This is a genomic window from Bradyrhizobium sp. NAS80.1, from assembly GCF_001908205.1.
Taxonomy (GTDB): domain Bacteria; phylum Pseudomonadota; class Alphaproteobacteria; order Rhizobiales; family Xanthobacteraceae; genus Bradyrhizobium.
On record NZ_LGHL01000046.1, the window covers coordinates 52,512 to 108,815 of the forward strand.

The window sequence follows — 56,304 nt, forward strand, 5'->3', positions numbered from 1 at the left end:
TCCAGCCCAGCGTGGCCACGAGATCACCGGGAAAAATCTGCCATTGCGAACCGTCGTCGAGTTCGACCACATGGCTTTCCGCATGTGCGCGTATCTTCATTCCACCCCGAATTCTCTGGCTGTATGCGGAGGTTGGCCCCCGGCGACGAGCCGGAGGCCTGCTGCGTCTCTCCTCCAATGTCGTGCGAAGGGAATGCAGCAGTGCGACACTTTGTTCCGGGAACGCGGGGTCGACGGCCTGCCTCGCGTTCCAGGAACCGACTCACAGGGGCCATGTTTCCCGCTACAATAGCGCCATGAAACAAGCTGATTCCTCGGCCCATCTGACCCGCCGCGCCCTGCTCCAATCGACGCTCGGTGCGGCCGCTCTCCTCGCATTCCCGGCGCACGTCCTCGCGTCGCCTCCGGGCTTCGACGAATGGCGCGAGGGTTTTCGCGCACGCGCTATGGCCAAAGGCATCTCGGCTGCGACCTGGCAGCGTGCGATGGCGCGGGTCGAACCGGACATGAGCGTGTTCAAGCAGATGCGCAATCAGCCGGAATTCCACGAGCAGGTCTGGCAGTACATCAACCGCCGCGTCTCGGACTGGCGCATCATCAACGGCAAGATCGCGCTGAAGAACAACGAGGCGCTGTTCGCGCGTATCGAGCGTGATTTCGGCGTCGAGCGCGGCACGCTGCTGGCGCTCTGGGGCGTGGAGTCCGCCTACGGCGATCCGCTGGTACAACAGAACCACATGACGCCGGTGTTTTCCTCGCTGGCCGCGCTCGCCTGGAACGAGCCGCGTCGCAAGGCCTATTGGGAGACCGAGCTGATCAACGCGCTGCGCATCGTTGACAAGGGCTGGAGCACGCCGGAGGAGATGCGGGGATCCTGGGCCGGCGCGATGGGGCATTCGCAATGGATGCCGGAGGTCTGGCTCAATGTCGGCATCGACTATGACGGCGACGGCAAAGTATCGCCGTTCGGCAAGCCCGACGATGCGCTGGGCTCGACAGCAAAGTATCTCGTCAACCGCGGTAAGTGGCGCCGCGGCGAGCATTGGGGCTATGAGGTGCGCGCGTCCGGCGACATGAGTGGCAACCGGACATATGCGGCATGGCAGGCGGCCGGCGTCACCCGCGCCGACGGCCAGCCGTTTCCCCAGCCGAACGCGTCGGCGCAGATGTGGACACCTGTCGCAGGCGGACCGACGTTCCTGCTGGGGCCGAATTTCTACTCGGTGAAGAGCTACAATCCCTCGATGAATTATGCGCTGGCGATCTGCCATCTTGGCGACCGCTGCCTCGGTGCGCCGCCGTTCATCCAGCCATTCCCGGGCTCCGAGCGCGTGCTCACGCTCGCCGAGGTGCAGGAGATGCAGACGCGGCTGACAAAAGCCGGCTTCGACACCGGCGGCACCGACGGCCGCGTCGGCAACGACACCATGAAGGCGATCAAGGATTTTCAGCAGCGCGCAGGGATTACGCCCGCGGATGGGTATGGCGGGTTGAAGGTGCTGGCGAAGCTGCGGCAGGGGTCGTAGGTGCAGATCCAATGACCATCACCATCACCGCCTTTGAATGGTCACCGGACGGAGGCAAGGGACTCGCGCGCGATACGCGCGTTCGCTGGGCGCTTGAAGAAGTCGGCCAACCTTACGAGGTCCGCCTTGTTTCGTTCGGTGCGATGAAGGAGCCCGCGCATCTGGCGCTTCATCCCTTCGGCCAGATTCCGACCTATGAGGAAGGCGATCTCGTGCTGTTCGAGACGGGAGCGATCGTGCTCCATATCGCCGAGCGTAATGCGGGCCTGCTGCCGGACGACGCCAATGCGAGGGCGCGCGCGATCACATGGATGTTTGCTGCGCTCAACACCGTGGAGCCGACGATCCTAGAACTTGCGACCGCCAAACTGCTGGAGGGCGACAAGCCCTGGACTAGGGAGCGCCTGCCTCTGGTCGTGGACCGTGTCCGCAACCGGCTGCAACAACTTTCCGTGCGTCTCGGCGATGCCGACTGGCTCGATGGCGCGTTCAGCGCTGGCGACCTGATGATGGTGTCGGTGCTACTCAGGCTGAAAGCTTCGGGCCTTCTGGGCGAATATCCGAACCTCGCTGACTACGTCGCCCGCGGCGAAGCGCGGCCCGCTTACAGGCGAGCTTTCGACGCTCAATTGGCCGTGTACACCGGCAAGCCACCCGCCGGCTGATTGCCGCTCAGTGCCTATACTGCGGCTCCTCCGCATCGAGCTGGCGGCGGACGGCGGCAAGATGCAGACGCGCGGATTCGGAATCGCCCTCGCGCATCTGCCGGTAGGTTTCGGCGGCAATCGCGGCATCGACGGGGAGCACTTTCCGTCCTGTCGACATCGCCAGCACCTGCACCTCGGCAGCGCGTTCGAGGTAGTAGAGATCGTCCCAGGCCTCCGCGATGGTCGGGGCCAGCACCATCACGCCGTGATGCTTCATGAAGACGATGTCGGCATCACCCACAGCCGATGCGATCCGGGCGCCTTCGCGGCTATCCAGCGCGAGGCCGTTGTAGTCGCGATCGACCGCCGTGCGGCCGTAGAATTTCAGTGCGGTCTGGCCGGCCCAGATCAGGGGATCGCCCTCCGTCATCGACAGCGCCGTGGCATAGGGCATGTGGGTGTGGAAGGCGACCTTCGCGCGCGGCAGGCGCTTGTGCATCTCGGCATGGATGTAGAACGCGGTCGCCTCTGGCACGCCCTCGCCGTCGAGCACATTGCCGTGGAAATCGCAGATCAGGAGTTTTGACGCGGTCAGCTCGCGGAAGGCGTAGCCATAGGGATTGACCAGGAAGAGATCGTCATGGCCGGGCACCACGGCCGAGAAGTGGTTGCAGATGCCTTCCTCGAAACCGTTGCGCGCGGCCATGCGGAAACAGGCGGCGAGGTCCTCGCGCGCCGCGCGGATCGCATCGGTCGCAAGGTCCGGCCGGTTCGAGCGGAACGGCCCCGGTGTGGATGACGAAGAGTGAAGGCTGTGCGCCATAGCGAAGGAAACCCCTGTCGGTCGGAAGCTCCTCGCGTTGTACAGGGGCGACGCTCGCGCGTCAGCCCCTGCGGGCGCCACCCTGCCCTTCGCGCCTTGCGCGGCGGCCTATTGCCGTCGCGGCGCGCCGCCGGCATTGATGCCGCCGTCAATGACAAGCTCGCTGCCAGTGACGTAACGAGAGGCATCGGAGGCCAGATACAATACGCCAGAGGCAATCTCCGCAGCCTGGCCGGCGCGGCCGAGCGGTGCGACAAGTCGGGCGCGTTCCTCGGGATCGATCGGTGCGTTCTGGCCAGCGCCAGTCGCACCGGTCGGGATCTTGCCCCAAATCGGCGTATCGATGATGCCGGGATGAACGGAGTTAACGCGGATGCCGTCGCCGGCCGCCGCACACTCCATTGCGATCGATTTGGCAAACAGCCGCACACCGCCCTTGGTCGCCGAATAGGCCGACAGCCCTGGCGCACCGCGCAGGCCCGCGAGCGAGGACATCATGACGATCGAGCCTCCGCCGGTCTTGCGCATCAAGGGCAGGCAATGCTTCACCGAGAGGAAGACGCCGTCGAGATTGATCGCGTTCTGCCTGCGCCAGTCATCAAGCGTCATGTCGACAATCGATGGCACTGAAATGCCGATGCCGGCGTTGGAGACCATAATGTCGAGCCGGCCATAGCGCTTTGCGATTTCGGCAACGATCTCGATCCAGCGCTCCTCGCTGGTGACGTCCTGCTCAAGGAAGATCGCCTTGCCGCCGGCCTTGGTGACGCGCTTGGCGAGCTCGGGGCCTCGCAATTCATCGATGTCGGTCGCAATGACGGTGGCGCCCTCGCGCGCGAACAGCTCGACGATCGCCTCGCCAATGCCCGAGGCACCGCCCGTTACCAGCGCGACCTTGCCTTCAACCTGCCCTGCCATGTTCACTCCCATTTTTTGTTGTTTGAGCGATCTATTTTTTGCGCATGATCGTGTCGGAGAACCGCTTCGCACTTTGCGCTAGCGCGGCCCTTCGGGTCCGGATCGTTCGCTATCTAATCACGGATGGCCCCTGGTCCGGTAGCGCGACATCGATGACGCGGAATTGCACGCGTTCGGCGCCCTGGTAGCGATCGACCGACAATGATCCCGCGACATGCAGTTGCTGGCCACGATTGGCGAGGAGCGCATTGCCGAGCTTCTGGCCGACCGATCGGAACGCGATGCCGTTGACGATCGCGCCGTCGCCGGACTTGAACCGTAGCCGCAGATGCGCCTGACCGACCTCGTCGGCATAGACGAGCTGGTGTGCCGGCAGCGCCAGCACCGGCTCCGGATTGCCGCTGCCGAAGGGACCGGCGCGGTTGAGCGTATTTGCAAGCTCCGTCGTCACTGCGCGCGCGGAGATCGCCCCGTCGATAGAGAGCTCGTTGACGTGGCGCGCCTCGGCGACATCGCGCGCCAGCGCATTTTCGAGATAGGCGCGAAATTCGGCGAGCTTCTCTTTTCTCAGCGTCACGCCCGCGGCCATCGCGTGGCCACCGCCCTTCAGCAAAATGCCGTCGGCGACCGCCTGCCGCACCGCCCTGCCGAGATCGACGCCGGCGATCGAACGGCCCGAGCCGGTGCCTATGCCGCCAGGCTCGAGCGCGATGGCGAAGGCGGGGCGCGAAAATTTCTCCTTCAGGCGGGACGCGACGAGGCCGACCACACCGGGATGCCATCCTTCGGAGGCCGTGACGATCACGCCGAGCTTGTCCTCGAGCCCGATCGAGGCCAGCGCCTCGGCCTCGGCCTGGGCTTCCGCCGCCTGCTCGATGACGCGGCGCTCGCTGTTGAGCCGGTCGAGCTCCGCGGCGATCCGCGCGGCCTCGACGCTGTCGCCTTCGAGCAGCAGCCGCACGCCGAGATCAGCGCGGCCGATGCGGCCGCCAGCATTGACGCGTGGCCCGAGCATGAAGCCGAGATGCCAAGCCTCCGGCGGACCGTTGAGCCGGGCCACATCCATCAGCGCGGTGTGGCCGACATGGTCGCGCCGCCGCATCGCAATCAGGCCCTTGGCGACGAAAGCGCGGTTTAGACCGATCAGCGGCGCGACATCCGCAACCGTGCCTAGCGCGACGTGATGCAACATGCCGAGCAGATCGGGCTCGGGCATCTCGCTGCTCCAGAAGCCGCGCTGGCGCAGCTCGCGATTCACGGCGACCAGCGTGACCAGCACGAGACCGACAGCGGCGAGATGGCCGAGGCCGGAAAGATCGTCGAGCCGGTTCGGATTTACTAGTGCGTCGACCTCAGGCAGCTCTGTGCCGGCCTGATGATGGTCGATCACGACGACGGACATGCCAAGCCGTTTCGCCTCGGCGAGCGGCTCGATGCTGGTGGTGCCGCAATCGACAGTGACCAGCAGCGTGGCGCCCTTTGCCGCCAGCCCACGAACCGCTTCGACGTTGGGGCCGTAGCCCTCAAAAATCCGGTCGGGAATGTGGATCAACGGATCGAGCCCGCAATGGCGCAGGTGCCAGGCGAGCAGCGCCGCGGAAGTCGCGCCGTCGACATCATAGTCACCGAAAATCGCGACCTTCTCGCCCTTCTCCGCGGCGTCCGCGATCCGCTTGGCGGCCGCTTCCATCTCCGTCACCGTGAAAGGATCCGGCAGGAGTTTTCGGATGGTCGGATCGAGGAAGTCGGCGACCGCGTCGATGTCGACGCCACGGCCAGCCAGCACCCGCGCCAGCAGCTCCGGCGATTGGTGCTGCTGCACGATGGCAAGCGCCTTGGCCGCCCCGCGCGCATCCAGCCGGTCGCGCCAGAGCTTGTCGGTGAGCGAGCGCGCCACGCCCAGGAACGCCTGGGGCATTTCGACGGGCAAGGCGGTGGCGGGCGGCGTCATGAGGCGAGACTGGTTTGAGGAACCCGGAGGCCCGACACAGCGCGTAGCGGCGATCGGCATGGCAATGACGATTGACCCGGAATCCCCCGGACTTTGCAACGTCCGCGCTGCACAAAGCAGTGGATGGCTGCTCCACTGCACTAACTGGCTACCATTTAGGCATTCCGCAAAGCAGCGAATCAAACGGGCGTTGGGCGGAACCTTCACGACCAGACGCGCGCCGTTCATCGCCTTCCATACGCCCCCGGGCCACGAGACCATTCGGTGGTCTGGGCTGGTGCGAGGTGCTCGTCTGCGGGGCGTCAGGCTGTAAAACAAAAATCTGAAAAACAACCCCATGCAAAGTAACCGGAGGCGCCGGCATGGTAGGTTGCGCTCCCGCTAAAGCGTTTGACACGTCGGGCAAAACACCGGCAACCTGCGATGGTTGCGTGGTCGGCCCACCTGACCGTTGGCGGTCGCGTGGTGGCGGGCGTATTTTGAAGAGCACCTCCGTCGGGCAAGACCCAGCCTATTGCTACCCTCCCTGTGCAAATTGACAAAGAACGATCTGTGGCAAACAGGCGAGCGTCACGGACACAGGGGATCGATCCCTGACCGTTTGTTGTCGCATTGCGACGAAATGTCTTGAGCAGGTTCCGGCAACGCAAGCCGGTTTCAGGCAAGAGCTTGCCGCATTGCTCCTGTAAAACGCGGCTGACATCAGGAGAGCGCGGGCACCATCTGGCCTTGGTCATCTGACGCTCGCAAAATGCCGAGGGCACATGCCATGAAGATTGTCGTGATCGGTGGGACCGGATTGATTGGATCCAAGCTCGTGGCGAAGCTCATGCAATCCGGCCACGAGGCCGTGGCAGCTTCGCCGAAATCAGGCGTGAACGCCGTGACCGGGGAGGGCCTCGCTGCTGCGCTGGCGGGTGCGGATGTTGTCGTCGACGTTGCCAACGCGCCGTCCTGGGAGCCAGCCGCAGTGCTCGACTTCTTCCAACGTTCGAGCACAAATCTCGTCGCGACGGAGGGCGCAGCGGGCGTGAAGCATCATGTGGCACTGTCGATCGTGGGGACCGAACGGTCGCCCGACAACGCCTATTTTCGTGCCAAGCTCGCTCAGGAGACCATCATCAAATCCTCTTCGGTCCCCTATTCGATCGTGCGCGCCACCCAGTTCTTCGAATTCCTTGGTGCCATTGCTGAAACGGGTGCGATCGGCGGAAAGATTGTTGTTCCGTCGGCGCTGTTTCAGCCGATCGCAGCCGACGACGTGGTTGATCGCCTGGCTGAGGTCGCAACGGGCCAGCCGCTCAACGGCACGATCGATATCGCGGGGCCTGAGAAGGCTCCGTTCAATGAGTTCATCGCACGCCGCCTGAAGGCGTCCGGCGACACGCGTACGGTGGTGGGAGATCCAACCGCGCCGTATTACGGCGGCCCCATCGACGACAAATCGCTGAACCCGCTCGGCGAGGCGCGGCTCGGGAAGACGTCGCTCGCAGCATGGCTCGCGAGTCTCTGAGGACCCGTCAGTCCCGCAATCACGACAACCACGGCGATGAAGGAAACCACATGCGCAGATTGCTGATCGCAACGGCGGTTTATGCCGCATCTTTCCTGACGGCCCACGCAGCTGAGACGGCAGCACCATTGGCCAAGGTGACGGTCGTGTTCGACCAGGCGCTGCCGAACGTCCCGGGCAAAAGCATGAAGGGCGTGCTGGTCGAGTATGGTCCCGGAGGCTCCTCACCGGCCCACATCCACGCGCCCTCCGCCTTCATATACGCCACGGTCCTGGAAGGAGCGATCCGCAGTCAGGTCAATGACGGTCCTGCCAAGGTCTTTCACAAGGGAGAGAACTTCTTTGAAAAGCCCGGCGACCGCCATGCTGTCAGCGCCAATGCCAGCGATACCGAGTCCGCGAAGCTGCTTGCCGTCTTCGTCGTGGATACAGCCGACAAGGAGCTGACGACGCCTATCGTGAAGTAGCCCCGGATCAACAGCCCGCGTTGCAGGATCGAGACGCTCGCATCAACCAGAGCCCTCCACGAACGCGACCGGCGTACCTTTCGAGACGCTGCTAGCTACACGCTCCGCATCCCAATTGGTGAGACGCACGCAGCCGTGTGATTGCGCCTTTGAGATCTTGTCCGGCGAAGGCGTGCCGTGAATGCCGTAGCCTTCGGCGGACAGGTTGATCCAAACGACGCCAACCGGATTGTTGGGACCGGGCTTGATCGTGAAGGGCTTGCGCGTATGGACGCCCTTGAAATGATAAGCGGGATTGTAGCGGTAGGTCGGATTCCGGCTGATCTCCGTGACCTTCAGCGTGCCCGAGGGTGACGGCTTCTCTTCGCTTCCCACGGTCGCCGGATAGAATCCGATCAGTGAATTTGATTTGTCGAACAGCTTCACGGTCTGCCTGTTCTTGTCGATCTCGACCCTGGCGGCCTTTCCGGGCGCACCGCCGGCGGCATCGACCACGACGATGGTGTCGCCAGCGCGATCGAAATGACGGCCCGGGTTGAGCGCCGCCAGCAGTTGCTCGCTCATGTGAAACTTCTCGGCTAACGCTTCGCGCGGGCTGGTGTAGCCAAGCTTCGGGATGTTCTTCATGTCCTCCATCTTCGACGGAAGCTTGTGCAGGAACGGGCCTGCGACGTCCTTGTCGGTGATGGTGTAGGTCGCCGTCAGCGGCCTGTCGTCCGCCTGCAGCGCCTTCCAGACGTCCTCCGTCAATTCATCCGAGCTCGGCAACTGCCGCGCTTCCGCATAAGCGCGAAGCGCCTTCCTGGCGTTCTCTCCGAACTTGCCGTCGATCTCGCCCGGCGAGAAGTGCGCTCTGTCCAGCAGAACTTGCAGGCGCACCCCAGCCGGGGTCGGCTTCTCGTTCGAGAGGGTCTTCTTCGATGGCTGGGCGGAACCGACCGCGGCCGCCTCCATCCCGGCTGCGAACGCCGGCACGGCCGCCAGGGCGAAGGCCAAGGCCAACGTCAGGACCAGGCAAATGCTGGTGAACTGCCGGGCACGAGCAACGGACCCGGCGGTCTTCACCGCCGCTCGCAGCGAATCCTCGTCGACCATATTCCGGCTCCGACGTGGAGACACATTCATCGAGATGGCAACTCGGCTCGACGGCGGAAGTTTCTAGTTTTTCCCGGAACGGCCAAGGCTTCAGCGGCCAGGGCTTCAAACGTGTGAGGGATAGCGGGTGCAGATGACGTGATAGCGGCCAAATCAGATCACGGCTACGCATGCGCCGGGCCTATCGGGCACCCTATCCGCCGGACGTGGCAAAGCCGGGGTGTTCCTCTCCTGCCGGAAGCAACCGTTGAGCTAGATCAACCTTCGCTCCCTGCCCTCACGGCAGCCTCGACGCATTCCCGCAGAGGACGGCGCATGAATCTGCTGCTCAAGGAAATCCGGCACACCCCGTTGCTCTGGCTCCTGGTGTTCGTGCCTGTGGTGATAGCTCTCGCGCGGATCATGCCGGAGGCCCACACGCTGCTGTTCGTGCTGGCCGTGATTGCCATCATTCCGCTGGCAAGCCTGCTCAGCCATGCGACGGAGGCCATCGCCGAGAAGACGGGGGATGCGATCGGCGGGCTGTTGAATGCCACGCTCGGCAACTTGACCGAGCTCATCATCGCGATCGCCGCCCTGCAGGCCGGTGAATATATGCTGGTGAAGGCCTCCATTGCGGGCGCCATCGTGACCAACTCGCTGTTCATGCTGGGCGCATCCTTGCTCCTGGGTGGGTTGAGATTTTCCACACAGGAGTACAACCGTGCCGGCGGCAGGCTCTATTCCGCCTTGCTGCTGATGGCGACGATCGCCCTGCTCTCGCCCTCCGCCATTGCCGACCTCGACTTCCCCGGAGAGGAGACCGCGGTGCACCGATTGAGCGCGGCCCTGGCGATCCTGTTGATTGCGGCCTACGGTCTCGGCCTGCTGTTCTCGCTGAAGACGCACAAGGAGTTGTTCGCCAGCGCCGATCATGGCGAAACGTCCGGGCCGGTACTGCCGATCGGGATAGCCATTCCGACCCTGCTGCTCGTGACCGTGCTCGTTGCGATCGTGAGCGAGATTTTCGTGGAATCGGTGCAGAAGGCCGCCGAAACGCTCGGCATGAGCCCCGCCTTCGTCGGCTTCATCGTCGTGGCGCTGGTTGGCGCAGCGGCCGAAATGACGGTGGCATTCTCCGCCGCACGTCGCAACCGGCTTGACCTGAGCGTGAGTATCGCGCTCGGTAGCGCGTCCCAGATCGCCCTGTTCGTTGCACCGGTCCTCGTGCTGCTGAGTTATTTCGTCGGACCGCACCCCATGGATCTTCGGTTCTGGCCCGGAGCGGTGACCATGGTGATGATTGCGACCGTGGTGACAAGCTTCGTCACAAATAGCGGACGATCGGCCTGGTTTATCGGCGCTCTCCTCCTTTTCATCTATGCGATCTTCGCAATGACCCTCTACATGATCCCGCCGGGCTCACATGGTCCGGTCTAGATCGCGCCACTTCGATGGCGAAAGCTGACGACGCACCGTGAGAATGGGTGTCCAACGCAATACGTCAGCATTGTTGGCGTTGTCCGGAAACACTCCAGCGAATCTTGATCTAGCGCAATGGCCGCGCTGATGGTTGTCTGATGCACGAACCAGGTGCGCCCGAGAACGGTGGCGGTAACTCCTATGCCAGACCCTACAGAGATCATCAGCGCCGCTATTCGCTCAGCTTTTGTCAACTACCCACGGGAGGACGATCCCGATTGGAGAAGCCCCAGCTGGATCAAACCCGACGAATGCTTGCATCTCACCGCGGTGATCCTTCGGGCGCTCGAGGCCGAGGGCCTCAAGATCGTCGCGAAATGCGATGAATGAGACGCAACAGCACGCGTCGTCGCGTCACCTTGGCAGTCGCAAAGCTGACGAAGCAATCGAGCGCACGTAACCGCCGCGAGGGTGAACGGCCAGCAATCGATCCCTAGAGATCAATCACATATACCAAGGCCAGGACGAACGCGATAATTCCAAGAATGAATGCGAGCCCCGTCCACCGCTCGAATGCCCTGGAGTGCGTCGAGCTGCGTGGCTCGTTGTGAGGTTCGAAAAGCACCGAGGCCTCCTGCTGCAGCGCGGCTTGAGTGACGCATGCCTCGCCCGGCCCAACTGGGCGCGGATGACAACCTCCCGGCGTTGATTTGGATCAACGGTCCGGGACTTTGACCTGATGCTGTGTTGATCCATGTCAATCGAGGGCTTGGGTCCCCCGCGACATTGTTTCGCAGACTGCCGGTCAGTCGCGTTTAGCCAACTGTTTGCGAGCGGCACATGGAAGATCCCTTCCTGAACTATCTGGCGCTTGGCATCCTGTTGTCCGTGGTGATCATACTCGTCTACGGCATCATCGCGATCCACGACATTCCGGCGCAGATCGCCAAGAGGCGCCATCATCCGCACGAGGATGCCATCCATGCGGCAGGCTGGATCAGCTTGGCCATGTTGCACGTCCTTTGGCCGTTTCTCTGGATTTGGGCGATGATGTATCGGCCGGACCGTGGCTGGGGATTCGGTCAAAAGCCGGGCGAGCCGTCATCACCCGCTCAAGCGATCGCAGAACTGGAAGAGTTGAAGCGTCGCGTGACACAGATGGAGAATAGGCTCGAACACGAGCCCCGATTGGCTCAAATCGCGGAAAGAGAAATCGGACCGCCGGCGCCAGATCGGCCGGGGCCCGCCCCCGAGCAGGATGATGGACGGGCGGCGGGGGCCCAAACCGCGCAGGGCCGGACTGCACAGCGATAGACGACATACTCGCGGACCCCAGAGGGAGGCGGCTTATGGAAATTCTGATTACTTTGACTTACGTGGCCCTCTGTTACGGGGCGTTCAAGCTGTTCAGGATCCCGGTCAATCAATGGACACTTGCAACCGCAGCGCTTGGCGGCGTCTTCGGGCTGTCGCTGCTATTCATTACCATGGCCTATAACCAGCCATTCTCGACCAACGCGCGCATCTACTTTACGGTCACACCGGTGCTGTCGGGCGTCAGGGGGCGCGTGATCGAAGTGCCGGTCGAAGGTCGTTCCAATCAACGTCTCGAAGCCGGCGACGTTCTCTTCAAGATCGACCCCAAGCCCAACGAGTACACCGTTGCCGAAAAGCGAGCCGGGCTGGCCGAAGCGGAGGCCAACGTGGCCCAGCTCAAGGCCTCCGTCGATCAGGCGTCAGCGACCGTCGGCAAAGTCAAATCCGAATTGCAGTTGGCGCAGGAAAACTACGATCGGCAGCTGACGCTGTTCCAGAAAAACGTCGTCGCACAGGCGACGCTCGATACCGCACAGCGGAACCTCGATGCATCCAAGCAGGCGCTTGCCGAAGCGACAGCCGCAGAAGATCGCGCGAAGCAGGCCTACGGCGCGACCGTCGACGGCGAACATACGGCCGTCGTGCGTCTCCGTAACGAACTCGCCGATGCCGAATACGATCTGGAGCAGACGGTCGTGCGTGCACCTACTTCAGGATTTGTCACGCAGGTCGCTCTGCGGCCAGGTATGTTTGCCGGTATGACAGCCGCCCTCCCACTGATGATATTTGTCCACGATGGGCCGGGAGATCGTGTTCTGGTTGCCGCATTCCAGCAGAATGCGCTCCAGCGGGTTCATCCCGGCGACGAGGGGGAAGTTCTCTTCAAAGGTCTCCCGGGTCGCGTCTTCAAGATCAAGGTTCGGAGCCTGCTCGATGCGATTGCCGCAGGCCAACTGCTGCCGACAGGAACCTTGCAGGATCTCGGTGGGCCACTGCCCGGGGGAAGAGCCATTGCTCTTCTCGACCTCCAGGAGGATATATCCAGCTACGAGCTTCCGCTCGGTTCGGCAGGCGAAGCCGCCATCTATACCGAGCATTTTCACGAACTTTCGCTGCTTCGGAAAATCCTCCTGCGCATGCGAAGCTGGCAGAACTACGCATTCTTCGAGTCGCTGTAGGCAGGGCGGCTCAAGCGCCGCCCCTGTCGACGCGGCGCGCGGCCATCTCCGCCGCGAGCAGCAGCGCCGCGCGGCTCGCGCCGATCGATGCGACACCCTGCCCTGCGATGTCGTAAGCGGTGCCGTGCGCGGGGGTGCAGATCGGAAACGGAAAGCCGCCCAGCAACGTCACGCCGCGGTCGAAGCCCATCAGCTTCATCGCGATCTGGCCTTGGTCGTGATACATCGTCAGCACCGCATCGAAGGCGCCACTCTTGGCGCGCAGGAACACGGTATCGGCGGGAAATGGTCCCTCGGCGGCGATGCCCTCGCGCTGGCCGGCCGTGACTACGGGCGCGATGACGTCGATCTCCTCGCGGCCGAAATTGCCGCCGTCGCCGGCATGCGGGTTGAGGCCCGCGACCGCAATACGCGGCCGGGCGAAGCCGGCGTTGCGCATGCAGGCATCGGTCAGCTTCAGCGCGCGGTGGATGCGTTCGCTGGACAGCTTTGCAGCGACATCCCTGAGCGGAATGTGCGAGGTAACGCGCGCATTCCAGAGCTCACCCAGCACATTGAATTCGCTCGCCGCGGTCTTGAGACCAACCACCTCGGCCGAAAACGCGATCTCGTCGTCATACTCCGCGCGGGCGAGCCGCATCGCCTGCTTGTTGAAGGGGGTGAAACAGACGGCGTCGACACGGCCATCGCGGCCGAGCTCGAGCGCGTGCCGGTAGTTCGCCAGCGCAAAGCGTCCGCCAGCGAGGCTCGCAGTTCCTCGCTCGACACCGCCAGGATCGAGATGGCCGAGATCGACAAAGAGCACGTCTCCATCCGCGGCCCGGAGGTCAGCGCCCTGCTCCACTGTCCGCAGCTCCGGCTTGAGGCCCGCAACACGCGCGCCCTCGTCGAAGATGCGGCGGTCGCCGATCACGACGAGCCGGCTACAGGCACCGATCTCGTCCTGCGCCACGAGTTTCGCGGTCAGCTCCGGGCTGATGCCGGCGGGGTCTCCCATTGCCAGTGCAATCAGCGGCTTTGCGGTCATATGATCACCTTCTCCTGGGCTCTCTCTTGGGCTGTCGTCTCACCGCTGGGCGGCTCCGGCTTGCGCCGCAGGCGCGCGAGCTGCAACGCGAGCGGAAGCAGCAACAGCGCGATGCCGGCCACGATCAGGCACGTCACCAGCTTGTTCGCGAAGAAGATGCCGAGCGATCCCTTCGACATCAGCATCGACTGCCGGAACGCATCCTCGGCCTTGTCGCCGATGACGATCGCGAGCACGAGCGGCGCCAGCGGATAGAACAGCTTCTTGAAGAGATAGCCGACGATCCCGAAGCCGAGCATCATGACCACGTCGAGATAGGAGTTCGACACCGAGTAGGCGCCGACGACGCAGATGATCACGATCAGGGGCGCGATGATCACGAATGGAATCCGCATTAAAGCGGCGAAGACCGGGACGGTCAGCAGCACCAGCGCAACGGCGACGATGTTGCCGACATACATCGAGGCGATCAGGCCCCAGACGAAGTCCTTCTGGTCAACAAACAGCATCGGCCCGGGATTGAGGCCCCAGATCATGAGCCCGCCCATCATGACGGCCGCCGTCGCCGAACCGGGAATGCCGAGCGAGAGCATCGGCAGCAGGGCGCTGGTGCCGGCGGCGTGATCGGCCGTCTCAGGCGAGATGATGCCTTCGACCTCCCCCGTGCCGAAATACCGGCCCCGGCGCGAGAAGCGGCGGGCAATGCCGTAGCTCATGAAGGACGCCGCGGTCGGGCCGCCGGGCGTGATCCCCATCCAGCACCCGATCGCGGCGCTGCGCAGCAGCGCAACGCCATGCCGCGGCAGGCGAGCGACGGCGCGAAACACCTCGCCCCAATCGATCCTCGATGAGACTGCGCGGGCATGAAACTCTTCTTCGACGGCCACCAGGAGCTCACCGATGCCGAACAGGCCCATCACCGCGACGACGAAGTTCACGCCCTTGACCAGCTCGTCGATGCCCATGGTGAGGCGGACGCTGCCGGACACCGTGTCGATGCCGATCGCAGCGATCGCAAACCCGATGGCCAGCGCCACGACCGTCTTGATCGGCGCCGCACCGCCCATGCCGACGAAGCTGGCAAAGGCCAGGAAATAGACGGCAAAATATTCCGGCGGTCCGAAGGCCAGCGCGACCTGCGCCACCCAGGATGCGAGGAAGGTGATCAGGATGACGCCGATCAGCGCGCCGAATGCCGCCGAGCCGAAGGCAGTGGCAAGCGCCGTCGTCGGCCGGCCATCGCGCGCCATCGGATAGCCGTCGAAGGTAGTGGCGACAGAGGACGGCTCGCCCGGAATATTGAACAGGATCGAGGTGACCGAGCCGCCGAACAGCGCACCCCAATACATGCTGGAGAGCAGGATGATCGCCGACACCGGCTGCATGCCGAAGGTCAGCGGCAGCAAGAGCGACACGCCGTTCGGTGCGCCAAGCCCCGGCAGCACGCCGACGAGAATGCCGAGCAGCACGCCGACCGCCATCAGGAGCAGATGCGGCATGGTGACCGCGATGGTGAAGCCGTGCAGAAGCTCCCCAAGATTGTCCATCGGCCTCTCCGTCAGAAGCCGAGCGCGGCGGCGAGCGCGCCGTGCGGCAGGCTGACCTGGAACATGCGCTCGAACACGACGTAGAGCGCCAGCGCCGTTGCTGCCGCGAAGGCTAGAGCACGTGGCACCGATTGGTGTCTGGGGATCGCCAGCACCGCGAAGACATACAGGGCCGAGGCGAGGTACATCCCGGCCAACGGGATCGCGGCAATGAAGATCGCAGCCGGCACGAACAGGCCGGCAAGCCGGCGCAGCTCGGTCGGCGTGATCGCGATGGGAACGTTTGCGAGTGTTGCAACGGGCAGCACGCCCCGCACTAGATTGTAGAGGCTTCCGACCACAATGATTACACCGGTCAGGAACGGGAACGTGCCGGCGTCGACGCCCGCGCTCGACCAGCCGATGCCGTTGTCGAGGCTGGAAACGACGACTGCCACACCGAAGCTGCCGGTGAGGACAGCGGTCGCAAGTTCAAGAGCGCGGCGCGATATCATCAAGGGCTCCTGGTGAGAGACGACGGGACATCATGGCGCGCAACTTTTTAAGGGCTTGCCCGCCTCACTTGACCAGCCAGCCCTGCTCGCCTGCGACCTGCTTGACGTGCTCGAGGTCCTCCTTGATGAACTTGTCGAACTCGGCACCGGTCAGGAACGTGTCGACCTGGGAGGTCTTCTCGATGTAGTCCTTCCATTCGGCCGTCGCCTGCACCTTCTTCATGAGGTCGACATAATATGCAGCCTGGTCCGGCGTAACCTTGCCGGGCAGCCACACCGTCCGCGGCTGCTCGTATTGCTTGATGTCGAGCCCCTGCTCGGCGCAGGTCGGAACGTCGCCCCAGCCTTCGGTCGCCGTGATCTTGGCGCCCTGCGGCAGCCGCTTCGGGCTGAAGACGCAAAGCGGGCGCTGCGTTCCACCGCGCCATTGCCCGAGGCTTTCGCTGGGATTGTTGACGTGGGAGTCGAGGTGTCCACCGGCGAGCTGCACGGCGGTCTCCGCGCCGCTCTTGAAGGGGATGTAGGTCAGCTTGACGTGACCAGCCTTCTCGATCATGCGGGTGAGCACCTCATCGGTGTCCTTTGATTGCGCGCCGCCCATCTTGAATTCACCCGATGCGGCCGCCTTCAGATAGTCGCCTGCCGTCTTGTAGGGCGCGTCCTGCTTGACCCAGAGCAGGAACTCGTCCTGCGCCATCGCCGCGATCGGAGTGAGATCGGTGTAGTTGAAGGCGACCTTGGAGACGAGCGGCTGCTGCCAGGCGTTCGACGTCCCGAAAATCACCTTGTAGGGATCGCCCGCCGACGCCTTGCCGTAGACATAGCCTTCCGCGCCGCTACCGCCGCCCTTGTTGACGACGACGATCGGCTGCTCCGTCAGCTTGTACTTGGTGACGATGTTCTGCACCGCCCGCGCGAGATTATCAGTCCCGCCGCCCGGCCCGGCGGTGGCCACGAACTCGATCGGCTTTTGCGGTTGCCAGGCTGCAACCGCCGGCATCGCGCCGGCGAGCACAGCGGCGGCTGCGGAAAGCAGAAGTGTTGACGTGCGACCCATGATTTCCTCCCACCTTTTTGTGTGTTGTTTTATTTGTCGTATCGACGTCCGGTCAGGCGACGCGCTCCTCGCGTCTTCCTGAGGCCAAAACGATTGCGCCCTCTTTTTCGAGCGCTTCGATCTGCTTCTGGTCGAATCCATGCTCGGCCAGCACCTCGCTTGTGTGCTCCCCGTAGACCGGCGCGCCGGAGCGCACCTTGCCGGGCGTCTCCGAGAATTTCACGGGAAGACCGATCGTCTTCACGGGGCCGAGCGTGGAGTGCTCGACCTCGACGACCATCTCGCGCGCCAGCGTCTGCGGATCGCTCAGCGCCTCCAGCATGTCGTGCACGGGTCCGCACGGCACGCCCTTCTCGTCCAGCTCTGCGAGCCAATGCGAACGCGACTGGGTGCGGAAGCGCTCGCTCAGCACGGCTTCGAGTTCCTTCAGGTTCGCCATCCGGTCGGCGCCGGTGACGAAGCGCGGATCGGAGGCAAGCTCGCTCGCACCGAGCGCTTCCAGCATCAACAGCCAATGCTTCTTGTTGGCACCGCCGACCACGAGCCAGCCGTCCGAGGCCTCGAAAGCCTGATACGGCGCGTTGAGCGGATGGGCCGAGCCCATCGCGCGCGGCGCGGTGCCCGCGGCCAGCGCGATCGTCGACTGCCAATAGGTCTGCACCAGGGCCGCCTCATACAGCGAGGTCTCGACCCACTGCCCTTCGCCGGTCTTGAGGCGGTGGGTATAAGCCGCGAGAATCCCCATGCTCGCGAGCAGGCCGGCGGTGATGTCGGACAGCGGCGGACCGCATTTCACGGGCGGACCGTCAGCACGCTCGCCGGTGAAGCTCATGATTCCGCTCATGGCCTGCGCGACCAGATCGAAACCCCGGCGATGCTTGTAGGGGCCGGTGCGGCCAAAGCCCGACAGCGAGCAGTAGATCAGCGCCGGAAACTGCTTGTGGAGTTCTTCGTAGCCAAAGCCCAGGCGCTCCATGGCGCCCGGCGCAAAGTTCTCGACCAGCACATCGGCGTCCGCGATCAGCCGCCGCAAGACCTCCTTGCCGCCGTCGGTCTTCAGATCCAGCACGATGCCGCGCTTGTTGCGGTTCATCATCAGGAACGAGGCCGCCTCCTCGCCGATCTTCGGCGGCACCGAATGGCGGGTGTCATCACCGTTCGGCCATTTCTCGATCTTGATGACGTCGGCGCCCATATCGGCGAGCATCAAGGTGCAGGTCGGCCCGGCCATGACGTGGGTGAGATCGATGACCTTGAGGCCGGCAAGCGGGCCCGAACGGCGGGAGGTGGATTGCGATCGATCGCTTTGCATCGGCCTGTCCTATTGACCGCGCCACTGCGGCGCGCGCTTGTTGAGGAAAGCATCGAGCCCTTCGCGAAAATCCTGGCTCGTGTAGCACATCAGAATGAGGTCTTCCCCCCTCGTCTCGCGTGAGCTGCCTTTGCAGGCGGGCGACCGCCTGCTTGGTCGCGGTCAGCGTCAGCGGCGCGTGACTGGCCAGCAGCCGGGCGACCTCATCGGCGCGCCTGTCGAGCGCTGAGAGATCCTCGACAACCTCGCCGAGCAGGCCGACGCTCGCGGCTTCCGCGGCGTCGACGAGACGCGCGGTGAAGATCAGATCCTTGACGCGTGCAGAGCCAATGAGCGCGGTGAGACGGCTGACATTGGACATCGACAGGCAATTGCCGAGCGTCCGGGCGATGGGGAATCCGATCTTTGCGCTTCGCGTTCCGATGCGCAGGTCGCAGGCCGCGGCAATCCCCGCTCCGCCTCCGGTGCAGAACCCGTTGATCGCCGCGATGGTCGGCACCCGGCACTGCTCGAGCGTGGTGAGCACCCGGTCGATGCGGTTCTCGTAGTTGATGGCGTCCTGCGGCGTCTTGAATTCGCGGAACTGGTTGATGTCCGTGCCCGAGGCAAAGGCCTTGTCGCCCGCACCGCGCAGCACCAGCACCTTGAGCGAATGATCGCGGTTGGCCTCTTCGCAGATCGCCGCGAGCCGCTCGTACATGGCGAAAGTGAAGGCATTGCGCGCCTGCGGACGGTTGAAGGTGATTCGCCCAATGCCGTCCATGCGCTCGAAAACGAGGTCTTCCGCCTCCGCGGACTGGTCCATTTCCTCAAGTCCCTTTTGCTTTTTTGTATTTTTGAATGCAAAATGTGAGATATTCAAGCTGAAACTTTCAATATTCAGGTCATAAGTTTAGTTTTGCATTCAAAATGGAGCTTGATCCTATGCTTCATGAGGAGGTCGTCGGCCGGATCCGCGCCATTCTGCTCGACGGCGAAATCCCGCCGGGCGCACGGATTCCCGAGCGCGAGCTGTGCGACCGGCTCCAGATCTCGCGCACGCCGCTGCGCGAGGCGCTCAAGGTGCTCGCCGCCGAAGGCTTGGTGCAATTGTTACCGCATCGCGGCTCGCGCGCGGCGAAGCTGACCGACAAGGACATGCGCGACCTGTTCGAGGTCTGCCAAGGTCTCGAGGCCCTCGCCGGCGAGCTTGCTTGCGAACGCATCACCGACGCCGAGATCGACGAGATCGCCGCGGCACACGCCGACATGGTACGGCACTATCGCGAGGGCGACCTGATTCAATATTACCGCGGCAACCGCGCCATTCACGAGGCGATCGTCACTGCGGCCGGAAACCCGGTACTGGTCGGGCTCTATGCCTCCGTGACCGCTCGCATTCGCCGTGCCCGCTACGTCACGCCGATGACGCCGCAGCGCTGGGCGCTCGCCGTGAGGGAGCATGAGGCGATCCTGAACGCTCTCCAGCGGCGCGACGGCGCCGGCCTCTCGCACATCCTGCGCGCGCATCTTCGCCACAAGCGAGAAGAGGTCTTGCAAGCGGGTTTTGCCGAAACGGAAGGAAATGACCTCGCGCTGCGGATCGCGTGAGACGGCGTTGCCCAGCGAGCATTTGTTCGCCCCATTCCACTGCTAGCCTTCGGTCCAATTCGCTGCGATAAACGCCGCGAATATCGATCATGACACCAGGCGATGCCGCAATGAACAAGCCGCTGCTCTCAGACCCCGGCGCTCGCGCGGCGTCCGACAGCACGGGACACGCGCCGCAAGGCGGCTTTGCCGATCTCGTGCCCGAACTCAGCGTCTCGAATATTCAAGACAGCCTGTCATTCTGGCGGGACCTGCTCGGCTTCGAAGTCGCTTATGACCGAGCCGATGCCCGGTTTGCGTATCTCGTCATGGGACGCCTGCAATTGATGCTCTGCGAACTGAACGGGCGCTGGGAGACGGCCGAGATGCAGCGGCCGTTCGGACGCGGCATCAATTTCCAGATGGTCGTGGATCGTATCGAGCCTGTCCTGACCGCTCTCGACGATGCCAAATGGCCCCTCTACGAGCAACCGAACGAAGCTTGGTATCGGGTCGGCGACCAGGACTACGGACAGCGTGAATTCCTCGTGCAGGATCCGGATGGCTACCTGGTGCGCTTCGTCGAACGCCTGGGGGTTCGCGGGCCGTCGTGACGCCGGGCTCGAGCGCGATCAGCCGACCGCGCTCGGCTCTCGCGATGTCGTCCCGGCAGTCTGCAATGTAGAAATTCCCAGGGTCTGCGACGGACGCTCCCCGAACATCGCAAAGTAGTACTGCGAGAACCGCCCGAGCTCGTAAAAGCCCTGGTCCATGGCGACGGCCGCCACGGTTGTCGACCCCGGCGCGCTCTCGTGCAGGATGGAATGAACCGCACACAGACGCTTGTGCCTGAGGAAGCTGACCGGGCCGAGGCCGAACACCTCCTGAAATGCGCGATGCAAGGTACGTCGCGATACGCCGAGTGCCGCACAGATCTCCGAAACATGCACCGGGCGCGTGCCGGCCTCGTCGAGATAGTCTTCGACCCTGCGGATCAACCGCCTTGCCGACGGCAGCCAGCCCGCATCATCGGGCGGCAGCGACGACATAACGTTGGCCGCCATGCACTCGACAATCGATCGCTTCCAGAAATCGGCCGTCGACGGCGTCAGTCGGTGCTGATGGGTGCGCAGATACGACATGATCCGGACCAGACGGCGTGAGGCAATCGCGCCGGTCTCAAGGTCCGCGCGGAAATGGCCGCGGCTACGCCAGGTATCGGGATCGCTCAGCCTCGCCTCGCCGCCGAACAGGGATGCGACTTCGTTGAGGTCGAAGCGCATGGCGGCGTAAGCGGACGCGCCGTGAAAGACCCCGTCATGCTCGACCAGCGGCGGAATGACGAGCACGTCGTTGAGCTGCATGTCGAACGACCAGTGCGCCACGCGCTCTTCGGCCGCCAGCAGCATTCCGACGATCAGCTTGTCGTCGCTCGAGACACGCTGTGTGCGCATGCCGACGTTGAAGCTGCCGATGCTGAGCGAGAAGTCCCCGATGCCGAGATGGGACAGCGTCCCGCGCAACCGTCCGCGTCCGAGCTGCATCACGTCGACATGCGAGCCGTGAACGGCCTGGCGAAGACCTTCAAACCCGTCGAGCCTGCACGAATCGACCAGAAGAAATTGCCCCATGTCGTACCCTGTTACTGAAGCGCGACAATTCTGCGGCAGCTAGGAGTACAATACCACCACAACGCGAATTGGGGACGACAAACTGAGTTCACGTTTGAGGCAAATCATTGCTGAATTTGACGCCAGATATCCGCACGACGCAGCGGATTTAGGGGTTTTCGACATGGGGCGTTAAGCCTCACCGGTCCCTCCGGCCTAGTGGCACAAACTGCACATCACAGCCGCCCCATCTTCGGTTACCGTTTGCAACCTTAGCGTTTTTCTCCGGAACCGCTCTGCGGGTGCAGAGCGCGCGCGGCAGGGTTTTGCCGCGTGCTCGAAGACGTGCGCGCGAAAGAGGAAGGGATGTTGACGCAATGCAGCATCTTGGTCTTCTCCCCGTGCACCAAGAAGGGGGGACCAGACAATGTGTCCGACGTGCCGGGTGAGGTGCCGTAGTCGAAATCTGCTGGATTCCGCGCCGTAGTACCAGGTGGAATGCGCGTATCGGAGTTTCCACCATGCTGCGGGCGGATCTCGATCACTGCGAGTGGTTGCCGGACGACGCGAAGACCGGCGAAATGGTTTTCATTCCAGGCGGTACGTTTCGCATGGGATCCGATCACCATTATCCCGAGGAGAAGCCGAGCCATCGGGTCTCTGTCGACGGCTTCTGGATCGATCGCACGCCGGTCACCAACCGGCAGTTCAAGCAATTCGTCAACGCGACCGGCCATGTCACTGAAGCGCAAATCGTTCCCGACCCAAAGAACTATCCCGGCGCACTGAAGGAAATGCTCTACGCGGGATCGCTGGTGTTCTCGCCGCTGCCGCGCATCACCGATCTCAAGGACTGGAGCCAGTGGTGGACCTTCATGCGCGGCGCCAACTGGCGCCGTCCCTATGGTCCTCACAGCAACATCAAAGGGCTCGACGATCATCCTGTCGTCCACGTCTCCTACAGCGATGCGGAGGCGTACGCCCGCTGGGCCGGCAAGGATCTGCCGACCGAGGCGGAATGGGAGTTCGCCGCGCGCGGCGGTCTCGATGGCGAAGAGTTCGCCTGGGGCGACGCTCTGATGCCGGGCGGCAAGCACATGGCCAATACCTGGCAGGGCAACTTCCCCGTCCAAAACCTTGCCGAGGACGGGTTCGAGCGTACTTCGCCGGTCATGGCCTTCCCGCCGAACGGGTATGGTCTCTACGACATGATCGGAAATGTCTGGGAATGGACCTCCGACTGGTGGTCGGAGAAACACCAGGCAGACGCTGCAAAGCCCTGTTGCATTCCACGCAACCCGCGCGGCGGACGTGAGGAATCGAGCTTCGATCCATGTCAGCCGAACGTCCGCATCCCACGGAAAGTCTTGAAGGGCGGCTCGCATCTCTGCGCGCCGAACTACTGCCGCCGCTATCGTCCGGCCGCGCGTCACGCCGAACCTGTCGATACGTCGACCAGTCATGTCGGGTTCAGATGTGTGGTCCGGCGGCCCGAATCTCCGCCTTCACAAGGACTTTCTGGAAAGTAGGGAGTATGAAATGCGTGACGACGCCAAAGACAAAAGAAAAGCTGCGGCACAGGTTGCTGGCCGCCGGACGCCGCTGCTTCGCGGCCTGCTGACGGCGGCTTTGGTCGCGACAAGCCTGTCTCCCTTCGCCAAGACGCCTGCAATCGCGCAGCAGCCGAACACGGCCAAGCCCAACATCCTCGTCATCTTCGGTGACGACATCGGCCAGTCCAACATCAGCGCCTATACGCGCGGGGTGATGGGCTACAAGACTCCGAACATCGACCGCATCGCCAATGAAGGCATGATCTTCACTGACTATTACGCGGAGAATAGCTGTACCGCCGGTCGGTCGACCTTCATCACGGGGCAGGTCTGCTTGCGCACCGGCCTTTGCAAGGTCGGCATTCCCGGGGCGGCCGTCGGCCTGCAGGATCGCGACATCACCATCGCCCAGGCCCTGAAGCCACTGGGCTATGCGACGGGGCAATTCGGCAAGAACCATCTTGGTGACCGTGACGAATATCTGCCGGTCAAGCACGGCTTCGACGAGTTCTACGGCAACCTCTACCATCTCAACGCCGAGGAGGAGCCGGAGCGGCCCTACTATCCCAAGAACGATACCACCTTCACCAAGAGCAATTCACCCCGTGGCGTGCTCAAGGCCTCTGCCGACGGCAAGATCGAGGATACCGGGCCACTCAACCGCAAGCGAATGGAAACCGTCGACGACGAGACCACAGACGCGGCGATCGATTTCATCCAGCGGCAGGCAAAGGCCAACAAGCCGTTTTTCACCTGGATGAATACGACGCGCATGCATGCGTTCACTCATGTGCGCCCGTCAATGCAGGGACAGAGCGGCATGCCGGGCAACGAATATGCCGACGGCATGGTCGAGCACGACGGCGACGTCGGCAAGCTTCTCAAGACGCTCGATGATCTCGGCATCGCCAACAACACCATCGTGGTCTACACGACCGACAATGGCCCCAACCAATGGTCGTGGCCGGATGCGGCGACGACGCCGTTCCGCAGCGAGAAGGACACGAACTGGGAAGGCGCGTTCCGCGTTCCCGCGATGATACGCTGGCCCGGCCACATCAAGGCAGGTGAAGTCTCCAACGAGATGGTCTCCGGCCTCGACTGGTTTCCGACACTGCTCGCCGCGGCCGGTGATGGCGATATCAAAGACCGCCTGTCGAAGGGCACCGATCTTGGCGGCAAGACCTTCAAGGTGCATCTCGATGGCTACAATCAACTGCCCTATCTGACGGGACAGCAGCCGAAATCGGCACGCAACGAGTTCTACTATTTCAACGATGACGGCAATATGGTCGCCTATCGTTACAACGACTGGAAGATCGTGTTCTGCGAGCAGCGCAAGCCGGGCGGCTTCGAGGTCTGGGCGAACCCGTTCACCTGCTTGCGCGCACCCAAGGTGTTCAACCTGCGCATGGATCCGTTCGAGCGCGCCGACGTCGTCTCCGATCAATACTACGATTGGTTGGCGAAGAACGCCTATCTGATCCAGTACGGCGTCTGGCGTGTTGCTCCGTTCCTTCAGACCGCGCTCCCAAGCTCGGCACCCAGACTCCCTACTGGCATCGCTTCGTTCTCGGCGATGCCGAAGTGACCGTCGTGTCCGACGGGCCCCTGCCCCTTGGTGATCCCTCCGGCACCTTCACCGGCGTTCCCAAGGAGGAAGTGAAGAAGATGCTCGCCGACAATTTCCTCTCCCCGGACAATGTCGTGCTCGAGCAGAACTCGCCGATCGTGAACACCGGCGACAAGCTCATCTTGTTCGATACCGGCATGGGCACCTCCAAGGCGTTCGGGCCCACCACCGGCCGGCAACAGAAGAGCATGGCTGAAGCCGGCATCAAGCCGGAGGACATCGATGCCGTGGTCTGCTCGCATGCCCACATCGACCACATCGGCGGCATCGTGGACGCCAACGACAAGCCGCTGTTTCCGAACGCGCAAATCTACATCTCCCAGACCGATTTCGACTTCTGGACCGATGAAGGCAAGCTTGGCAGTCCGGCAAAGGACTTCGTCGTTCACGCCCGCAAGAACCTGCTGCCGGTCCGCGACCGGATCGTGTTCTTCAAGGACGGCCAGGAATTCCTGCCCGGGGTCCAGGCGATCGCCGCGCCCGGCCATACCGTGGGTCACACCATCTTCATGGTCTCGTCGGCCGGCAAGTCCTTTGCATTCCTCGCCGACCTCTCGCACCATTCCGTGCTGCTGCTCGAACGGCCGCGCATGGAATTCTCCTACGACACCGACCCGAGGCAGGCGGCCGAATCGCGCGTCAAGCTACTCACGATGCTCGCGGCGAACAAGACGCCGGTGATGTCCTATCACTTCGCCTGGCCGGGCTACGGACATGTCGCCAAGGCCGGCGACGGCTTCCGCTACTATGCCGAACCAATGCAGATGACGTTGTAGTCTGCCAGATCTGGTCCGGGCGATGCGTGTCGCCCGGACCATTTACCTGGGGCTCGTTTTGGCAAGGCTGCGAACGCAATCTCAGTGAGCTGACTTCCGCTCTTCAAGGGTGTGTGGATCCCGGGACTGACGGTGATGCCAAATCTCAGCGCCCCACGCTCCCCTGCAGCGATTGGAGCAGCCTCCTGGCATCCGAGCGATCCCGACCATCAGGCTGATTGGCAAAGAACTGCAATTCGTGCTGCAAGAGCGTGAGTGCCCGCTCCGCCTGGCCTTTGGCGGCGAGAAGGCCGGCGAGCCCAGTCGCAGCGCGCAAGCCAAATCCGTGCTGGCCACGCCGGCCGGCAAGCGCGATGGCTTGCTCAAAGTTCTTCTCAGCAAGCGCGGCGTCATTGATCTCTGCATGTGCGGCAAGCCGCCCTTCGATACGATAGCATTCGACCTCGTACCAATAGTTGCCACCCCGTCCGAAGACGCTGCGCACCTCATCGAGACAGCGCCGCGCGTCCGTCAGCTTGTCGGAACGGACATAGGCCTCCGCAAGCCAGCACAGGTAGGTCGGCAAATAGTAGATGAGGTGCGCCGTTTGCATGTACTCGCGCTGCTGCTCAAGCATGTCGATGCCCTCCGCGAGGCGGCCGGATTCGGCGTCGGACCAACCGAGATAGGTCCGCGCCACCGAAATCCACAGCGGCAGCTCCCTTTTTATCGCCCCCTCAAGGGTCCGCTGTGCGAGCCCCCGAACCGTCTCCACATCCCGCTCCAGCGTGTACAGCATGCAGACGTGGGCACACGCGTAGCCGAGGGTATGCGCATGTGACAATCGCTGCGCATGCCCCAGCGCCTCGCGTGCGTGAGCGATCGCTTCGCTTACCCGGCCCACCAACCAGTAGCAGATGCACAGGTTGGACAGGCTCGTGATCTGCACGTCGGTGCCGTATGTCACGGCCGTTTCCCGGTCAGCGTCTGCATCGTATAGCTTGACCGCCTGGTCGAGGTGGATGCACGCCTGCTCGGTCTCCCCGTCGAGCAGCGAGGTGCCAAGCAGCCGATGGCCGACCATCCGATCGGCCCTCGTTCCTTTCTCTTCGGCCAGCGTCAAGAAGTCCCGCGCCAGCGCGCCGGCTTCCCGCACGTCGCTTGCAACGCGCAGGTGCGACCACCGCGCGTACAGCGCCGGGAAGATGCGCGGATCGTTGTCCAGGGCCCGGCAGAGCTCGATGGCGCGGCTGCTGACGTCAGCGACCGCGTCGGCGCCGAATCCCCCTAGCGCGATTGTCGGCCCGATCAGCGCAATCTGGGCATTCAGCTCCAGATTGTCCCGTTCAAGCCCGGCAGGAAGCTTCTTGATCTCCTCGCGCGCCATGTTGAGCTCGGCGATCGTCTCCAGATTTGCCGAACGCTCGGCCGCCTGTTTTGCCGCCTTGAGCCACATCCGCGCCGCTCGCGACGTCCGCCCGGCCTCCGACAGATGCTGTGCGACATAGCCGGGCTCCGTCTGCACGATCTCGGGCAGATGGAGCTCAATCTGCTGCGCGACGCGGTCGTGAAGCTCTCGCCTCTGCCGCTTGAGAAGCGAATAGTAGGCGACGTCCCTCACCAGGGCATGCTTGAAGGAGTAGACCTTTTCGTCGTCCCCGCGCTCCAGCCCTATCAGTCCGGACGCGCGCAGCCGCTCCAGGGCGTCGTCAAGGACGTCGTGAGACTCCGTCGCAACGGCTGCGAGAAGCCGATGCGAAAAACTTCGGCCAATCACCGACGCGAGCTGAGCGATCGCCCTGGCATTTCCGAGCCGTTCAAGTCGCAGCATCAGGGGATCGTAGAGTGCCGATGGTACTTCTGCGGGTCCACTGGTGCCGACTGTACCGGCACCCGGATCGACTTGCCCGGTCTCGAGGGCGGCCGCCGCCAGCTCCTCCACGAACAACGGCACTCCGTCCGATCGCGCAACAATCTGCTGGATCAATCGACCAGGCAGTTGCTTGTCGCGGACGACGGAACCGGCGATATCGCGGCAGTGCTCGTCGTCCAGACGTTGCAGCACGATACGCTGGACCCTCGGCGACCCGTTGCCGAGGATCGTCGCGCGGCTCGTGACCACCAGAAGAATCCGCGCATTATCAATCTGACCGGCAATTCGCTCGACGATCTCAACGGTCGACGGATCGGCCCAGTGAAAATCCTCGAACACAATGAGACCCGCATCGCCACGGGCCTGCGACGTCAACAGCTGCACGGCTGCGTCGCGTGTCTTCCGACGCCGTTCCTGCGCATCGGGGATTGGCGGGCTCGATGCCGCCGGCACCGGCAAACCAAGCATTTGACCGATCAGCACAAACTGCTCTTCGTCGGAGCCAGAGGTCGCAGCGACGAATTCACGCAGACGCGCCAAATTCGCTTGGGCGTCTTCATCCTTACGAATACCTGCGCGCTGCTCAATGGTCCTGATGATCGGATACAGCGGCGTATTCTGGTGCGAGGCGGAAGCGTGGATGGCCAAGATCAGGTCATCCGGCAACCCGGCCTTTTCGATCAGTTCCAGCGCAAGGCGCGATTTGCCGATCCCGGGCTCCCCGGTGATTTCAACCGCATGTCCCCGCCCAGTCTGCGCGAGGTCCCACGCTTGCAACAACTGGCCCATCTCGGTGACCCTGTCGACCAGGGGCAAGGCATTGCGGCGGCGTGCACGATGTCCTGCGTCTTCCTCCGATACCTCTCCCAAGACGAGAAAGACCTCGACCTTCCGCGACAGTCCCTTGAGTGAACACATACCGAGCGGGCGCAAGGCGAATCTGCCGCGCAGCAGGCGCTTCGTCTCGCCGCTGATCACGAGCGAGTTGGGTTCGCCCATTTCCAGCAACCGGAATGCGATGTTGGGCGTGTCGCCGACGATCTCCGTGGCATTGTGCACATGGCCCGGCCCGGCCTTGCCGATCACCGCCATGCCCGTATGCACACCGATCCGAACGCGAAGCGGCTCCTTGATAGCCAGCGCGGCGCGCTCACTGAGCTCGTGAATTGCCCGCAACAACACCAGGCCGGCACGGACCGCGCTCACGGCCTCGTTCTCCGAGGTGAGCGGATAGCCAAACTCCGCACGAATGCCGTCGCCGATGTAGTTGACGACGCTGCCTCCGGAATTGCAGATGCATTGCGAGCTGACCGCCTGGAATTCCAGCAGTATCTCTCTCAGCTCCTCTATGTCACAGCGTTCGGAGAGACCGGTTGAATCAACGACGTCACAGAACAGAACCGTGACCTGCCGGCGCTCAGTTGCTCTGTCGTGAGGCGCGTCCATCACTCAAATTCCGCGGTTCGACTTCGCAATTTGACTTGGCAATTCGACTTAGAAATTCGACTTAGCAATTCGACTTGGCGGTTCTACTTGGCTCCGCTGCCTTTTTCCCGAGCGTGACGGAGATTGGCCATTCCCTTGAAAGAAGTCCACGTCGCGTTACGCGAGTAATTGCGTCAGTCCCGCTGTCTCAATTATGCCGGACGCAGTTATGCCGGCATGCCACTCCTCGCTCCACGCTTCAGACCAGTCCTTACGGGCTCAGCAGATCGGCAAAGAACGGATTCAGCATCCGCCCCTGCGGATCTGCCTGTCTAACTTGAGCCGAGAAATCGATCCATCTCGTCCCGTACGCCGCCTGGACATGGTCCCTCGTGATGAACGGACTCTGGTTCAGCAAGGGAATGCCGCCCCTCTTGCTCGCGAATTCGTTGAACTCCTTCAAGAACCCATCCCACGCTGGTCTGTCCGTATAGGCGTGAATGGGGTCGACCGAAAAAAACGTCTCCGTCATGCGAGTAGGACAGCAAGGAATGCTCGTCCTTCCGAATGAAGTATGAGCCAAGCGCCATGTTGCAGCGGAAGTCATGATCCCTAAAATACTTTTCGCTGAAGTCGACGTAGTCACGCAGCGCCTTCAGCCACGCAGCGCGTGGAAATGCCCAGAATGTGAAGGCATATCTCGCTGAGGGCCGCGTCTCGCTATAATCGATCGTCTTGTCCGGATTGTACAATGTCGCTCCGCCAACCAGGTGCAAATACGACATCAGCAGCCTGTTGCCGACGAACCAGGTATCGAGTGATGCATCCCTGAGGGGCTTGGTCGGGATGCTGCTGTCAATGAACCTGCCGACGCGGGCTTCGCCAAAATTCCAAAGCTTGCGCCGACTTGCGGCGAATAGCGATCCAAACGGTCCGACCCGGTCAGCAGGGTGCCGCGTCTGGAAGTGAGCCTTTCGACCGACCGTCCAGCAAATCAAGCCACGTGATGCATCGATGATCTCATCCACTTCCTTCTCGGTCAGCTCTCCGATCCGGCGCGGCAGATATTTGAAATGAATCACCTCCAGCGGCTTGATGCGGAACGTCACCTCGTAAATGATCCCGCACAGGCCATAACTCGAACGCATGAGATACATGAGAGCGGGGTTATTAGCCTCCGACGCCTCCGCGAGCTGGCCGCTGGGCGTCACCCATTTCATCGCTGTGATGTACGAACCGACCTGCCCGAACTCGCCACCATCCAGGCCATCCTTGGTATGGCAGCAGGCCGCGGCACCGAGAGTCATGTTTCCGATCTCGATGTTGGTCATAAACTGGAGGTTCAGCGCCTTCAGCACCCGCGATGCGGCTATAAATTGAAGCCCCGCCTCCGCGGTGAACGTCATGTCGTGCGGATCGATCTTGAGGATCCGGTTCATGCGGGACATGTCGATGATGGTCCCGTCCGAGGATACGCAGGGTGTCAGGGAGTGAAAGCTGCCCTTCGCCCTGACAGGACCAGGGTATTGGACGGCATCCGTCAGGATCGACTGAATCTCGGGAACGGTACTCGGAGACACAAGTCGCGCGGGAGAGCTCGTGATCCCGCCATCGTAATTCCGAACCATGTTATCCATCTGCGTCACCCCCTTATTGACGGCGAAACACGCAACTAAGATGGCTTTTCCAGTCTGGCCGACGTCGATGTCGGCGTGGTTCTCATGAGGTTGAAGCTCGCTGCCGCACAGCTTGACCCCGCTCTCACGAATTCCGCTGTATCTCCTATTGCACCCCAGGGCTATTGTACCTCCGGGCTTTACTACATCCTATCCGAGCATCCGCTTAACCGACAGGGCAAATTGACCGGCCCTGACGCCGCGGTAGCTGCAGTTTGCGAGATCGCACGGATGTCCCGAGGACGAGAGGACGCCGCGCCCCACGCTTCAGCTGGTGGCTAAGGCTACCGTGGCAAGGCGTTTCAAGGCACTCTCTCCGGTCCGCCCCGACGATGACGCTGCTCAAACTAGCGCCAACCCACGGTTGCAGCAACGGATCAGTCATCGAGACTGGCGCGCCCGCAAGATGCGTTGGCAAACAGGCGGTTTAGTGCTATCAGATTACATTTACTGGTTGCCGCCCGAATTGTTTTTCAGACGAATTACTTCTCGGAGTGCACATGTCGCGTGAGAACGATGGCTTTATCTTCCATCGTCGCGTGCTCGACGAAATCCTCAATGTTGTCTATCGGATCATCAACTTCTTTGTAAGGTGGGATCGCCTGCCGACCCTGCTTGGGGCAATCAATCTTTCGGTCTTCCGCAATCGGCTCCGAGAATACAACCTCTACCATACCGGTTACGGCATCGAGAAATCGGCGGACTGGAGCGCCGGCAATGAACGGTGGCGTTCCGCCGACGGCTCGTTCAACAGCCTTGATCATCCGCACATGGGCATGGCGGGATCCCGGTTCGGGCGCAACTTTCCCCTGCCGGAATGCGTGCCGGACAGCGAAGACGATCTGCTCGAGCCAAGCCCGCGCCTGATCTCGGAGGCATTGCTGGCGCGCGAGAAGTTTATTCCCGCAACCACCCTCAACCTGTTGGCGGCTGCGTGGATCCAGTTCGAAACGCACAACTGGTTCAGCCATGGGATTCCCGAGCCGGGAAACGAGTTCAAGATCCCGCTGCCGGAGGGGCATCCTTGGCCCGATCAAGTCAACGGCTGCATGCAAATCCGTCGTACAGTTCGCGACGAGACAACGCGTGACCCGTGGCTCGGTGCGACCCCGACATTTCGCAACTTCAACTCACATTGGTGGGACGCCGGCCAGATCTACGGCAGCAGTCGCGCAAGGCAGATGCAGCTCCGCTCCATGGTGGATGGGAAGATCAGAGTCGGCGACGACGGGATGATTCCAGCCGATCCAGAGCACCGGGGCGCTGATCTCACCGGCTTCAACGACAATTGGTGGATCGGGCTGAGCCTGCTGCACAATCTCTTCGTACGTGAGCACAACGTCATCTGCGATGCCCTGAAGGCGCGCTATCCGGCCTGGGATGACGAAGAGCTGTTCCAGCGCGCGCGCCTGATTAATGCGGCCCTGATCGCCAAGATCCATACCGTCGAATGGACCCCGGGCATTCTCGCCCATCCGGCCTTGGACTTTGGCATGCACGCCAATTGGTCGGGGATACCCGATTGGCCGGGGATACCGTCGCGGGTGGCTCGCGCGGTGCTCGGCAAAGACAGCGAGGCGGCCTATGGCATCATTGGCTCGCCCACGGAACAGCACAGCGCTCCCTATTCCCTCACCGAGGAGTTCACCGCAGTCTACCGTTTGCATCCGCTCGTCCCGGACGAGATGGATGTGCGACAGCTCGACACAGCAAAAATCGAGCGCTGCGAGTTGGTCAACATGCAGGGAGCCGCATCCCGCACGTTCATGCAGGCACACGGCTTCGTCAACCTGCTGTACTCCTTCGGCACCGCTCATCCCGGCGCCATTCGCCTCCACAATTTTCCAAACTTCCTTCGCCAGTTCAGAAAGGACGGCCAGCCGCTGCTCGACATGGCCGCGATCGATATCATGCGCGACCGCGAGCGCGGCGTGCCACGCTACAATCGCTTCCGCGAGCTGGTCGGGAAGAAGCGCGTCGAGACATTCGAGGAAATCACCAGTATCCCCGGTGCGGCCGAGAAGATGCGCACGATCTACAAGAACAACGTCGACCGTGTTGATCTGCTGGTCGGGCTGTTGGCGGAGGACCTGCCGAAGGGCTTCGGCTTCAGCGATACCGCCTTCCGTATCTTCATCCTGATGGCATCGCGGCGTCTCAAGAGCGACCGCTTCTTCACAGACGACTACCGGGCGGAGGTCTACACCGACTTCGGCCTGGACTGGATCCGCAACAACGGCATGAAATCGGTGCTGTTGCGGCACGTGCCGCAACTGGGCCCGGCGCTCGAGGGCGTCGACAACAGCTTTGCCCCCTGGAACGTTCTTCGAGGCTGAGCCGTGGCCTTCACCATAACCATTCCGGGCCTCGTACGTCTCATCCTCGTCTGGCAGCCGAACGAGGTGCTCAGCATCAACGATGCAAGCATGGTTACGCGTCCGCTGTCCGGCCGCGGCGGCCTCGTGAACAGCTCGATCGCTGGAAAGCTCGCGGTGTTCCGCAACCCGGATGGAGACATCTGGCCGGCGTTCCGCGACCGCCGCGACCTGTCACGCGCGACGCATCAGGCGGCGCTCGAGGCCGCGCTTTCGGACGTCGAGCCGTTGTTGCAGCGGATTGCGCCTGAGATTACGGAGCTCGGCGGCTACGTCGCCGGCGCCCCCACAGATCGCAACATGGGCATCATCGTCCAGCAGGCCGTGGGCCGCCTCTTCTTTCCCGACTATGCCGCAACCGAAGACTCTTACAGAGCTGCGCGCACGTTGCAGGCCTGGTTGTCGGCCGGACCACTGCGAGCCGCCTGGATCAGGCGAAGCGGCGCGCTGGAGGCCGCGCTCGATCGGATCGAGAAGTTGTCGCGCCGCAACATGGCTTGCGCGCACGCAACCGCGCTCGCAATGGACAATATCGTACGGTCTATCGACTTGATGCGCAGGATGGCGCGCGACAGCGGAAATCTGGCGACGATCGAGCCAGAGGTTGCGTCGGCGCAAACGTTGCGCGCGCCGGCGCGCGTGGTCCGCGAGGCGCAGGATGAAGGCCGTATCGGCACAATCCGGCTCCGTTCACGGACGCTGGTGGTGATGATGCTGGAGCGTGCCCGCCGGCAACGCCCCGCCGATCCGGGCTTCGGGTTCTTTGCCAGCACCTGGAATCGATGCCCCGCGCACCGCATTGTTCCTGCGTTGCTCACTGCCGTCTGGCAGGCGGCCAGGGACCAGCGCGGAGGCGGCGCGCAAACGCCGCGATGATCTGACTACGAGCAGCCGAGCTTGTCGGCGATCCCGCCAAAATCCTTCGCGACGATGTCCCAGTTGCCGGTGGCCTCGAAATCGACCTTCTGATGCGGTCCGTATTCGGTCGGCCTTGCGACGAACGCGGTCCTCAGCCCGTTCTTTTGCGCGGCTGCGAGGTCACCATTGTGGGCAGCGACCATCATCACCTGCTCCGGCTTGAGGCCGAGCAGGCGCGCGGCGCCGAGGTAGGTCTCGGGATCGGGCTTGTAGTGCTCGAACAGCTCGGCCGACATCACGAGGTCCCAGGGGAGACCCGCAAACTTCGCCATGTTGGTGAGCAGCGCGACGTTGCCGTTCGACAGCGGCGAGATCACGAATTTGGATTTCAGCCGCGTCAGGCCGGCGACGCTGTCGGGCCAGGGATTCAGGCGGTGCCAGCCCTTGGTGAGGTAATCGAGGTCGGCTTCGGTCAGGCCCTTGATCGCAAACTTCTCGACCAGCTTTTCCAGCGAACGGCGGTGCAGATCGTCGAGCATGACATAGCCGCGCTCGGGATGCTTGCGCACGTCGTCCATCGAGGCGACGTACATGCCACGCCAGCCATCGACCAGGGCGGTCCAGTCGGCACTGATACCGCGGCCCCTGCTCCACCACATGAAGTCGGTGATCAGGCTGGTGCGCCAGTCGACGACCGTGCCGAACACGTCGAACACCAGGGCTTTGACGGTGGTGAGATCGGACATGTGCGCTTCCCCCCTATGCTGCTTTTCTTGGTCATTCCGGGATACGCCGTGAGGCGCAGGCCCGGAATCCATACTCCCGATCGTGGTTATGGATTCCGGGCTCTCGCTTCGCGAGCCCCGGAATGACGGAGCGCTTTAGTCGAGGTGGAACTTCGCCAGCTCACGGTGCTCGGCCTTGATGTAGCGCACGGTGCCGGTGACAGAGCGCATCACCACCGTCTCGGTCTCGATCACGCCGTCCTTGCGGAACTTCACACCCGAGAGCAGCGAACCCGTGGTGACGCCGGTGGCGGCGAACAGGCAGTCACCGCGCGCCATGTCCTCGATGCCGTAGATCATCTTGGGATCGTTGACGCCCATCTTGGCGGCACGCTCGCGCTTCTCGTCGGAATCGAGAATGAGGCGGCACTGCATCTGGCCGCCGATGCAGCGCAGCGCCACGGCCGCAAGCACGCCTTCCGGCGCGCCGCCGGTGCCGAGATACATGTCGACGCCGGTATTATCAGGATCGGCGCAATGGATTACGCCCGCGACGTCGCCGTCGGTGATCAGGCGCACTGCGGCACCGGTCGAACGCACGCTCGAGATGATGTCGGCGTGGCGCGGACGGTCGAGCACGAGAACAGTGATGCCGTCCGGCTTGACACCCTTGGCCTTGGCGAGGCGGCGGACGTTGTCGGCTGGCGACGCGTCAAGATCGACGACGCCCTTGTCGTAACCCGGGCCGATCGCAAGCTTCTGCATGTAGACGTCCGGGGCGTGCAAGAGCGTGCCGCCGTCGGCCATCGCCATCGTGGCGATCGAGCCCGGCATGTTCTTGGCGCACAGCGTGGTGCCTTCGAGCGGGTCGACCGCGATATCGACTTCCGGCCCCGCCTTCAGGCCGACCTGCTCGCCGATATAGAGCATCGGCGCCTCGTCGCGCTCGCCCTCACCGATCACGATGGTGCCCTGGATCGGCAGCTTGTTGAGCTCGCGCCGCATGGCGTCGACGGCGGCCTGGTCGGCCGCTTTCTCGTTGCCGTGCCCGCGCAGCCGCGCCGACGACACCGCCGCCCTCTCCGTCACCCGCACAATCTCCAGCGTGAGGATGCGCTCGAGCAACGCGTGCGGCGGGACTGAAATATGGGTCGACATCGGCTCACTCCTTTAAAACAGTTCGGGACGGACAGCTCCGTCCGCATCAACTCACAACGCCCGCGGTTCGTTCAAACCGCGTCAGTTCTTCTCGATCCGGATCACCTGCGGCCGTCCGCTGATCACCTTGTCGCGCTGCACGGCGGCGAGTGCGCGGCGCACGGCGTCCTCATGCGTGGCATAGGTGATCAGGATGACGGGCACAGGGACCGCCTTGCCGGTCGCCGGCGCAGTGCCTCCATTTGGATGACGCTGCACGATCGACTCGATCGAGATCTTCTGCTCCGCGAGCCGGGTCGCGATCGCGGCCGCTGTGCCCGGAAAATCGCGCGCCAAAAGGCGGATGTAGTAACCGCCTTCATGCCGCTCCATCGGCGCCTTCTTAGTGTCGTGGAGCTGCGAAATCGGCCGGCCGAACGGATTGGCGCGGATGCCGCGCGCAACGTCGGCAATGTCGGCGACGACGGCGGATGCGGTCGCCGCCCCGCCGGCGCCGGGCCCGACCAGCGTGATCGGCGGAATTCCATCGCCATCGATCGTGACTGCATTGGTGACACCCATCACCTGCGCGATCGAGGAGGATTTTGGAACCATGGTCGGATGCACGCGCTGCTCGATGCCCTTGGCGGTGCGAACCGCAACGCCAAGCAGCTTGACGCGATAACCGAGATCGGCGGCGGCGCGTAAGTCCTCCGGCGCGATGGACGAGATACCTTCGACATACACCGCGCTTTGAGCAACTTTCGTGCCGAAAGCGAGGCTGGCGAGAATTGCGAGCTTCTGTGCGGTATCATGGCCGTCGACGTCGAAGGACGGGTTGGCCTCGGCATAGCCGAGCCGCTGCGCGTCCTTGAGGCATTCGGCGAAGGACAGGCCCTCCTGTTCCATCCGGGTCAGGATGTAATTGCAGGTGCCGTTCAGGATGCCGTAGACGCGGTCGATGCCGGTTCCGGCGAGACCCTCGCGTAACGTTTTGATGACGGGGATCGCGGCGCCGACCGCTGCCTCGAAATTCAGCGCGCCGCCGTGCTTTTCGGCGGCTTTCGCCAGCTTGATGCCGTGCTTTGCGAGCAGCGCCTTGTTGGCGGTGACGACGGACTTGCCGGCATTCAGCGCGGCCTCGACCGCCGACAGCGCGGGATCGCCGGCGCCCCCCATCAGTTCGACGAAGCAATCGACCTCGGGATGCGTGGCGAGCGCCACCGGATCCTTCGCCCATTCGACGCCGCGCAGGTCAACGCCGCGCTTCTTTGCCTTCGAGCGCGCCGTGACGGCGACGACGCGGATGCCGCGACCGCTGCGGCCCGCGAGCACGCGCGCCTGGGTTTCGATCAAACGGACAACTTCGGCGCCCACGGTGCCGAGCCCCGCTATGCCCACTTTCAGGGGTGCGACCATGATGCTTCAGAAAACCTGTCGGAGAGAATTAGCGCCGGGTGGCGAGTGGAACGACGTTGTGCAACGTTTCGATGCCGCTTTCAAGGAAGCGGCGCACGCCGCGCGCGGCCTGCCTGATCCGTTGCTCGTTTTCCACCATGGCGATACGGACATATCCTTCACCATGCTCGCCGAAGCCGACGCCGGGCGAGACCGCAACGCCGGATTTCTCCACCATCAGGGTGGCGAACTCCATGCTGCCGATGCTGCGGAAGGCCTCCGGCAACGGCACCCAGGCGAACATCGAGGCTTCCGGCGGCGGGATCTCCCAGCCGGCGCGGCCGAACGACTCCACAAGCGCATCGCGGCGCTTGCGATAGGTGTCGCGCATCTCCTTGATGCAGTCATCGGGGCCGTTCAGCGCCGCGGTCGCGGCGACTTGCACCGGCGTGAAGGCGCCGTAGTCGAGGTAGGATTTGACGCGGGCGAGCGCCGCGATCACGCGCTCATTGCCAACCGCAAAGCCCATGCGCCAGCCGGCCATCGAATAGGTCTTCGACATCGAGGTGAATTCGACGGTGACATCCATCGCGCCAGGCACCTGGAGCACCGACGGCGGCGGGTTGTTCTCGTCGAAATAGACCTCGGCGTAAGCGAGGTCGGACAGGATCAGGATCTCGTGCTTTTTCGCGAACGCCACGAGGTCCTTGTAGAAGTCGAGACTCGCGACATAGGCGGTCGGGTTCGAAGGATAGCAGACGACGAGCGCCAGCGGCTTCGGGATCGAATGCACGATCGCCCGCTCCACCGCCTCGAAGAACTGCGGCGTCGGCTCGGACGGCACCGAGCGGATCACGCCGCCCGCCATCAAAAACCCGAAGGCGTGAATGGGATAGCTCGGGTTCGGACAGAGGATGACATCGCCCGGCGCGGTGATCGCCTGCGCCACGTTGGCAAAGCCCTCCTTCGAGCCGAGCGTCGCCACGACTTGAGTGTCGGGGTTCAGCTTCACGCCGAAGCGGCGGTCATAGTAGCCGGCCTGGGCCCTGCGCAGCCCGGGAATGCCGCGGGAAGCCGAATAGCGGTCGGTGCGCGGCTTGCCGAGCGTCTCCTTCAGCTTCTCCAGCACATGCGGCGGTGCCGGCAGGTCGGGATTGCCCATGCCGAGATCGATAATGTCGGCGCCGGCATTCCGCGCGGCCGCCTTGGCCCGGTTGACCTGTTCGAACACGTAAGGCGGAAGGCGGCGGATGCGGTAAAATTCTTCCATGGCTCTCTGGGCTCCGGCAACCGGTCAGGACAGAATCGACAGGCCACGACGGCCGTTCGGAAAGGCACTCACCATCACCGAGAAAATCACTCAAAATCAAAGACTTAGAGCAATATTCGACGGTGGGAGCTGAAGTCGTTCGCCCTGACTCTCGGCTGAACTGAGGTCTTTTAGCACGGCATGGCGGGGGCGCCAGCGATTACGTTGCACCGCTCGCGAGCGCCGTTACTTGGCGTCCTTTGCGGCGACGGACTGGCGGTCGCGCGCAGCTGCGAGCTCCGCTTCAATCTTGGCACGCTGATCCGGTGGGATGATCGCCTGATCCCGATCCGGAGGCAGATCGTGCACCGGAAGGTAGGCACCGGGCTCCCTAGGATGGGCCTGCGCGTCGGCGGGCGTGTAGTCGGCCAGCTGACTCGAACAGCCAGCCAGCGCGAACGCCGCGCCGCAGATCAGGAGCGACTTTTGCAGGTCCCTCAACGCCAACACTTGGGAATTCCCCTACTCGTCCCAACGCACGGCTGCGGGAAGTTAACCCAACAGCACGCCCAAGCTCAAACCACTGCCGCCCTAAGTGGTGCGAGCGAGTAAACATCCAAGGCCTACCAACCCGCGCGGTGCGGCTTGATTATGACGGAACCAAGAAAACTTATCGCAGTGCAACACATCTTCGAGAGTGTTTAACGTCAAACATGCAAGCTTCGCGGTGACGAATACGGAATGAATCGTTACTGTTCTGCTCATGAGTACCGCCACGACCGACAAGCCCAAATCCGAGACGAAGTTCGATGCGGAAGCCTTCGCGATGAATGTTGCGCAGGCGATGGAAAGCGGCGGCAAGGCGCTTGCCGCCTACCTCAAGCCGCGCGAGAGCGGCGAGGTGCAGGACCGCCCGCCGGCCGAGCTTGCCGAGGTCGTGAAGACGTTCACGTCGGTCGCCGAATACTGGCTGTCGGACAGTTCGCGCTCGTCAGACCTTCAGACCAGGCTCGCCAAGGATTATCTCGACCTCTGGGGCTCGGCGGTGCGCCGCATGACCGGCCAGGACGCCGCGCCCGCGATCACGCCCTCGCCGCGCGACAAGCGCTTTGCCGACCCGGAATGGAAGTCGAACCAGTTCTTCGATTTCGTGATGCAGCTCTATCTGCTCACGACGAAATGGGCGCAGGAGCTGGTGCGCGACGCCGAGGGCCTCGATCCGCACACCCGACGCAAGGCGGAATTCTACGTCCAGCAGGTCACCAACGCGCTGTCGCCCTCGAACTTCGTGCTGACCAATCCGGAAGTGCTGCGTGAGACGGTGGCGAGCAGCGGCGAGAATCTCGCGCGCGGCCTGAAGATGCTGGCCGAGGACATCGCGGCCGGCAAAGGCATGCTGAAGATCCGCCAGTCCAACCCGGACAATCTCGTCGTCGGCGTCAACATGGCGACGACGCCGGGAAAGGTGATCTACCAGAACGAGATGATGCAGCTCATCCAGTATTCGCCGACCACGGAGAAGGTGCTGCGCACTCCGCTCCTGATCGTGCCGCCCTGGATCAACAAGTTCTACATCCTCGATCTCAAGCCGGAGAAATCCTACATCAAGTGGTGCGTCGACCAGGGCATCACCGTGTTCGTGATCTCATGGGTCAATCCCGACAAGCGGCTCGGCAACAAGAGCTGGGAAGACTACATGAAGGAAGGCCCGCTCAAGGCGATGGACGTGATCGAGAAGGTCACCGGCGAGATGAAGGTGCACACCGCCGGCTATTGCGTCGGCGGCACGATGCTCGCGACCACGCTGGCCTGGCTCGCCGAGAAGCGCCGCCAGCGCGTGTCGTCCGCCACATTCTTCGCGGCACAGGTCGATTTCACCCATGCCGGTGATCTCCTCGTGTTCGTCGACGAAGAGCAGATCGCCGCGCTCGAGCAGGATATGAAGGCGGCCGGCGTGCTCGAAGGCTCGAAGATGGCGATGGCGTTCAACATGCTGCGCTCCAACGACCTGATCTGGTCCTACGTCGTCAGCAACTATTTGAAGGGCCAGCAGCCGAGCGCTTTCGACCTGCTGCACTGGAATTCGGATGCGACGCGCATGACGGCGTCGAACCATTCCTATTACTTGCGCAACTGCTATCTGGAGAACCGGTTGTCCACGGGCACGATGGTGCTCGACAACACGCTGCTGGATCTCTCCAAGGTCAAGGTGCCCGTCTACAATCTCGCCACCCGAGAGGACCACATCGCGCCGGCGGAATCGGTGCTGTACGGTTCGCAGTTCTTCGGTGGGCCTGTGAAGTATGTGCTATCGGGCTCTGGCCACATCGCCGGCGTGGTCAATCCGCCCGCCTTGAACAAGTACCAGTACTGGACCAACGACAACGTCAAGGACGTCAACATCGCCGAGTGGATGAAGGGTGCGGTGGAGCACAAGGGTTCGTGGTGGCCGGACTGGCGCGAATGGCTGGGCGGCCTCGATCCGGAGGAAGTCCCGGCGCGCGCGGTCGGCAATGACGCGCTCCCCCCGATCGAGGACGCGCCCGGCAGCTATGTCAGGGTTCGCGCATAGCGGAATCTTTCGCGCTTGTATAAGCTCGCTCCCGGCACAGCGACGACAGAGAGGACCGGACCATGACGCGCGAATTGTTCTGGCTGACACTGACGGTGATCCTGACCGGCATCCTCTGGATCCCCTACATCATCAACCGCGCCCAGGTTCGCGGTTTCAGCGGCGCCATGGCCAATCCCACGCGCGGCGACAAGCCGCACGCCGAGTGGGCGAACAGGCTGATGTTCGCGCATGACAACGCGGTCGAGAACCTCGTGATCTTCGCGCCGCTGGTCCTGATCCTGAACGCGATCGACTATTCCACGAAATGGACCGTGCTTGCCTGCGCCGTCTATTTCTGGGCCCGAGTCGCCCATCTGCTCGTCTACACGCTGGGGCTTCCCGTGTTCCGGACCCTCGCCTTCACCGTCGGCTTCCTCGCGCAGGCCGTGCTGGCGCTCGCGATCTTCAAGGTGTTCTGAGCGCACCGGGGCGCTCTAAGCTCACAGCATAATTAAGCTCACAGCATAATTCGGGGGATCGGCTCGGCGCGGTCGACCTCGGAATGCTGCGAGGGTGGCGTCAGCCGTTCTTCTGGGCGACGACAAACAACATCGATGCCTTCTTGTCGTCGAACCCGATGACGTCGCCGGTTTCGATCGACAACCCATTCCAGCCGCCCGCTTCAGCGTAGGTTGCCCGGAGCCAGTCCGGAGAAGGATAGTTGTAATAGCGGTTCAGGGTGTCGCGACCGGCAACCTCGCCGGCCTTGTAGCTGGCGTAGAAATGACCGGCCGGCTTCAAGGCACGCCAGATCCGCGCAAGAACATTCGCCAGCTCAGGCCTGGGCACGTGAAGAAGGCAGGCATTGGCCCAGACTGCGTCGTAGGCCTCGATCTTGTCGAGGTCCTCAAACAACAGCGTTTCGACGCGACGTCCGAGGCGGCGCGACGCGACATCGGCCATTTCCGGCGATCCATCTGTCGCGCGAACAGCAAAGCCGCGCGCCAGCATTTCAGCGGTGTCGCCGCCGGCACCGCATCCGAGTTCGAGGATGGAAGCGCCCGGCGCTAGCCAGGCCAGAAAGGCTGTCAGCCGAGCCCGGCGCGAGGTGATCTCGCGCCGGGCATAGGCTTCGGCGTTGCCGCGGTAGAACTGCAGCGTCTCCTCGTCCATGGCGTCACTCGCTTTGGGAAACCTTCAACAAGCTTCTCTCGTGTCCCGGACGCGCTGCAACGCCATAGCGCGTCAAAGACGCGCGTAAACGCGCTTACGGCGTTGCTGCGCAGAGCCGGCACCCAGAAAGCCGCTGTGAGCTGTGGGGCATGGGCCCCGGCTCTGCAGCGCATCGTTTCACGTTGCGCTGCGTCCGGGGCACAGGGCCCTCACTCGTCTGCGAGGCCCAGCATCAGCCGCATGTTCTGCACGGCGGCACCCGAAGCACCCTTGCCGAGATTGTCGAGCCGGGCGACCAGCACCGCCTGGTGATACTTGTCGCTGGCGAAGACGTAGAGCTCGAGCATGTTCGTCTCGTTGAGCGCTTCCGGCTCTAGCCGACCGGCCTTCGACGCTTCGTTCTGAAGCGGCATCACCGAGACGTATTTCGAGCCGGCGTAACGCTTTGCGAGCGCAGCCTGCAGGTCGGCGCCACTAGGCTTGCCCGCCAGCGTGTCGAGCTGGAGCGGCACCGAGACCAGCATGCCTTGCCGGTAATTGCCGACCGAGGGAATGAAGATCGGCCGCCGCGTCAGGTTCGAATAGAGCTGCATCTCCGGCAGGTGCTTGTGCTCGAAGCCGAGGCCGTAGAGCTCGAAGGACGGCGCGCTGCCGTCTTCAAAGCTCGCGATCATCGACTTGCCGCCGCCGGAATAGCCGCTCACCGCGTTGACAGTGACGGGATATTCCTGCGGCAACAGGCCGGCATCGACGATCGGCCGCAGCAGCGCGATCGCACCGGTCGGATAGCAGCCCGGATTGGAGACCTTCTTCGCGGCCTTGATCCTGGCGGCCTGGTCCGGCGTCAGTTCCGGAAAGCCATAGGCCCAGTCCGGCGCGACCCGGTAGGCGGTCGAGGCGTCCAGCACCTTCGGCGCCGAGGCGCCCATGCTGTCGACCAGCGCGACCGTTTCCTTTGCGGCATCGTCGGGCAGGCAGAGGATGACGAGGTCCACCTCCTCCATGAGAGCCTTCTTGGCCGCGGGGTCCTTGCGCTTGTCGTCGGCAATCGTCTTCACGACGACATCGCCCTGGAGCTTCAGCCGCTCGTTGATGCCGAGCCCGGTGGTGCCGGAGCCGCCGTCAACGAAGACGGTGGCCGGCCTGTTTGCCGCGCCGGTGGTCGGGGCTTTCGTGGTGTCAGCGAGACTGGTTTCAGAAAGGCTCATGGCACGCTCCTTTCGAGCTTGTTCGTGTCGTCTGCAAAGATTTGCGGCCTGGCCTGCCGCATCAAATGTGAGATTTTCCTGGCGTCAGCATCGCCTCTGTCAAGTGCATCCGCGATTGCTGCGTAGTCGGCGTCCGACTTGTGCTGGTTGAACTTGAAGCTGCCCTCGACCTCTTCAACCGTCATCACCAGACCCACGATCGCCTTCTTCAGCGCTTCAAACCGGCCCGCCGTCATCTTCGCCGCCGTCCACGGCGTCTTCGGCAACAGCCAGCTCTCGAACTTGTCGCTGAGCGTGTCGAGTTGCACCGCCAGTTCGGCGTCCGACAGGAGCCGCACCGGCCCGCTCAGATGCACCGACTGGTAGAGCCAGGTCGGCACCTGATCCGGTGAGATGTACCAGTCGGGCGATACATAAGCATCGGGGCCGTTGACCGCGAGCAGCCAGGACGCAGTTCCGTCCGCAAGCTTTACCAGCGGATTGCGACGGGCGACATGAAAGGCGGCCTGCGGCGTGCCGTCGGCGGCATAGGTCAGGTTGAACGGCAGCGGCGAAGCGAGCGGCTTTTGGCCGTCAAAGGCGCACATCGTGCCGAAGCCGCGCTCGCCTGCGAATCTCAGGCTCGCGGCGCGGTCCTGCTTGAAAAAGGGTGGCGTGTACATCGTGGTCTCCTGCTGGGCCTCCTTGGGGGGCCGCCGGATCAGATCGCGCTGACAGGAGAGAGAATGCCGCGGATCGGATCCAGCGGCAAAGACGATGATCTCAAACGCGATCGACCGCCCAAACCGCAAAACTGCGGCGGCGGCGACGGGCGAACAGGATGGTCGCGGCGTTGATCATGGCGCGCGGCTATAAGGCCAGGCGCGGTTCCCGTCAAGGTTCAGGCGTCATATCAGGCGCCAGATCCACTCCACGATCCTGCCGATCACGTCGCCGAACAGCAGCAGCACAGCCGACCAGACCAGCGCCGAGACAAAATTCGCGGCCTGGAAACTCCAATAGGGCATCTCGAAAATGCCGGCGGCGAGCGGCACTGATGCGCGCAACGGGCCGAAGAAGCGGCCGATGAAGATGCTGGGCACGCCCCAGCTTCGCACGAAGGCCTCGCCCTTGGGCAGGATTTCCGGATAGCGGGAGAGTGGCCAGATCTGGGCGACCTGCTCCTTGTAGCGGTAGCCGAACCAGTAGGAGACCCAGTCGCCCAGCGCTGCGCCGAAGCCACCCGCAATCCAGACTGGATAGAAGCTGATGCCGCTGACGCCGATCAGCGCGCCGATCGCCACCAGCGCGCCCCAGGCTGGGATCAGCAGCGAGATGAACGCGAGCGACTCCCCGAAGGCCAGCACGAACACGATGGGAGCCGCCCAAGCCTCATGAAGGCGCACGAAGTCGGCCAGCGCGTGCGCAAACTGCTCCATTCCAGATCGCCCTCCCGCCCCGTCACGGTCCCGTCAGATAAAAAGACTGGTAAGCCAAGGACTTGTGTGACATCAAGTCACAAAGCCCGGCCCAAACCGGCCCGGAACGTCAAATTGCCGGGAATTGGTGTGCCTGCGGCGTAAAATCGCCGGGATTGGCTCCCAACCACACCGCCCGGCCAGCCCTGTGGTGACCTTTCCGGGCCAGCCGTGGCATAGTCAGCCCAACCGATTCGCCGCCTGCGCGGCCCTCAACACACATCAAAATTCATGTCCAAGCAGTTGAAACCCAAAGCAAAAGACGATTTTTTCGGCAGTGATGAGCCAAAGCCCCGGGGCGCTGCCAAGGCGGCGACGCGCGCAAGCGGCGGGGAAGCCGACTACACCGCGGCCGACATCGAGGTGCTTGAGGGCCTGGAGCCGGTACGGCGCCGGCCGGGCATGTATATCGGCGGCACCGACGAAAAGGCGCTGCATCACCTCTTCGCCGAAGTCATCGACAACTCGATGGACGAGGCGCTGGCGGGGCACGCGACCTTCATCGGAGTCGAGTTGAGCGCGGACGGCTTCCTCACCGTCACCGACAACGGCCGCGGCATTCCGGTCGACCCCCATCCAAAGTTCCCGAAAAAGTCGGCGCTCGAAGTCATCATGTGCACGCTGCATTCGGGCGGCAAGTTCGACTCCAAGGTCTACGAGACCTCGGGCGGCCTGCACGGCGTCGGCATTTCCGTCGTGAACGCACTGTCCTCGCTCCTCGAGGTCGAGGTCGCGCGCAGCCAAAAAACTTTATCGCATGACATTCGAGCGAGGCCATCCCAAGGGCAAGCTCGAGGACCTCGGCAAGATCAACAACCGCCGCGGTACGCGCGTGCGCTTCAAGCCTGATACCGACATCTTCGGCGCCAAGGCCGCGTTCAAGCCGCAACGCCTGTTCAAGATGACGCGCTCCAAGGCCTATCTGTTCGGCGGCGTCGAGATCCGCTGGAATTGCGCTCCCGAATTGCTCAAGGGCGTCGAGGATGTGCCGGCAGAAGCGACGTTCCACTTCCCCGGCGGCCTCAAGGATTATCTCGCGGCCGCGATCCACGCCGACACGCTGGTCCATCCGGATATCTTCTCCGGCAAGTCGGGACGCAACGGCGCGCATGGCGCCTGCGAATGGGCAGTGGCCTGGACCGCTGACGCCGACGGCTTCCTCTCCTCCTACACCAACACCGTGCCGACGCCCGATGGCGGCACGCACGAATCCGGCCTGCGCAGCGCGCTGCTGCGCGGCCTGAAAGATCACGCCGAGCGCGTCGGCCAGGGCAAGCGCGCCTCGTCCATTACCTCTGAAGACGTGATGGTCGGCGCCGCCGTAATGCTCTCCGTGTTCGTGCGCGAGCCTGAATTCCAGGGCCAGACCAAGGATCGCCTCGCCACCGCCGAGGCCCAGCGCATCGTCGAACAGGCGATGAAGGATCCGTTCGACCATTGGCTCTCGGGCAATCCGAACCAGGCCAACAAGCTGCTCGACTTCGTGATCGATCGTGCCGAGGAGCGCTTGCGCCGTCGCCAGGAGAAGGAGACGGCGCGCAAGACCGCCGGCAAGAAGCTGCGCCTGCCCGGCAAGCTCGCTGACTGCACCGATGCCGGCACCGAAGGCTCCGAGCTCTTCATCGTCGAGGGTGACTCGGCCGGCGGCAGCGCCAAGCAGGCGCGCGACCGCAAGAACCAGGCCGTGCTGCCCTTGCGTGGCAAGATCCTCAACGTCGCCTCTGCCGGCAAGGACAAGCTTACGGCGAACGCCCAGATCTCCGATCTGGTGCAGGCGATCGGCTGCGGCCAACTCGCGCAGTACCGCGAAGAGGATCTGCGCTACCAGCGCATCATCATCATGACCGACGCCGACGTCGACGGCGCTCACATCGCGTCGCTCCTGATCACCTTCTTCTACCGGCAGATGCCGCGGCTGATCGACGAGGGCCACCTCTTCCTCGCCGTGCCGCCTCTCTACAAGCTGACCCACGGCACCAAATCGGTCTACGCCCGCGACGACGCACACAAGGAAGCGCTGATCAAAAGCGAGTTCAACGCCAACGCGAAGGTCGAGGTGAACCGCTTCAAAGGCCTCGGCGAGATGATGCCGGCGCAGCTCAAGGAAACCACCATGGATCCGAGCAAGCGGACGCTGCTCAAGGTGGTGCTGCTCGCCGACGACCGCGACACCACGGCGGATTCGGTGGAGCGCCTGATGGGCACCAAGGCCGAAGCGCGCTTCGCGTTCATCTCGGACAAGGCCGAGTTCGCCAGTGAGGAACTGCTTGACGTCTGAGGAATGGCGCGGCGTTTGACGCCGCGCAATTCGCAACGTCATGGGTCGCCGGCATCGAAGGCGATGTCACCTGAGCGACGGCACGCGGAGTCCGGGCACACCGGCAGCCGCGATCGCGCTCGGCGGCTGCGAGAGCCAATGAGGCCCGCCAGGGCAGAATCCAAGCACGCAAATCAGCGACTCGGCCTTCGACTCACAGACCTAAAGTTGAGGCGCCGCCGCCTCCATTTCTGAAAAAGCCCGATCTGCTAACGAAGAGTTACCCCAGATCCAGGATCCGGATATTCTGGTAAGCAACTGAATGTACGTGCTTTTATCGGATTCGCTCGTTAACGCTGCAACCCCTCCCCGGCGGGCGTTTTCCGGCGACTGTGCTTGCCCGGCAACAGCATTTCGATGGGAAACCTCTATAGTCCGAGCATCAGATTAAACGAACTTCAGCCGCGCTCGCGCCTGCCAGACCAAAGTTGGGGACATTCACATGAAGAAGATCTTGCTCGCTCTGACCGCGGTTGCGGCAATGACCGGTTCGGCCTCGGCGGCCGACCTCGCGGCCCGTCCCTACGTGAAGGCGCCGGTTGCGCCGCCCGTCGCCAACTGGACCGGCTTCTACGTCTTCGGCGGTGGTGGCGGCGGCGTTTCGGCTTCCGACCAGCACGTGGTTGGCCCCCTCGGCACGGCGCTGACGATCGATCAACGCCAGGGCGGTTCGGGCTGGTTCGGCACCGTCGGTCTCGGTTACGACTGGCAGTTCAACGGCACCTGGGTCGCCGGTGTGTTCGCCGACGGTCAGTTCGGCAGCATCCGCGCCACGGTGCAGGATCCTCTTCTCCAAATCACCGGCACGCAGAAGCTGGAAGACTCCTGGGCCGCGGGTGTTCGCCTCGGCTGGCTGGTCGCTCCGAACGTCCTCACCTACGTCAACGGCGGTTACTCCGGCGCCCACTTCGGCAGCACGAATTTGATGTTCTTGAACGGTGTTGACGCTGGCGTCCACCTCAACGGTTTCAATCGCAACGGCTGGTTCATCGGCGGCGGCGTCGAGAACAACCTGAACATCTTCGGCATCCAGTCGCCCGGCTGGTTCATGAAGACCGAATATCGCTCTGCGTTCTACAATGCCAAGACCCAGAACGAGCTGGAGAACGGCACCAACCTGCCGATCGGCCTTGGCATCCGCGCCAACAGCTGGAATCAGACGATTTCGACCTCGCTGGTCTACCGCTTCAACTGGACCGGTCCGGTCGTCGCGAAGTACTGATCTAATCTGAGCTCGGCTTCAGACGTCAAAGCCCCGGCATCGCCGGGGCTTTTTCGTTTGGGACGTGCGGCAACTGACACGCACCTTCCATTTCCTGCCTGGCCAATCGCATCTGCGATCGCCCTGCCCTGCGCATGCCGCCTCCCCCGCTGGCTGAGCCATTGTGCCGGTACCGCCATTGTACCCGAACCGCGGCTACGGCTACTGTGCGCCCAAGTTTTCGCGGCGGCGTCGTTCGTGTCGTCGGCCACGACCGAAGCGGACCAATGGGGAGGAATGTATGCGCAGATTTCTGCTGATCGCAGGCCTGTTTGCCCTCGCCGCCGGGCTGCTCTGGATCGGACAGGGCACGGGCACGATCACCTGGCCGCGATCGAGCTTCATGATCAACCAGCTGCAATGGGTCGGCTATGGCGTAGCCATGGCCGGCTTCGGACTGATCCTGATCTGGCAGAGCAACCGATAGAAGAACGAAGGAATCAAAGCATGACATCCAGCCGGTTCGATCTCCGCGGCAAGGTCGCGATCGTCACGGGAGGCAATGGCGGCATCGGGCTCGGCATGGCCCGTGGCCTTGCCGAAGCCGGCGCCGACATCGCTGTGGTCGGACGCAACGAAACCAAGTCCGCCGACGCCGTGGCCGATCTCAGAAAGCGCGGCGTGAAGGCGATTGCCGTCACCACTGACGTGACCGACACGGCGGCCGTCGCGGCGATGATCGACCGCGTCGTCAAGGAGCTCGGCCGCATCGACGTCCTCGTCAACAATGCCGGCATGAGCATCCGCAAGCCGCCGCACGAGCTCGAGCTCGACGAGTGGAACAAGGTGATCGACACCAACCTCACCAGCGCCTTCATGTGCTCGAAGCTTGCCTATCCGGCGCTGAAGGCGTCCGGCAACGGCAAGGTGATCAACATCGGCTCAATGCTGTCGATCTTCGGCGCGAGTTTCGCAGCGGCCTATGCGGCAAGCAAAGGCGGCATCGTGCAGTACACGCGCGCCTGCGCCAATGCCTGGGCGCCCGACAACATCCAGGTCAACGCCATCTTGCCGGGCTGGATCGACACCGACCTCACCCGCGGTGCGCGGAAGCAGATTTCAGGACTGCACGAGCGCGTGCTGGCGCGCACACCTGCAGGACGTTGGGGCGACATCGAGGACTTCGCCGGCATCGCCGTGTTCCTCGCCTCGCCCGCGTCGAACTTCATCACGGGCACTGCGATCCCCGTCGATGGCGGCTACTCGGTGATGACGTAAGCCCACCTCTGCGCACATAAAGAGCCCCGGCGCGAGCCGTGTGCTATATGCGCGTCAATGGTCATACTCCGAGCAGGTTCCCGCACGCCTGTCGCTGCTGGCCAGCACTCCATGACCTGAGTCGGCGCAACGAAAAGCCCCGAGGAGTTACCCCGGGGCCCTGGTTGTTATGACGCCCTTGTCTAATCTCAGTAGCGCGCGATGACCGGCGCGTCGAACTTGTAGCTGGCGCGCACGACGGCCCACTGGATGTCGCGCGGCTTGGCATCAAAGGTGTAGTTCGTCGTTGTGCCGCCGAGCTGATAGGTCTGGCTGCCGAAGGCTGCGTAATTGTATTCGAGACCAACGATCCAGTTGCGGGTGATGCCGTATTCCCAACCGGCGCCGACGGTCCAGCCGTTGGCCCAGTGGGTCTGACCACCCGAACCGCGTGTGACCGTGTCGCTGACGTTGAGACGGTTGTTCACGCCGGCATAGCCGCCCTTGATGTAGAACAGGTTGTTCTGGACGGCAAAGCCGGCACGGCCGACGACCGTTGCGAGCACGTTGGCGCGCCAGGAGAACACGTCGTCACGGGCGCCGAAGGCGGTATTCACGACCGTGCCCTTGTTGTTGAGGCCAGAGATCGTTCCCTCCATGCCGAACACGAAGTTGTTGGCCTGCCAGTTGTAGCCGATCTGGGCGCCGCCCATGATGCCCGAGCCGCGCTGGCGAAAGCCTTGGCCCGGCAGCAGATCGCCGAAGCCGAGGCTGTTGCCGTTGTTGACGAACTGCTCGTTGGTCCAGGCGCCACCGATGTGGCCGCCAACGTAGAAACCGGTCCAGTTGAACAGCGGCTCGATATAGGCAGGCGCCTTCGTGTAGGGCCGCGCGGCGAGGTCGGCGGCGGAAGCAGCGCCGGTCGAAACCAGAGCTGTCGTGCAGGCGAAGGCAGCAATCAACTTGTTACGCATAGTACCCCCATGTCCCTTGATGGGCGCACGCTCACAGACACTCCTTACTAAAATTCGAATCAAGAAAGTTAAGACGCGGGATTGGCCGCCAACGCTCATTGAATTCGTTTGCGCTGTTGCACGCACGCAACGCGCCGTGCGCGATTTAAGGCGAAATTATCCCTACCGGATTCTCGAGCTACGATGCCGGCGCGGCCTTCGACTGCACGTGCTCGGGGCGCACGCCGACCGCAACCAGGCGCGCAAGAATGCCCTGCAGCCAGGGCAGCGCGGTGATGAGGCGCACGATCAGCGGCACCTTCAGCGGCCGGTCGCCCGGCTGCAAAGCGCCGCTGATGATGTTGTTCTGCACAATCACCTGCATTCGCTGCGTCACCTTCATCGGGAATTCGCGGCGTCCGCGCACGGCATCGAGTTCATCCTCCGACGGGCAACCGAGTTGAAGCTTGTCGGCGAGCAGGTTGGCGGTCGCAACCGCATCCTGCACGGCGAGATTGACGCCAACGCCACCGACCGGCGACATCGCATGCGCGGCATCCCCGATGCAGAGCAGGCCCGGTCGCGTCCAGCGCGTCAGGCGGTTGATCGCGACGGTGAGCAACTTGATGTCGTCAAAGCTCCTCACATCGGCAATCCCGCTCTTCAGGATCGGCGCCATGCGCACGACGTCGTCGAGCAGCGCCTGCAATCCCCGCGCCTTCACCGCATCGTATTGTCCCTTTGCGATGACGTAGGCGCATTGCCAATAGTCGCCGCGGTCGAAGGTGACCATCATCTTGCCCGGCTCGACGCGCGCGAACACATTTTCCGTCTCATCGGGCTTGCGGCCGGCGCGGAACCACAACACGTCCATCGGCGCACCGATCTCCTCGACGCCAAGGCCCGCACGCTCGCGCACCGTGGAATGCCGGCCGTCGCAGGCGATGGTGAGATCGGCCTCGATGTCGATCGGGCCTTCCGGCGTCTTCGCCCGCACGCCGGCGATCATTTCGCCGCGGCGGATCAGGTCGACGGCCTCCGTGCTCATCATCACCTTGAGCGAAGCAAAGCGCCGGCCCGCCTCGCGGAGGAAATTCAGGAAATCCCATTGCGGCATGAAGGCGATGAAGGGGTATTTCGTATGGAGCCTGCTGAGATCTGCGAGCCGCACCGGCGTGCCGCCAAACAGGCCGTCCATCTTCTGCAACCGCTGATGCGGCAGCTTCAGGAAGCCGTCGATCAGGCCGAGCTCGTCCATGACCTCTAGCGTTGAGGGATGCACGGTGTCGCCACGAAAGTCGCGGAAGAAGTCCGCATGCTTTTCCAGCACCACGACGTCGATGCCGGCCCGTCCCAGGAGATAGCCGAGCATCATGCCGGCGGGGCCGCCGCCGACGATGCAACACCGGGCCTTTACCGAGCGGGCTTGGGACGACTGCGACGTGCCAGGTTCCACGATCCGCCTCGTTTACTAGTCCGGCCCTTTTTGCACTGCAGCAAGCCTGAATTTGATTTGCCGCATTGGCGAATGACCATTAGCGTTGCAGGAGACTTCGGTGATTTCAGGAAGTGGCAGTGCAGACGATCCTTATACTGGTCGGCGTCTGGATCCTGATCAACGTGCTTTTCGTCGTGATCATGATCCCGCCGCGAAAGCCGCGGAAGCTGGATCCGCACGGCACGGGTACGCTCGCGCCGGTACGGATCGACCAGAACGGCTATCCGTTCGAGGAGCCGGAGAAGCTTCTGCTGCGCCACGTCATCATCTCGATCGCGATGGGCGCGTTCTTTTCGCTGACTCCCCCTTTGATCGAGGCCATCGAGTCCATCAAGCGCTTCTTCAGGAAGGGTCGCGAGTAGCGGAAGCGCATGCGATGCCTCCGCCGACGTGATCAATTGTTGCTGCGGTTCGCCGTGCGGAAACTCTTGATCTCCGACACGCTGCCGTCGCGATAGGTCAGTTCCACCGATATGAACTGCGTGGTCGGGGCGAGCTTCATGTAGAGCGGCATGCCGGCGGTGATCGCGCCGGGGTCGCGCATGTCGCAAGTGGGCATCTTCAGCACCTGGTTGGGCACGGCGGTGTCGATTCCGATGCGCACCTCGCGGATGGCGCAACGGTACGACACAAGGTGCGTGTAGTAGACCAGCAGCCCGTTGAACTCGCGGAATGACAGCCAACTCGTGGCAGTCATGTCGAGGATCTTGCGCTGGTCGCGGATCAGCGCGGCTTCGGGATCGAACCTGATCGGGAACGGCCCCTGCATGTCGCCGGAAGCGTCGACATAACGGACCTCGATCGTGCCGGCCTGCGCATCCGGCGGCAACTCGATCGACGGGTTCGGCATCCGCTTGCGCGTGCGCGGATCGAGCGTATCGATGAAGCCGGTCTCGCGGAAATCGCCGGTACCGGCCATGCGCCAGGAAATGCCGAGCGTCGGGTCGGCGAAGGAGAACACCACGCTCCAGCCGCCATTGTGGCGCGAGAAGCTCGCGATCGGCGCGTTGGTGGTTTCCTCCTTCGGCACGCGCGGCACCGACACCGGCGGCAGGGCCGCGAGCTGCTGCGGCGGCGGATCCGCCGGGCGTGCAGCGGCCGGTGCGTCCTTCGCCAGACCGCTGAGGAAGACGTCGTCGACCATCTGGTCGAAATAGACCGGCACCTGCCTGTGCTTGACGGTGTCGGCCATCTCGCTGACGAGACGGCGGGTGCGCTGCGCCACCTGCACGAGGTTCTCGCCGGGCTGGAGCAACTCCCTCGCGAAGGTGCGCGTGAACACCGAATTGGGATTGGCGTCGTCGTTGGACAGGCGATCGAGCGCGGTCTGGCGAGGACCGGCCGAGAACACCGAGAACACGCCTTCGGGCAGTTGCGTCATCGGCGCCAGGCCGCCGCCGCCGGCCACCGCGCGCGTGCCGGCGCGCTCGAATGGATTGTTGCGGCAAGCGTCAAACACCAGGATCGAGGTCCGCGCCTTCTTGTTCTGAAGACGCTCGACAATGCGGTCCGCCAGGATGGAGGCGTCGCGCACCAGCTCTTCCTGGCCTTCGGTCGCCGCCGGCACGTCGGTCGGCAGCAGGTAGTTCTGGCCCGCGATCTCGAAGCCGTGGCCGGCGTAGAAGAAGAACGCGGTGTCACCGGGTTCGATCGCCCTGTCGAAGGCGAGCAGCGTTTCGGAGAATTGCTGGCGGTTCTGGTTCTCCGCGACCATCACCGCGAAGCCGAGCTGCTTGAGCGTATCGCCCATCGTGCGGGCGTCGTTGACGGCCTTGAGCAGCTTCGGGACGTTCTTATAGTCGTTGTTGCCGACGACGAGCGCGACGCGCTTTTCGGCATGTGCGGGAAGCGCGAAACCGCTCAGGCTCGCCGCAAGGCCGAGGGCCGCCAGAATTCTGGAAAACCGACGCATCATCGAAAACTTCCCGTTGCCGACGGCCTCACGCCGGTTCCCGCGAACGCTGGTTCATTGGAACCCTCGGCCGTTGATGTGATAGTCGGCCCAGCCACATCGACGGTTCAACGGTCTGCGGCTCCAGTTCCATGATCTGGCCTATGGCAGATTCCGCCGGAATCTGCTTTTTCTTAGGTAATTTCGTTGGAGGGGGCTGCTGTGTATCACTGGTGCACCGACGAGGTCGAGCCGCATGACCGCTTCGACTATTGGCGCGAGGTGCGCGCCAAGGGCCTGTTCGGCGTCACCGCCGAGCTCGAGCGCGAGCGGCGCGCGGACTTCCACGGCGAATTCTCGCTGCGCCAGGTCGGCGGCGGCGGCCTCGTCGAGTTGAAGGCCTCGCGTTACACGGTCGAGCGGAGCGCCTCCGACATCGCTTACGCGCCCGGCGACAGCATCTGCGTCTACCAGCAGCTCGGCAGCGGCAGCTGGTTCGGCGGCATGCGCTCGATCGACTTCGCGATCGCCAATGGCAGCTTCGCCACCAGCCATACCGACTTACCCTATCGCACAGCTCCGCTCGGCGCAGGCGGCTTCCACCTGCGGATCCTGAAGATCCCCGTGAACAGCATCCCGGCGCACGATAAGCGCGTTCGCGAGCTCGGGCCCAAGACCTTCAACGACAACGCTTTGGTGCCCCTGCTCGCTGCTTGCTTTGCCGATCTCGGCGAGGTTGCCACGGATGACGGCGCCTCCGATGCGACCTCCCTCGTCCAGACCCTGGCCCATCTGGCGCTGATCGAGCGCGGCATCGTGCGGCCCGGCAGCCGCCGCGGACAGGCCGCGCTGCGGATCGCCCGCCTCTCGCAGGCACGGCGCCTGATCGCGCGCCACCTGCAAGACCCCGATCTGGCACCGACGGTGGTGGCCGACCTGCTCGGCATTTCCGTGCGTCACCTCCACATGCTGTTCGAAACCGCCGCGAAAAGCTTCTCGCAGACCGTGACGGACGAACGCCTGAAGCAGAGCCGCCGCCTGATGCGCGAGGCTCCGGAACGGCTGATCGCGGATGTCGCTGCCGCCTGCGGTTTCGAGAGCCTGGCGACCTACTACCGGGTCTTCAACGCCGCCTACGGCATGGCCCCCGGCGATTTCCGAGCCCAGGCTTCGGAAAGGCGATAGCCCCTGTTTTGACGGGTTCCGCGGGACCGCCGGGCGGGCGGAAAACCCCAGCCGCGCCCGCTATTTGGGCAAAAACCTCAGGTTTTTTAGGGTCTTCCCGCGTCCGCTCCATTGACTTTGGCCGATTCCTGCCTATGTTCCGGGGCGACGCGGCTCAGATCGAAGACCGATTCTCGAGCCTGGCGCTTTGTTCGCGTGAGTCAGCACCCCCCAGCTTCTTTGAGAGCGCGCCGTTTCGGGGTGGAGCGCGACAGCCTTATTACCCTCGATTCCGGACGGCGGTTTCGACCAGAGGCTCGATGTCCTTTTCAAATCTCGGACTGTCCGAAAAAGTCCTCGCCGCAGTGGCGGCCACCGGTTACACCAACCCCACCCCCATTCAGGAACAGGCGATCCCCCACGTCCTCGCACGCAAGGACGTGCTCGGCATCGCCCAGACCGGCACCGGCAAGACTGCGGCCTTCGTGCTGCCGATGCTCACCATCCTCGAAAAGGGTCGCGCCCGCGCGCGCATGCCGCGCACGCTGATCCTCGAACCGACCCGCGAACTCGCCGCCCAGGTCAAAGAGAATTTTGATCGCTACGGCGCCGGCCAGAAGCTCAACGTCGCCCTCCTGATCGGCGGCGTCTCATTCGGCGACCAGGATGCCAAGCTGATGCGCGGCGTCGACGTGCTGATCGCCACCCCCGGCCGCCTGCTCGACCACACCGAGCGCGGCGGCCTCCTGCTCACGGGCGTTGAACTGCTCGTCATCGACGAAGCCGACCGCATGCTCGACATGGGCTTCATTCCCGACATCGAGCGCATCTGCAAGCTGGTCCCCTTCACGCGACAGACCCTGTTCTTCACCGCGACCATGCCGCCGGAGATCCGGCGCATCACCGAAGCCTTCCTGCACAATCCGCAGAAGGTCGAGGTGTCCAAGCCCGCCACGACGGCCGTGACCGTCACGCAATCCCAGGTTCCGGCCGGACGCGAGGCGCATGAGAAGCGTGAATTGCTGCGCCGCCTGCTGCGCGAGGCCAAGGATCTCAAGAACGCGATCATCTTCTGCAATCGCAAGCGTGAGGTCGCGATCGTTCACAAGTCGCTTCAGAAGCACGGCTTCAGTGTCGGCGCGCTGCACGGCGATATGGACCAGCCGGCCCGCATGGCCGCGCTCGACCAATTCCGTAAGGGCGAACTGCCCCTTCTCGTCGCCTCCGACGTCGCAGCCCGCGGCCTCGACATTCCCGAGGTCAGCCACGTCTTCAATTTCGACGTCCCCCATCACGCCGATGACTATGTCCACCGCATCGGCCGCACCGGGCGCGCGGGCCGCACCGGCACCGCGATCTCGATCGTGACGCCGCTCGACCAGAAGTCGATGGCCGCGATCGAAAAGCTGATCGGCCAGAACATTCCTCGCGCCGAAGGCGATTGCGAAGTCCACACTGAAGCCTCCGACGCCACCGAGCGTCCGCGCGAGCAGCGCGGTCGCGAACGGTCGCGCGGCGGACG

47 protein-coding genes and 2 pseudogenes (1 of these 49 cut by a window edge) are annotated in these 56,304 nt (G+C 63.3%); 23 read left to right on the forward strand and 26 right to left on the reverse strand.

Going from position 1 to position 56,304, the window contains the following annotated elements; all coding sequences use genetic code 11:
• Nucleotides 1-100 carry the 5' portion of a hypothetical protein gene (locus AC629_RS11540; protein WP_084804890.1) on the reverse strand. Its footprint begins 152 nt before the window's first position, so 100 of the gene's 252 nt are visible here — the first part of the coding sequence; its start codon is at nt 98-100; its stop codon lies off the left edge, out of view.
• A gap of 196 nt (nt 101-296) precedes the next feature.
• Here AC629_RS11540 and AC629_RS11545 point away from each other — a divergent pair, with 196 nt between their 5' ends.
• Both AC629_RS11545 and AC629_RS11550 read left to right on the forward strand, forming a co-directional pair.
• Nucleotides 297-1,526, forward strand: a complete 1,230-nt coding sequence (locus AC629_RS11545; RefSeq protein ID WP_084804891.1) for a lytic murein transglycosylase — start codon at nt 297-299, stop codon at nt 1,524-1,526.
• An 11-nt stretch (nt 1,527-1,537) separates the two neighbouring features.
• Entirely contained in the window at nt 1,538-2,191 is a 654-nt protein-coding gene (locus tag AC629_RS11550; protein ID WP_084804892.1) for a glutathione S-transferase family protein, read from the forward strand.
• 7 nt (nt 2,192-2,198) lie between these two features.
• Here AC629_RS11550 and AC629_RS11555 read toward each other — a convergent pair whose 3' ends face one another.
• The 3 genes from AC629_RS11555 to recJ form a co-directional block, all read right to left on the reverse strand.
• Entirely contained in the window at nt 2,199-2,996 is a 798-nt protein-coding gene (locus AC629_RS11555) for an aldolase (RefSeq protein ID WP_084804893.1), read from the reverse strand.
• A 108-nt stretch (nt 2,997-3,104) separates the two neighbouring features.
• Nucleotides 3,105-3,914 (reverse strand): SDR family NAD(P)-dependent oxidoreductase, encoded by an 810-nt coding sequence (locus tag AC629_RS11560; protein WP_084804934.1) that lies wholly within the window; start codon nt 3,912-3,914, stop codon nt 3,105-3,107.
• Nucleotides 3,915-4,023: 109 nt separating this feature from the next.
• The gene (gene recJ, locus AC629_RS11565) at nt 4,024-5,865 is read right to left on the reverse strand and encodes a single-stranded-DNA-specific exonuclease RecJ (protein WP_084804894.1); all 1,842 of its coding nucleotides are present in this window, start codon (nt 5,863-5,865) and stop codon (nt 4,024-4,026) included.
• Nucleotides 5,866-6,634: 769 nt separating this feature from the next.
• Between recJ and AC629_RS11570 the strand changes: the two genes are divergently transcribed.
• Both AC629_RS11570 and AC629_RS11575 read left to right on the forward strand, forming a co-directional pair.
• Entirely contained in the window at nt 6,635-7,378 is a 744-nt protein-coding gene (locus AC629_RS11570) for an SDR family oxidoreductase (RefSeq protein ID WP_084804895.1), read from the forward strand.
• 50 nt (nt 7,379-7,428) lie between these two features.
• A complete protein-coding gene (locus AC629_RS11575; protein ID WP_084804896.1) occupies nt 7,429-7,845 on the forward strand; it encodes a cupin domain-containing protein in 417 nt (138 codons plus the stop codon).
• Nucleotides 7,846-7,887: 42 nt separating this feature from the next.
• On the opposite strand, the gene AC629_RS11580 is transcribed toward AC629_RS11575, so the two are convergent.
• A complete protein-coding gene (locus AC629_RS11580) occupies nt 7,888-8,799 on the reverse strand; it encodes a L,D-transpeptidase family protein (RefSeq protein ID WP_245331814.1) in 912 nt (303 codons plus the stop codon).
• Nucleotides 8,800-9,255: 456 nt separating this feature from the next.
• Here AC629_RS11580 and cax point away from each other — a divergent pair, with 456 nt between their 5' ends.
• The 3 genes from cax (at nt 9,256) to AC629_RS11600 (ending at nt 12,836) form a co-directional block, all read left to right on the forward strand.
• Nucleotides 9,256-10,359: a calcium/proton exchanger gene (gene cax / locus AC629_RS11585; protein WP_084804898.1), complete on the forward strand. Its 1,104-nt coding sequence runs from the start codon at nt 9,256-9,258 to the stop codon at nt 10,357-10,359.
• An 822-nt stretch (nt 10,360-11,181) separates the two neighbouring features.
• On the forward strand, nt 11,182-11,655 hold the full coding sequence (locus AC629_RS11595) for a DUF3302 domain-containing protein (RefSeq protein ID WP_084804900.1): 474 nt from the start codon (nt 11,182-11,184) through the stop codon (nt 11,653-11,655).
• A gap of 35 nt (nt 11,656-11,690) precedes the next feature.
• Nucleotides 11,691-12,836 carry an HlyD family secretion protein gene (locus AC629_RS11600; protein WP_084804901.1) on the forward strand — a complete coding sequence of 382 codons (1,146 nt, stop codon included), beginning with the start codon at nt 11,691-11,693 and terminating at the stop codon, nt 12,834-12,836.
• A 10-nt stretch (nt 12,837-12,846) separates the two neighbouring features.
• Here the strand turns inward: AC629_RS11600 and AC629_RS11605 are convergent, their stop codons facing one another.
• The 6 genes and pseudogenes from AC629_RS11605 to AC629_RS11630 all read right to left on the reverse strand — a co-directional run bounded on the left by AC629_RS11605 (nt 12,847) and on the right by AC629_RS11630 (nt 19,078).
• Complete coding sequence (locus tag AC629_RS11605; RefSeq protein ID WP_084804902.1) at nt 12,847-13,863, reverse strand: 4-hydroxythreonine-4-phosphate dehydrogenase PdxA; 1,017 nt, start codon at nt 13,861-13,863, stop codon at nt 12,847-12,849.
• Entirely contained in the window at nt 13,860-15,410 is a 1,551-nt protein-coding gene (locus tag AC629_RS11610; protein WP_084804903.1) for a tripartite tricarboxylate transporter permease, read from the reverse strand. Before AC629_RS11610 ends, AC629_RS11605 begins: the two co-directional genes overlap by 4 nt.
• Nucleotides 15,411-15,421: 11 nt before the next feature.
• Nucleotides 15,422-15,904: a tripartite tricarboxylate transporter TctB family protein gene (locus tag AC629_RS11615; RefSeq protein WP_084804904.1), complete on the reverse strand. Its 483-nt coding sequence runs from the start codon at nt 15,902-15,904 to the stop codon at nt 15,422-15,424.
• 64 nt (nt 15,905-15,968) lie between these two features.
• Nucleotides 15,969-16,961: a Bug family tripartite tricarboxylate transporter substrate binding protein gene (locus AC629_RS11620; RefSeq protein ID WP_084804905.1), complete on the reverse strand. Its 993-nt coding sequence runs from the start codon at nt 16,959-16,961 to the stop codon at nt 15,969-15,971.
• 52 nt (nt 16,962-17,013) lie between these two features.
• Entirely contained in the window at nt 17,014-18,273 is a 1,260-nt protein-coding gene (locus AC629_RS11625; protein WP_084804906.1) for a CaiB/BaiF CoA transferase family protein, read from the reverse strand.
• Between the two features lie 9 nt (nt 18,274-18,282).
• Nucleotides 18,283-19,078, reverse strand: a pseudogene (locus AC629_RS11630) (enoyl-CoA hydratase/isomerase family protein).
• 119 nt (nt 19,079-19,197) lie between these two features.
• On the opposite strand from AC629_RS11630, the gene AC629_RS11635 reads away from it, so the two are divergent.
• Both AC629_RS11635 and AC629_RS11640 read left to right on the forward strand, forming a co-directional pair.
• Nucleotides 19,198-19,863 (forward strand): GntR family transcriptional regulator, encoded by a 666-nt coding sequence (locus tag AC629_RS11635; protein WP_245331810.1) that lies wholly within the window; start codon nt 19,198-19,200, stop codon nt 19,861-19,863.
• Nucleotides 19,864-19,973: 110 nt separating this feature from the next.
• Nucleotides 19,974-20,456 (forward strand): bleomycin resistance protein, encoded by a 483-nt coding sequence (locus AC629_RS11640; RefSeq protein WP_084804908.1) that lies wholly within the window; start codon nt 19,974-19,976, stop codon nt 20,454-20,456.
• A gap of 18 nt (nt 20,457-20,474) precedes the next feature.
• On the opposite strand, the gene AC629_RS11645 is transcribed toward AC629_RS11640, so the two are convergent.
• Nucleotides 20,475-21,473 (reverse strand): helix-turn-helix domain-containing protein, encoded by a 999-nt coding sequence (locus AC629_RS11645; RefSeq protein ID WP_084804909.1) that lies wholly within the window; start codon nt 21,471-21,473, stop codon nt 20,475-20,477.
• Between the two features lie 500 nt (nt 21,474-21,973).
• Here AC629_RS11645 and AC629_RS11650 point away from each other — a divergent pair, with 500 nt between their 5' ends.
• From AC629_RS11650 to AC629_RS11660, 3 genes are read left to right on the forward strand one after another with little or no spacing between them, the layout of a single operon-like run.
• On the forward strand, nt 21,974-22,981 hold the full coding sequence (locus AC629_RS11650) for a formylglycine-generating enzyme family protein (protein WP_084804910.1): 1,008 nt from the start codon (nt 21,974-21,976) through the stop codon (nt 22,979-22,981).
• Nucleotides 22,982-22,991: 10 nt separating this feature from the next.
• Entirely contained in the window at nt 22,992-24,596 is a 1,605-nt protein-coding gene (locus AC629_RS11655; RefSeq protein WP_245331811.1) for an arylsulfatase, read from the forward strand.
• Nucleotides 24,503-25,414, forward strand: coding sequence for an MBL fold metallo-hydrolase (locus AC629_RS11660; RefSeq protein ID WP_143199071.1), 912 nt, complete (start codon nt 24,503-24,505; stop codon nt 25,412-25,414). Before AC629_RS11655 ends, AC629_RS11660 begins: the two co-directional genes overlap by 94 nt.
• A gap of 145 nt (nt 25,415-25,559) precedes the next feature.
• Here the strand turns inward: AC629_RS11660 and AC629_RS11665 are convergent, their stop codons facing one another.
• On the reverse strand, nt 25,560-28,712 hold the full coding sequence (locus AC629_RS11665) for an ATP-binding protein (RefSeq protein ID WP_084804911.1): 3,153 nt from the start codon (nt 28,710-28,712) through the stop codon (nt 25,560-25,562).
• Nucleotides 28,713-29,023: 311 nt separating this feature from the next.
• Nucleotides 29,024-30,328: an FAD-binding protein gene (locus AC629_RS11670; RefSeq protein WP_143199068.1), complete on the reverse strand. Its 1,305-nt coding sequence runs from the start codon at nt 30,326-30,328 to the stop codon at nt 29,024-29,026.
• Nucleotides 30,329-30,867: 539 nt separating this feature from the next.
• Between AC629_RS11670 and AC629_RS11675 the strand changes: the two genes are divergently transcribed.
• Together AC629_RS11675 and AC629_RS11680 are read left to right on the forward strand one after the other, a co-directional pair.
• The gene (locus AC629_RS11675; RefSeq protein WP_084804913.1) at nt 30,868-32,703 is read left to right on the forward strand and encodes a peroxidase family protein; all 1,836 of its coding nucleotides are present in this window, start codon (nt 30,868-30,870) and stop codon (nt 32,701-32,703) included.
• Nucleotides 32,704-32,706: 3 nt separating this feature from the next.
• A complete protein-coding gene (locus tag AC629_RS11680) occupies nt 32,707-33,618 on the forward strand; it encodes a hypothetical protein (protein WP_084804914.1) in 912 nt (303 codons plus the stop codon).
• 5 nt (nt 33,619-33,623) lie between these two features.
• On the opposite strand, the gene AC629_RS11685 is transcribed toward AC629_RS11680, so the two are convergent.
• The 5 genes from AC629_RS11685 to AC629_RS11705 all read right to left on the reverse strand — a co-directional run bounded on the left by AC629_RS11685 (nt 33,624) and on the right by AC629_RS11705 (nt 38,619).
• Nucleotides 33,624-34,346, reverse strand: coding sequence for a haloacid dehalogenase type II (locus tag AC629_RS11685; RefSeq protein ID WP_084804915.1), 723 nt, complete (start codon nt 34,344-34,346; stop codon nt 33,624-33,626).
• A 135-nt stretch (nt 34,347-34,481) separates the two neighbouring features.
• Nucleotides 34,482-35,483, reverse strand: coding sequence for a class II fructose-bisphosphatase (glpX, locus tag AC629_RS11690; protein ID WP_084804916.1), 1,002 nt, complete (start codon nt 35,481-35,483; stop codon nt 34,482-34,484).
• An 81-nt stretch (nt 35,484-35,564) separates the two neighbouring features.
• Nucleotides 35,565-36,881, reverse strand: a complete 1,317-nt coding sequence (locus AC629_RS11695) for a homoserine dehydrogenase (RefSeq protein ID WP_084804917.1) — start codon at nt 36,879-36,881, stop codon at nt 35,565-35,567.
• A gap of 28 nt (nt 36,882-36,909) precedes the next feature.
• The gene (locus AC629_RS11700) at nt 36,910-38,130 is read right to left on the reverse strand and encodes an LL-diaminopimelate aminotransferase (protein WP_084804918.1); all 1,221 of its coding nucleotides are present in this window, start codon (nt 38,128-38,130) and stop codon (nt 36,910-36,912) included.
• A 225-nt stretch (nt 38,131-38,355) separates the two neighbouring features.
• Nucleotides 38,356-38,619, reverse strand: coding sequence for a hypothetical protein (locus tag AC629_RS11705; RefSeq protein WP_084804919.1), 264 nt, complete (start codon nt 38,617-38,619; stop codon nt 38,356-38,358).
• 253 nt (nt 38,620-38,872) lie between these two features.
• Here AC629_RS11705 and AC629_RS11710 point away from each other — a divergent pair, with 253 nt between their 5' ends.
• Both AC629_RS11710 and AC629_RS11715 read left to right on the forward strand, forming a co-directional pair.
• Nucleotides 38,873-40,681: a PHA/PHB synthase family protein gene (locus tag AC629_RS11710; RefSeq protein ID WP_084804920.1), complete on the forward strand. Its 1,809-nt coding sequence runs from the start codon at nt 38,873-38,875 to the stop codon at nt 40,679-40,681.
• Between the two features lie 62 nt (nt 40,682-40,743).
• Nucleotides 40,744-41,142: an MAPEG family protein gene (locus tag AC629_RS11715; protein WP_084804921.1), complete on the forward strand. Its 399-nt coding sequence runs from the start codon at nt 40,744-40,746 to the stop codon at nt 41,140-41,142.
• Between the two features lie 100 nt (nt 41,143-41,242).
• Here the strand turns inward: AC629_RS11715 and AC629_RS11720 are convergent, their stop codons facing one another.
• The 4 genes from AC629_RS11720 to AC629_RS11735 form a co-directional block, all read right to left on the reverse strand.
• Nucleotides 41,243-41,836, reverse strand: coding sequence for a class I SAM-dependent methyltransferase (locus AC629_RS11720; RefSeq protein ID WP_084804922.1), 594 nt, complete (start codon nt 41,834-41,836; stop codon nt 41,243-41,245).
• 209 nt (nt 41,837-42,045) lie between these two features.
• A complete protein-coding gene (gene argC, locus AC629_RS11725; protein WP_084804923.1) occupies nt 42,046-43,044 on the reverse strand; it encodes an N-acetyl-gamma-glutamyl-phosphate reductase in 999 nt (332 codons plus the stop codon).
• A complete protein-coding gene (locus AC629_RS11730) occupies nt 43,041-43,706 on the reverse strand; it encodes an FMN-binding negative transcriptional regulator (RefSeq protein ID WP_084804936.1) in 666 nt (221 codons plus the stop codon). The genes argC and AC629_RS11730 overlap by 4 nt, the downstream gene beginning before the upstream one ends.
• A gap of 225 nt (nt 43,707-43,931) precedes the next feature.
• Entirely contained in the window at nt 43,932-44,462 is a 531-nt protein-coding gene (locus AC629_RS11735) for a DedA family protein (RefSeq protein ID WP_084804924.1), read from the reverse strand.
• Between the two features lie 270 nt (nt 44,463-44,732).
• Between AC629_RS11735 and parE the strand changes: the two are divergent.
• From parE to AC629_RS11755, 4 genes and pseudogenes are all read left to right on the forward strand, one after another.
• A pseudogene (gene parE / locus AC629_RS11740) lies at nt 44,733-46,779 on the forward strand (DNA topoisomerase IV subunit B).
• Nucleotides 46,780-47,260: 481 nt separating this feature from the next.
• Nucleotides 47,261-48,040, forward strand: coding sequence for an outer membrane protein (locus AC629_RS11745; RefSeq protein WP_084804925.1), 780 nt, complete (start codon nt 47,261-47,263; stop codon nt 48,038-48,040).
• A 280-nt stretch (nt 48,041-48,320) separates the two neighbouring features.
• Nucleotides 48,321-48,506, forward strand: coding sequence for a hypothetical protein (locus AC629_RS11750; protein WP_084804926.1), 186 nt, complete (start codon nt 48,321-48,323; stop codon nt 48,504-48,506).
• Between the two features lie 20 nt (nt 48,507-48,526).
• Nucleotides 48,527-49,297, forward strand: a complete 771-nt coding sequence (locus tag AC629_RS11755; RefSeq protein ID WP_084804927.1) for an SDR family NAD(P)-dependent oxidoreductase — start codon at nt 48,527-48,529, stop codon at nt 49,295-49,297.
• Nucleotides 49,298-49,485: 188 nt separating this feature from the next.
• On the opposite strand, the gene AC629_RS11760 is transcribed toward AC629_RS11755, so the two are convergent.
• Both AC629_RS11760 and AC629_RS11765 read right to left on the reverse strand, forming a co-directional pair.
• Nucleotides 49,486-50,250, reverse strand: a complete 765-nt coding sequence (locus AC629_RS11760) for an outer membrane protein (RefSeq protein WP_084804928.1) — start codon at nt 50,248-50,250, stop codon at nt 49,486-49,488.
• 178 nt (nt 50,251-50,428) lie between these two features.
• The gene (locus AC629_RS11765) at nt 50,429-51,685 is read right to left on the reverse strand and encodes an FAD-dependent oxidoreductase (RefSeq protein ID WP_084804929.1); all 1,257 of its coding nucleotides are present in this window, start codon (nt 51,683-51,685) and stop codon (nt 50,429-50,431) included.
• A gap of 119 nt (nt 51,686-51,804) precedes the next feature.
• On the opposite strand from AC629_RS11765, the gene AC629_RS11770 reads away from it, so the two are divergent.
• Nucleotides 51,805-52,089, forward strand: a complete 285-nt coding sequence (locus tag AC629_RS11770) for a hypothetical protein (protein WP_084804937.1) — start codon at nt 51,805-51,807, stop codon at nt 52,087-52,089.
• Between the two features lie 32 nt (nt 52,090-52,121).
• Here AC629_RS11770 and AC629_RS11775 read toward each other — a convergent pair whose 3' ends face one another.
• Entirely contained in the window at nt 52,122-53,642 is a 1,521-nt protein-coding gene (locus tag AC629_RS11775; RefSeq protein ID WP_084804930.1) for a caspase family protein, read from the reverse strand.
• Nucleotides 53,643-53,840: 198 nt separating this feature from the next.
• On the opposite strand from AC629_RS11775, the gene AC629_RS11780 reads away from it, so the two are divergent.
• Nucleotides 53,841-54,803: a helix-turn-helix domain-containing protein gene (locus AC629_RS11780; RefSeq protein ID WP_084804931.1), complete on the forward strand. Its 963-nt coding sequence runs from the start codon at nt 53,841-53,843 to the stop codon at nt 54,801-54,803.
• Between the two features lie 299 nt (nt 54,804-55,102).
• Nucleotides 55,103-56,304 (forward strand): DEAD/DEAH box helicase (locus tag AC629_RS11785; RefSeq protein ID WP_084804932.1); only part of this gene is annotated, 1,202 nt, incomplete at its 3' end.

Bases quoted from the DNA above. Each gene is read 5' to 3' on its own strand.
- AC629_RS11610 (WP_084804903.1), bottom strand. From the start codon at position 15,410: ATGGACAATCTTGGGGAGCTTCTGCACGGCTTCACCATCGCGGTCACC.
- argC (WP_084804923.1), bottom strand. From the start codon at position 43,044: ATGAGCCTTTCTGAAACCAGTCTCGCTGACACCACGAAAGCCCCGACC.
- AC629_RS11575 (WP_084804896.1), top strand. From the start codon at position 7,429: ATGCGCAGATTGCTGATCGCAACGGCGGTTTATGCCGCATCTTTCCTG.
- AC629_RS11635 (WP_245331810.1), top strand. From the start codon at position 19,198: ATGCTTCATGAGGAGGTCGTCGGCCGGATCCGCGCCATTCTGCTCGAC.
- AC629_RS11605 (WP_084804902.1), bottom strand. From the start codon at position 13,863: ATGACCGCAAAGCCGCTGATTGCACTGGCAATGGGAGACCCCGCCGGC.
- AC629_RS11560 (WP_084804934.1), bottom strand. From the start codon at position 3,914: ATGGCAGGGCAGGTTGAAGGCAAGGTCGCGCTGGTAACGGGCGGTGCC.
- AC629_RS11670 (WP_143199068.1), bottom strand. From the start codon at position 30,328: ATGGATAACATGGTTCGGAATTACGATGGCGGGATCACGAGCTCTCCC.
- recJ (WP_084804894.1), bottom strand. From the start codon at position 5,865: ATGACGCCGCCCGCCACCGCCTTGCCCGTCGAAATGCCCCAGGCGTTC.
- AC629_RS11675 (WP_084804913.1), top strand. From the start codon at position 30,868: ATGTCGCGTGAGAACGATGGCTTTATCTTCCATCGTCGCGTGCTCGAC.
- AC629_RS11775 (WP_084804930.1), bottom strand. From the start codon at position 53,642: ATGATGCGTCGGTTTTCCAGAATTCTGGCGGCCCTCGGCCTTGCGGCG.
- AC629_RS11735 (WP_084804924.1), bottom strand. From the start codon at position 44,462: ATGGAGCAGTTTGCGCACGCGCTGGCCGACTTCGTGCGCCTTCATGAG.
- AC629_RS11615 (WP_084804904.1), bottom strand. From the start codon at position 15,904: ATGATATCGCGCCGCGCTCTTGAACTTGCGACCGCTGTCCTCACCGGC.
- AC629_RS11545 (WP_084804891.1), top strand. From the start codon at position 297: ATGAAACAAGCTGATTCCTCGGCCCATCTGACCCGCCGCGCCCTGCTC.
- AC629_RS11580 (WP_245331814.1), bottom strand. From the start codon at position 8,799: ATGGAGGCGGCCGCGGTCGGTTCCGCCCAGCCATCGAAGAAGACCCTC.
- AC629_RS11555 (WP_084804893.1), bottom strand. From the start codon at position 2,996: ATGGCGCACAGCCTTCACTCTTCGTCATCCACACCGGGGCCGTTCCGC.
- AC629_RS11595 (WP_084804900.1), top strand. From the start codon at position 11,182: ATGGAAGATCCCTTCCTGAACTATCTGGCGCTTGGCATCCTGTTGTCC.
- AC629_RS11625 (WP_084804906.1), bottom strand. From the start codon at position 18,273: ATGCAAAGCGATCGATCGCAATCCACCTCCCGCCGTTCGGGCCCGCTT.
- AC629_RS11620 (WP_084804905.1), bottom strand. From the start codon at position 16,961: ATGGGTCGCACGTCAACACTTCTGCTTTCCGCAGCCGCCGCTGTGCTC.
- AC629_RS11665 (WP_084804911.1), bottom strand. From the start codon at position 28,712: ATGGACGCGCCTCACGACAGAGCAACTGAGCGCCGGCAGGTCACGGTT.
- AC629_RS11720 (WP_084804922.1), bottom strand. From the start codon at position 41,836: ATGGACGAGGAGACGCTGCAGTTCTACCGCGGCAACGCCGAAGCCTAT.
- glpX (WP_084804916.1), bottom strand. From the start codon at position 35,483: ATGTCGACCCATATTTCAGTCCCGCCGCACGCGTTGCTCGAGCGCATC.
- AC629_RS11685 (WP_084804915.1), bottom strand. From the start codon at position 34,346: ATGTCCGATCTCACCACCGTCAAAGCCCTGGTGTTCGACGTGTTCGGC.
- AC629_RS11645 (WP_084804909.1), bottom strand. From the start codon at position 21,473: ATGGGGCAATTTCTTCTGGTCGATTCGTGCAGGCTCGACGGGTTTGAA.
- AC629_RS11715 (WP_084804921.1), top strand. From the start codon at position 40,744: ATGACGCGCGAATTGTTCTGGCTGACACTGACGGTGATCCTGACCGGC.
- AC629_RS11760 (WP_084804928.1), bottom strand. From the start codon at position 50,250: ATGCGTAACAAGTTGATTGCTGCCTTCGCCTGCACGACAGCTCTGGTT.
- AC629_RS11695 (WP_084804917.1), bottom strand. From the start codon at position 36,881: ATGGTCGCACCCCTGAAAGTGGGCATAGCGGGGCTCGGCACCGTGGGC.
- AC629_RS11655 (WP_245331811.1), top strand. From the start codon at position 22,992: ATGCGTGACGACGCCAAAGACAAAAGAAAAGCTGCGGCACAGGTTGCT.
- AC629_RS11750 (WP_084804926.1), top strand. From the start codon at position 48,321: ATGCGCAGATTTCTGCTGATCGCAGGCCTGTTTGCCCTCGCCGCCGGG.
- cax (WP_084804898.1), top strand. From the start codon at position 9,256: ATGAATCTGCTGCTCAAGGAAATCCGGCACACCCCGTTGCTCTGGCTC.
- AC629_RS11700 (WP_084804918.1), bottom strand. From the start codon at position 38,130: ATGGAAGAATTTTACCGCATCCGCCGCCTTCCGCCTTACGTGTTCGAA.
- AC629_RS11730 (WP_084804936.1), bottom strand. From the start codon at position 43,706: ATGTACACGCCACCCTTTTTCAAGCAGGACCGCGCCGCGAGCCTGAGA.
- AC629_RS11650 (WP_084804910.1), top strand. From the start codon at position 21,974: ATGCTGCGGGCGGATCTCGATCACTGCGAGTGGTTGCCGGACGACGCG.
- AC629_RS11745 (WP_084804925.1), top strand. From the start codon at position 47,261: ATGAAGAAGATCTTGCTCGCTCTGACCGCGGTTGCGGCAATGACCGGT.
- AC629_RS11550 (WP_084804892.1), top strand. From the start codon at position 1,538: ATGACCATCACCATCACCGCCTTTGAATGGTCACCGGACGGAGGCAAG.
- AC629_RS11755 (WP_084804927.1), top strand. From the start codon at position 48,527: ATGACATCCAGCCGGTTCGATCTCCGCGGCAAGGTCGCGATCGTCACG.
- AC629_RS11600 (WP_084804901.1), top strand. From the start codon at position 11,691: ATGGAAATTCTGATTACTTTGACTTACGTGGCCCTCTGTTACGGGGCG.
- AC629_RS11570 (WP_084804895.1), top strand. From the start codon at position 6,635: ATGAAGATTGTCGTGATCGGTGGGACCGGATTGATTGGATCCAAGCTC.
- AC629_RS11640 (WP_084804908.1), top strand. From the start codon at position 19,974: ATGAACAAGCCGCTGCTCTCAGACCCCGGCGCTCGCGCGGCGTCCGAC.
- AC629_RS11710 (WP_084804920.1), top strand. From the start codon at position 38,873: ATGAGTACCGCCACGACCGACAAGCCCAAATCCGAGACGAAGTTCGAT.